Genomic DNA, 57,671 nt, shown 5'->3' on the forward strand with positions numbered 1-57,671 from the left:
TAGATATAAAACCCGTTTCATAACTTTACTCCTCCAAATAAAATTTCTCCCGCTATTTGGGGGCAGTAAGACTTCCATCTCAAGTTTAGAGAGAAGCGAAGAAGATAGTTAGGGATAACTGCCCGTAAAAGCTCGCCCGATTGAGTTTTCCATCAGTGGAGAATGAAGAATCACTACTAATGGAAATTGCACTTTATTTTTAAAATAGGGGTTATTCATCAAGTATAAATGTAGCATAAAATAGTTTAATTTTGGGGAAAAGATAGAATTGCTAAGTAAATCTTGCTAAAATGAGACGAAATAATATTTTTTTGTTAGGAGATTGTCAGATGAAGAGAAAAGTATTTTTAATCTATTTATTCGCTAGCCTATTCGTGCTGACTGCTTTGTATGGAGAAAGAACTGTACAAGCTGAAAGTATAAGTAAAGCAGGAACAGTGCAACAGGCTGTGCAAAATAAAAGCGGCTGGGTAAAAGAATATGGATTGTGGTTTTATTATGAAAATGGTGTTAAAAAAACTGGTTGGATTAAAGATGGCGGGCAATGGTATTACATGGATAAGTCAACAGGGTATATGCAAACAGGTTGGCTTGAAGATGGTTACAATACATATTATTTAGATGAAACAAGCGGTGCAATGAAAACAGGTTGGTTTTTTAGTGGATATTTCTGGTATTATTTTGAGCCAAGTGGAGCAATGAAAACAGGCTGGCTCCTTAATGGCGGAAGTTGGTACTATTTAGATCAAGAATTTGGTTTTATGCACACAGGAGAAGTGCATGATGGATATAACTTATATTATTTAGATACTAAAAGCGGTGCAATGAAAACAGGTTGGGTATATGATGGTTCTGGATGGATGTATTTCAATGCAAATGGAACAGGACATACTGGCTGGTTAAAAGATGGTGGGGTATGGTATTACTTATATCCAGATCTTTATTATATGGCAACAGGTTGGTGGCCTATTGATGGCAAATGGCATTACTTCAATAATAAAGGAGTTTGGCAGTATTCTGAATAATCCTCATCTTAACCGAATATAAAAAATGCCTCTTGCATAGGATAATTTCCCTAATACAAGAGGCATTTTTTTATCCCGCTATTCGCGGGCAGTGAGACCCCCGCTGATGGAAGTTTTACTTTATTTTTGTGCAGCTTTTTCTGCCCATTCCTCTACGTTCCAAACTTTTGTAATCCAACCTTCATAAAAGTCTGGTTCGTGGCAAACAAGAACGATTGTGCCTTTATATGTTTTCATAGCACGCTGTAATTCTTCTTTTGCTGTTACGTCAAGGTGATTTGTTGGCTCGTCAAATAATAGCCAGTTACTTTCTGTTGCCATTAATTTGCATAAACGAACTTTTGCTTGCTCACCACCACTTAGTTGGCTCAATGGACGAGAAATATGCTCATTTTTTAAACCGCATTTCGCAAGCATGGCACGTACTTGATGTTGGTCTAAGTGTGGGAACGCATTCCATACATCATCAATTGGTGTAATATTTTCTGCTTTTACTTCTTGTTCAAAATAAGCTGGCTCTAAGAAATCACCAAGACTTGTTTTTCCGCTTAGCGGTTTAATTTTTCCAAGAATCGTTTTGAGTAATGTTGATTTTCCGACACCATTACATCCGACAATGGCAATTTTCTCACCACGTTCAATTGTCATTGTTAATTTCGGTAATAGAGGATGTGTATAGCCAATTTCTACATCTTCTCCTTCGAAGACAAAGCGGCTGCTTGCACGGCACTCTTTAAAAGAAAACTCAGGTTTCATAGCAGTTTCTGGACGATCAATACGTTCCATACGCTCCAACTGCTTTTGACGGCTTTTTGCACGTCCTGTTGTTGAGTAACGCGCCTTATTTCGTGCAATAAAATCTTCTTGCTGTTTAATGAATTCTTGTTGTTTTTGATATGCTTGTAAATGTTGATTTTTGTTGATTTCTGCTAGTTCTAAGAACTTTTCATATGTTGCTGTGTAGCGTGTCATTTTTGAGAATTCCAGATGGAAAATAACATTGACACATTTGTTCATAAATTCTGTATCATGGGAAATTAAAAGGAACGCATGTGGATATTCCTTTAAATAGTTTGTTAACCATTGAATGTGTTCAACGTCTAAATAGTTGGTCGGCTCATCGAGTAATAGCACTTCTGGCTGCTCAAGTAATAGTTTAGCAAGCAATACTTTCGTGCGTTGTCCACCACTTAATGCCGAAACATCACGATCTAAACCAATTGCATCAATTCCAAGACCGCGTGCTGCTTCTTCAATTTTAATATCTAATAAATAGAAACCGCCTGCTTCAAGTGCATCTTGCGCTTCTGCCATCTGTTCAAGTAGTACTTCTAATTCTTCTGGTGAGGCTGTTGCCATTTTTTCAGTAATTGTATTTAACTCTTTTTCTTTCTCAAATAATGGTAAGAACGCATCTGTTAATACGTCGCGAATAGTTCTCCCAGGCGTTAAAATTGTGTGCTGATCTAAATATCCATAATGCGTACCTGGTGTCCATTCTACACGTCCTTGATCATGAATAAGCTGCCCTGTAATAATATTCATAAATGTTGATTTACCAACGCCGTTTGCGCCGACTAAGCCAACATGTTCTCCTGCTAATAAACGCATTGATACATCTTTAAATAATGTACGATCGCCAAAGGTATGACCCAGGCTTTCAACTGTTAATAAGCTCATAGTGTCCTCCGCCCTGTTTGAAATAGTACCTTGAATCATGATACTAAATTCTTAAATATAAAGCTATCTTTTATCTTTAAATTATCACGTATTCCGTATGAATGGGAGCTGTAACTTTATGGGAAAAATTGTGTTTATCTTAAGTAAGAATATGAATTGTTGTCACTATCGATTTACCTTACAATAATGTAATTTTTTTGTAAGATAAATCGATAGTTGATTCCTTATATATATTATACACTTTCGTTAACAAGGTCGTATAAACGATATAAAGATGAATGAATATAATGATAAATAACGATAATGCGTGCTTTATACCAAGATGATATATTGTCACTATTTTATTCATCCATTGTTTAGAGATTATAAAAGATCCCCTTGTTTTTTGTAAGTTGAAACCCTATAAAGAAAAAGCAACTGTCCTATGCAGGACCAGTTGCTTTTTCTTTTATTCCGCTATTCGCGGGCAGTAACCTCACTTATGGAAATTGAACTTTATCCCGCTATATGGTTAGCTAAAACAGAGAAGTTAGACTGCCTGTAAGAACCCGATTGGTTCAACTAACCATCAGTGAGGAGAACATTCACTGATGGAAGTTTCACTTTATTTAAAGTACCCTCTTACAATTCCTCTTAAGCGGTTTGCATGGAATTTTCGTTTATCGTTAGAGATGTTTTGTGCCGTACGGAATGTAGCAGCGGCAACGGCACGTAAAAAGTAAGGGAATCCATAATGCAAGCGAATAACTCTGCCGAAACCTCCAGCATAGGAAATTGCTCTTTTTAATGATTGCTCATTAATGATTTCTTCTTTTACTGGGTGATATACGAAAAGGTCTTTCTTAAATACACCTGTATATCCACTCTTCATACCGCGAAGTACAAAGTCCGTTTCTTCACCAGCTCCGTAAATCGTTCCTGATCCAACTCCTAAGTCTTCATCAAATGTGCCTACATCTTGTACAAATTGTTTCGTGAAGAATAGTGTAAAGGAAGGCCCTATGAAGCCATATTTATTATTTAAAATAATATCTGTTTCCGGTGCGTGTATTAAAGAGCCTGTCCCTTCTACATTTGTTGTATTAGTAGAGATAAAGTGAATGTCTTTGTTTTTTTCAAATGCTTCTTGGATGCTTTCTAATACATTTGTTTCGTAAATACAATCATCGTCTGGAAAAGCAATAATATCGCCATCAGCTACTTTTAATCCTGTGTTACGTGCACGGGATAGTCCTTTGATCGGTGTGTATATATAGTTAATTGGAAATTTTTCTTTATAGTCCTCAAATAAATCAGAGATTGGTGTGTCATTTTGATCGACTACAATAAGTTCAAAGTTTTTGTAAGTTTGCTTTTCTAACGATTTTAGTAAATCTATAATATCATCACGTCTGCCGCAAGTGGCCATGATTAAAGAGAATTTCAATCGTAACAGCTCCTTTAAGAAGTTTCGTTTACATGAGAATTGAGGAAAAGATGCGGTATCCTTTCCTCTTATTTATTAAGCTTTTTTAAATTTTAATTTTATTTTATTTAGAAGCATAAAGAGAATTTCATCTTTTGTTATCAATAGGATAAGGGCGTAAGCAAATATATTTATCGCAATTGTGATAACAGTAAATGATATTGTATTTTTGAAATACATCTTTACAAGAAATGTTAACGGAATAAATGTTAGTGAGTAGAATAAATACTTTAATTTACCCATATCAAATAATGTGTAATTTACTTTTAATTTCTTCTTTACATACATATATTCCAAAACAATTAATAAGCAGTTTGCCATCGTTGTTGTGAAAATAGCAGTTGCTGGTGTGAAGACATGAAAGATAATTAATGAGATATCTAATACAAGGTTTGTGAAACCGCATATGAATAAAAAGCGAACTAAAATATGTTCTTTCTTTTTCACATAAATAATTTGGTTCGATAGAATCGACTCGATGCCTAGGGAAACCATATATAGAGCAAAAATAGATAATGTATTCCCAGCAGATGCAAATTCCGCTCCACCGTAAATAACGACGGCAGCATGGGCAATTAGAAAAAGACCAATTGCAGATGGAAAGAGTGTAATAAAATAGACTTTTGAAATCTTATTTAATAAAGTTTCATATTCTTTTTCATCGGCATTTCCAGATAAATAAGATAATCTAGGAATGGTAACTTGAATAACACTAACCATGAGCGTATTAATAATCGTCATCATTTGAAAAGCCATTACATAATAAGCGACATATTTTGCACCTAAATGTTGAAAAAGTAAAAAGCGATCTAATTGTGTGTACAAGATATTTGCGTTTGAAAAAATAACAACTAATAGTAATGGTTTTAAGTGCGGAACGATTCTAATATTAGAGACATCAAATTTTATTTTCCGCTTAATGTATACAAAGCTGGAAAAATGATTTAAAAATGTTGAAAGAGCTAATAATGCTGCAAATTGTTTATAGTCATTCGCATTATGAACGATTATAAATAATAGCACAACGTAAGTTAATCTGACACAGATTGTTTTTATTGCAATAAAATCATAGTTTTCATGAGCCTCATTTACCCATTCTACATAGAACATATTTGCAATGAAGTTAAATCCGAAAATAACTAAAACAGGGAATATTTTTTCATTTCCATAACCGATGTAACTAAATATTAAGAAGGCTGCTAGAGCAAGCAAGCTTGTCGTGAAATTAATAAGGTAAAGGTTTGTAAAAAGCTGACTTACTTTCTTTTTATCATTTTTTATTAAGCTAATTTCTCTTAATCCATATTGATAAATACCAAATACAGCAAAAATGAAAAAGTAATTGAAAATTGTATCAGCTGAGTTTACAGTCCCCATTGAATCGGCTCCAAGCGCCCGATAAGCGTATGGTCCAACGAGTAGGGGTAGAATAACGTTAAAGACATTCAGTGTAATCTTATACAAAATGTTTTTAAATAATGATTTTTGCATAACTAGACCCTTCTATACATAATTTTATTGAGTATATGATTTGTGTTTTATCTATTACACATTTTGTAATTATACGATTTATTTCATGTTATGAGCAAATTTTTTATGAAAATATGTAGAAGATTAAGATGTATGTATCTCTTATGTAAGATAATTAGAGGGATTACAAATATAAGTGTAATGCATGTGGATTTTTAAAATTAATTCTCCCCCTTTTTTACATATGTTCGTAAGCAGGGGGAGAACGTTATGCTTTTTTTAACGTAGTTAATTTTTTATAGATTGCACTAAAAGAGTAAACTAGAAAACATCCGCTTATTATACATATACATGGAATGATAAAGAAACCGTATCTAAGGATAACTAAAAAGATATTTGAGAGCGCAATATATCCCCATATTATACTTGAGAAAAGAAGGACCTTCTTGTTTTTTCTTAATGTAATTGAACCTAATAAACCAGTTAGAACAACAAATAAATGCTGATTTTTAAAAGCATCTATCACCCATGGCTTGAAATAACTCCAATATAGATAAGTTCCATCGGGATTGTTAAATAAAGTAATTGTCTTCCCAACAGTAAACCATGAGAACCATAGAGCAAAATCATTATAAAATCCTTCTTTAATTAAGTGCTTTGCATAAGATGCTTTATCTTCCGATGATAAGGAGTAACCTGCGTTTAACATATCTTGTATCATATTGTCCTCATTATAAAGGTTAAACGGATTTGCTCCAGAAAGTAAAGGATCTCCTGCATGAGATGAAAAGAGATAGGCATGTCCAAATACAATAAAGTTCCGAATAACCCAAGGACCCATAATTAATAGTGGACCAATGCACCAAATGAACCCGATTTTAATAGCTTTCTTTAATCCATAACTGTATATGATAATACCCCATGCAATAAGAAGTAATGGAGCAGGTGTTGGGCGAAACATTAGCGTAATAGCAGCAACGATTCCAAATATGACATGTAATCGAAATGAATCTTTTTGTAATACTAATAAGAATATTAGTATAGAGAGCATAAAGAAAAAAATAGATGGTATTTCAGTTAACGTTGTTCTGAAAAAGTGATACGATGAAAAATAAGTTGTATATAAAAGGCTTGATATAATTGATATATATACATTTTTAAATAATACTTTAGAAATTGCGTAAATAATCGATATGATTCCCAAGTTAAGAAACATGTTTATTAATTTTGCAAGTAATAAATGATCAACATGTATCCACTCGGAAATTTGAAAGATAGCAGCTAAATAAAATGGTTGTCCTGGTGTAACAAAAGCATTTGGTTTTGATTCTGCATAACCATATATACCATCATGCAGTAATTGCCAAGCCATTTTTACATATTTAGATGCATCAAGAGAGCCATAAGTAGAAACTTCTTTTCCGAAAATTTCAGGTTCATGGAATACTGATCCAGGATTCTTTATTAAAAAATACATATGAATCGCTAAGGCAAAAATTAAAATATATAATAAAGGACTTTTATATATTTTATGTAAATTATCTATTTTCATTGTTATGATGTTCCTTTCTAAAAAATATCGTGCCTTATTTTGCGATAAAATAAGCCCCTAAAATAATAAGTCCAACCCCGAACCATTGACTAAACGCGATTTGCTCTTTAAAAACAAAGTACGCAGCTAACATACCTACAATGTAACTCATACTTTGTAGAGGATAAGCAATGCTAAAAGGAATTTTTGAAAGAATAAAAATCCAAACAGCGGTTGCCAGCACATAAAGAATTCCTCCACCTATAAAGTAAGGAGAGAAGATTACTTTGAAAATAGTATTCAAGTTCCACGCTGTAATGCCTTGAAGAGAAAATTTCCATAAAATTTGGCCACTAACTAGTAAACATACATTTAAAAGTAAAATGAGATAGTACATTCTATTTTGACTGCTCCTTCTCTTTTTTCAGTTTTTGTTTTAATAACGCGTAATCTTGTGTCAACGTCACAAGTTGATGATGTTGTTTAGATAACTTTCGCGTTAAATCAAAGATTAAAATAAAGCAAAATAACAGTCCAAATAAGAATAAAATAGACGGTGGATATTCTACTTTAAGTAGTTTACCAAGCCAGTTTATAAGTTTGTCGGTAGAACTTAAGATGGCCATTGACATACAAACAAAAATCCATAAAATAGCGTATTTTGTTTCTAACATCCCTCGACGGATAGAGTTGATAATAAGAAAAAATAATAAAATAATAATGATGAATGAAAAGGTAATTATCGGCATGTGTTATCAACCCTTTACAATTTTTTGCATGAGTATAGATAGGCTTACTTTAATCATGTAATAAATAGATTTTAAAGGTGTGATAGAAGATTCTCCACCTTGCCTTTCTTGCATATTTACGGAGATTTCTTTAATACGTAATCCTTTTTTCTTTAAAGAAATTAAAACTTCTGGCTCTGGATAATCTTTCGGATAATTATGTGCAAATATTTCAATGACTTTTCGGTTTTTTGCACGATAACCAGATGTTGGATCCATAAATGTTTGTTTCGTTAATAACTTTAATAATGCAGTAAAATAAAAGATTCCAATTCTTCTGGAAACACTTCCTCTATATTCGGTTTTTTCAGTAAATCGAGAACCAAGAACCATGTCACATTCATTTTCTGCAACGGGTTGAATAATTTTATATAAGTCTTCGGGATTATGTTGACCATCGGCGTCAAATTGTATTGCGATTTCATAGCCGTTTTCATATGCATATTTGTATCCAGTTTGCACAGCAGAGCCAATGCCGAGATTATATGGCAAATTTACAAGGTTTACGTTAAATGTTCGCACAATTTCTGCAGTCTTGTCTTGTGAGCCATCGTTAATAACACAAATATCTAATGTCGTGAAATGCTTTTTGAGCTCTAATAGTCTTGTAAGTGTATCCCCAATTGCCTCTTCCTCGTTATAGGCAGGAATAATAATCAACGTTTTCAGGATTGAAATTGGTATTTCCGTAGCCATTATTGCACCATCCTTTAAGTAAAATAATTATTAATATTAAATGGTTTTATTTGGACACATCTTCCTTAATATACCACCAAAGATATAGCAAGATAAAGAATAAGTTATGTAAATTTTTAGAAGGAAAAGGGGAATTCTAATATTTTGAGTAAAAAAATGGTGAATATGCTCAAGACATATTCACCAAAAGAGATATATTTTATTGAAAAAATAAATTTTATACATTCCACGGTTTTTGAATTGTTAGTACTTCTGCCATTTCTTTACTTTTTAATCGGTTCATTTTTCGTTTTTCGGCACGTTCGGCACCTGTATTATATAACCAATGCTCTTCTTCTGTTTCAGCAATTACACCTGGTACAGAGGATGGTTTTCCGTCCTCTAATGCCACGAAAGTAATGAAGCAAGTAGCAGCAATGCGACGTTCACCACCTAATAAATCCTCTGCAACGACTTTTACGAATACTTCCATAGAAGATCTTCCTGTATAACAAACGAATGCTTCATAGCAAACAGAATCAGTTTGATGAATAGGTGTTAAAAAGTCAACAGAATCGATAGAAGCTGTCACACAGTGTTTACGGCTATGACGTGCAGCTGCGATAGAAGCAATGCTATCAATTTCTGCTAATAATTTTCCACCAAATAATGTTTGATGGTTGTTTAAGTCATTCGGAAAAACACGTGTTGTTTTTATCGCCTTAGATTCTCTCATAAATTTCTTTTCCATATTATCTACTCCTGTTTATTTTGTTCTAATGATTCCCATAAGAACTCGATTTGTTCTGTTCATTATTTATAATCATTAGTGAATAGAAGTTTCACACTATATAGATTGTAGTGTAAAAGAGATTTCGCTTACATTGCAAGGAGAATATGTGATGTTACTAGCTTTGTCATAGAAATAGGCTACCAGCACTCTCTTTATTCGTGATAAAATCATTTTGTTAAAAATATGAAGTTAAGGGGATAGATACCCTTTAACAAAGGGAAAAAGAGGTGCAATACAATAGAATTATGAGTAATGTACAGATAGGTCTTCATTCTTTTTTTAACAAGATAGTAGTTGGACTCATGTTCCTCTTTTTTGGATATTCATTTTGGTTTTCTTTTGAAGAGGTAAGCAATATTTTTGATATGAACTCTTCCAGTTTAGTAATCATATTAGGTGTTTGTATCATTTTAATTTTGCTGGCTACATCTATTTTACAATATCGATTTACGAGTAAACAATTTATTCTTTTTCTCATCTCAAGTACGGTGGTACTCCGTTTTCTATCAATTGTGTCGATAGGAGCCCCGCTTGAAGGTAATGCGAAGGTGATGTATGAGGCCGCTAGGCAGATTGGGCAAGGAACTATCAGTTTTAGTGGGATAGATATCACACAATTACCTTTTATAATGTACGAATCTTTTTTTATTCATCTTCTCGGAGATGCAACTTTTGTATTAAAGGTGTGTAATATCTTATATTGTGCAGCTACAGCTTTTTTTATTTACCAGCTTGCTTCTACGCTATTTCATGAAGAATGCGGCCGAATTGCAGCTATGTTGTATGCTTTTTATATTCCTAATATTGTACTTTGTTCTGTGTTAACAAATGAACATTTAGCGACGTGTTTATTTTATTTTGCATGTTACTTACTTATATATAAAGGTTTAAGTCACCCGTATATGTGGGGAGTGGCTGCTTCTTTGTTTGCTGTTAGTAATATAATTCGTCCATTAGGCTTATTTTTGATTATAGTTCTTGTTATGTACCTTATAGTGGTGGAAGTTTTGCAAAGTACAGAACGAAAAAAAGTACTTTTTAAAATAGTAGGTGTATGCGTTATATTTTATGGTGTTCATTATGGAGTAGGTTACGCGTTGGAAAAATCAAGTAGTCTACAACATACATTTACACATAATCGGTATGTTCAATCTGTATTAGTAGGAGAAAATGAAAAAACAACAGAACAAGAGAAAAAAGAGTATACTGTAGATTCTATAAATAAAAATTTGAAAAAAATAGAGATGGATCGGTTTTCGTCTATTCGAATGAGTTTAGAGAAATTACAGAAACCAGAAATACAAAATACCCTTATTAAAGTTGGTTATATCGTATATATAGTAATTTCGATATTTTCGGCAATTGCTATGTTACATCTTCTATTCCAAAAACAGGGGAATGGAAGTTATATGTTTTTTCTATTTGTTTTTGTAGGTTATTTATTTACAAAATCTATGAATATACATACTGTATATGATGGTATACTAGTCCCTAGTTTATTGATATTACAGAGCTATGGGATATATATGATATATCAATATTGTCAAAAGCTATTTTTTAAAAAATAAAAGAATCCTCTAAGTAGGATTCTTTTTTATCATGCATAAATAGTGAGGTGAAGCTTCCGTCAGTGGGGGATGAAGAAAATCCCCACTGATGGAAGTTTCACTTTATCGCTTTAATTCGGACATTAAATTGTCAGCTGTTAAGGCCATTTTTGCAGAAGCATCTTCAATTGTCTTTATAACATGTGTAATTAATTCAAGTTCATTTTCAATTTTTTGATTTTGTTCTTTTGAGTTAAACATATCGTTTACAATTTCTTCGAAATAATTATCAGTTTCATTCATACTATTTGTTCCCTCAGAGACAAGGCTATTAATTTGTTCAACAGAGGATGAAACGTGTGTAATTTGTTCATTTGTTTTTTCAACAAGCTTCGTCACATTTGAAATAGATTCTTTTGTTTGCTCGGATAACTTGCGGATTTCTCCTGCTACAACGGCAAATCCTTTTCCAAATTCACCAGCACGTGCAGATTCAATCGCTGCATTTAAAGCAAGTAAATTTGTTTGATCCGCAATTGATTTTACAATATCAATAATTTCGTTAATTTTCTTCGAAATAACCAGTAGTTCTTGTGTATCTTGAATAATTGTTTGCATGCTGCTTTTCATGATTTCCATTCGTTGATTTTGAATATGAAGCTGCTGTTTTCCTTGAGTTGCTTTTTGTTCTGATTGTATTGCTAATGATGTACCTGTTTTGGCAATATCAATAATGTTTTCTGATTGCGTTGTTAATTGCTGAATAGAAGCACTTGTTTCTTCTGATACAGCAGCAAGTTCTTGAGCAATATGGCTAATTGTCATTTGAGCAACTTCTTTTTCTTGTTCATGCCCTTTTCGAATTGCTTCATATTCTTGTTCGTATGCCGTTAAAACAAGCTCTTGCTCGAGTGTAAAGAGTTTGTTTAGTACGTGAACAGCACAGCTGAAATCTTCAATTTTTGTGAATTTTTCTTCTAGAATTTTAATAATGGCTCGGAATAATTCTTGATATGCAGATGTATACCACTTTCTATGTAATCCAATTTTTACATGTCTTCGCGCGATTTGAGTTCGGCGTTGAATAAATTCTTCGTCAATATCGCCGCTAAATAATTGTTCAATATGTTTTTTTAACGTTGCTTGTAACTTTGGAACTGAACTATATTTTTCAATAATATTTATGAGGTGCGGTTGTTTTGTAATATTCTCATAGAATTTTTTAGTAATCCAATCGAGCTGTTCATAAACAAAAGGCTGTAGTACTTTTACAATCTGTAAATCCTCTTTTGTTACGTGTAGCATTTCCATCTGTGCTGCCAAATCAGAATCTGCAGGAACAAGAAATGTTACTGTGTGGCCTTTGCTTTTTTCTTTTATACTCTTTTCTTTTGTTTGACTACCTTCCTTTTTAAAAAGACTTAGCATGATTGTTCCCCCTGTATATATTTATCCTGGTATCCCGGAGCAGTAAGACTCTACGGAATTCCTTGTCGATAGAACTTTCCCCTATAAAGCGTTTGCAATGTTTGGTATTGCATTTATCCCCCTATTTTTTGGGCAGTAAGACCCACACCTCACGATTTCGAACAAAGCGAAGGAGATAGGTAGGGTCTTACTGCCCGTAAAAGCTCGATTGGTCGGGCTTTCATCAGTGGAGGATGAAAAACCCCCCCCACTAATGGAAGCTTCACTTTATTATAGCTATTTTTTTGTTTTTTCTCTATATTGTTATATAAAATTTAAAGGATTTATATAACGCAAAAAAAAAAAGAGAATTCATGGTAGAATTCTCTTTTTTATGAAAATAGATCAATGACCTTTATGGATTTTTGCATGTGTCTTAAAAAAGACTGGAAAATGTACATTATAGATAAAAGTTACAACACGTATAGTAAATGTTACAAGTAAACAAATATAGAAAGCTAATACGTGTGATCCTGTTTCATACGTAATAAGAAAGCTAATTGCACCTAAAATGGAGGCAATTGCATAAATTTCTTTACGAAAGACATATGGGATATCTTGAGCGCAAATATCGCGCAAAATGCCACCGCCAATGCCTGTAATTACTCCCATAGAAACAACTAAGAAAGAAGCAGTCATATGATGGGTAATGGCTGCATTTGCCCCGATGGCAGTAAATACGCCTAAACCAACAGCGTCTGAGAGCATAATAACAACTTGTAATTTATGAATTCTTTCAAAAAACATACAAGTAAATAATGCAGCTAAGATGCTAATGAAAAAGTAAATGGGTTGAACAAATGCAACTGGAGGTAAGTTTCCAATCATAACATCGCGAATTATCCCGCCGCCAAGTGCAGTTGCTACAGATAAACAAAGGACACCAAATAAATCAAGTTCTTTTTTTAAACCTACTAATGTACCAGAAATGGCAGCAGCAATAATGCCGAGAAATGTAAATACGTCAATTAAAAACATCGCTCCAATCCCTTCCTTCTAAAGATGTTCCAAGCAAAGAATATACACTAAAGTTATGAAAATAACAATTGCTGTTTCGCTACATGTAAAAAAAATGAATGGATGAGAAAAGAAAGCGTTTGAAAATGCTATTTAACAATAAGAGGTTCATAAATAAAAATAAGATTATGCCATATTTTTTTACTTAACTAAAATCATATGAAAATACTACTTAGTCCATTGAGAAATTATGCTATAATATGTATTTGGAGCGAATTAAGATACTTATTATTTAGATTAAAGTAACAATACTTATGGAGGATAGAGATGTTAAATAACAATAGTTTAAGCTATAAATTTGAGCAATTTCTATTGATTTTTATTATATTGCAGCCAATTATAGACTTACTTACATCGTTTTGTATTCTAGTTCTCAAAATTGATGCGACGGTTGGAATAATAGCACGCTTATTTGTTATGGCTCTTGGTGGTATTTATATTCTGATGCAATTACGTGTTAAGGAAAATCGAAAATATATTATATATTTGCTTGGATTAGGTATTGTCCTTGGATTAGGGTTTTTAAATAATATAATGATTAAGGATCCAATGTTACGAGGAGAAGAGATTAAGTTTATTGCAAAAACATTATATCCATTCGTGATGCTAAGTTGTTATATTCTAGTCTTTAAGTCATTAAAGATGAAAGAATCAATTCATACAAAAATGAGAAATTACATGGCATATGCAGCTTTAATTATAAATGTGACTATGGTTGTAGCTGTTGCAACTGGGACGGATTATAATAGTTACGAATATGTAAAAGAAGGATCACGAGGCTGGTTTTATGCAGGAAATGAACTTGGATCTATTTTAGCGATACTATGTCCAGTGGTCATTTTGTATTCTATTGAAAAAACAACAAGTTTGGCAAAGAGTTATTTTTGGATTCCATCTATCTTAATGATATTTTCATTGTTTGCAGTTGGTACAAAAGTAGGGTTTGGAGCTATTGTTGGTACATTTGCTATTGCTATTTTTATGTGCTTTATACAAGCATTTTTACAACGTAAAGAGCCTAAGAAAAAGCCGTATTTGTTAAATGGTTTTATTGCAATAGTTGTATTTGTAGGGGTATTAGGATATTTGCCATTCTCCCCAATATATAAAAATATGGGACTTCATGTTCAAATTTTTGAACAACAACAGGTAGCACAAAAAGAACATAAAAAAGAACATAAAAAAGATCATGCTACAAAAGAAGAGGTTAAAAAAGAAAAAGAAGAAGAACAGAAGGCTGAAACGCAAGCTCTAATCTTTAGCGGACGTGAACTGTTTGTAAAGATGTATAAAGATTTTTATAATGAAGCACCTATGTCACAGAAGTTACTTGGTATGGGATATGGCGGAAACTTTAAAGAATATCCAAAATTAATTGAAAGGGATTTCCATGATTTGTTTTACACATTTGGAATTATAGGTTTCATTTTCCTCATGATTCCGTTTGTGTATTATGGTTTGAGAATCCTAATGGTATTAGTAACGAGATTTCGTGATGTGTTTACAGTCAAGTATGCATTGTTAGCTGCTGGCCTTGCTTTAGCGTTAGGAATTTCTTTTACAGCAGGACATGTGTTAACGGCGCCAGGAGTAAGTATTTTCTTTGTTGTATTATTAGCATATTTAATCGTTGATTTAGAAATAGAATGATGGAAAAATAAAAGCTAGCATTATGTTAGCTTTTATTTTTTGCTATAGTAAAATAAGGAGAAAATATATTGATGGAGGAAGAAAGAGATGAAAGTGTTACATATGAATGCTGGAGCAGAAACAGGCGGCGGAAAAACGCATATTATTTCACTTTTGTCGCAATTTCCGAAAGATGAAGTAGAATTAGCAGTATTTGAAGAAGGAGCAATTGCAAACGAAGCGAGAGCATTAGGGATAAGAGTACACGTTATTTCACAATCATCTCGCTATGATATATCTATTCTTTCAAAAATACGTTCTTTTATTAATGAAGGACGTTTTGATATCGTTCATACACACGGAGCAAGAGCAAATTTTTATCTTTCCCTATTAAAAAGAAAGATCAGCGCTAAATGGGTTACAACCGTTCACAGTGATCCAACACTTGATTTTATGAAACGTGGTTTAAAAGGCTGGATTTTTACAAAGTTAAATTTACGTTCATTTAAGAATATTGATTTGTTTTTTGCAATTACAGAACGTTTTAAGAGAAATACGGTAACACTAGGTGTACCCGAGGAGAAAATTTGTACAATCTATAATGGAATTGAATATGATTCTACACCTGCAAAACCTTATAATCTAGAGGAACAATTCGGTATACCAGCAGGCGTATTTACAGCGATTCAAGTAGCGCGTCTTCATCCAGTTAAAGGGCACGAGATATTATTTGAAGCGTTGCAAAACATAACAATTCCAAATATAAAAGTGTTGTTACTTGGCGATGGACCAATCGAGAATGAGTTAAAAGAAATGGTAAAACAAAAAAGAATAGAAGATAAAGTGTTATTTTTAGGGCATCGTCAAGATGTGAAAGAATTATACGCAGCAGCAGATATTAATTTACTTACATCGCACAGTGAAAGTTTCTCGCTCGTTTTATTAGAAGCGGCAAATCAACGTTTAACGTCTATTGCTACAGATGTCGGTGATATGTCACAGCTCATTGTTGATGAGACATACGGCTGGATTATTCCTACTGGCGATGCTTCAGCTCTTGCTCATGCGTTAGAGGAAGCGTATGAAAAATGGAAGAATGGCGAGCTGGTGGAAATGGGTGAGCGTTTGTATATGCATGCGTCTTCTCACTTTTCTTTGCGAAAGTTATATGAAGATACGCATAAAGCGTATGAAAATCTTTTATCATAATAACTTTTATGTTAAATTAGCCTACAAACTAGGAATTAACAGAGCTAATTGACCATCGGTGAGGAGAGTATTCACTGATGGAAGTTTCACTTTATCCCGCTCAAACAGGCAGTAATATATTTAGCTAAATCAGAGAAGTTTGACTGCCTGTAAGAGCCCGATTGGTTCAACTAACCATCAGTGAGGAAAGCGTTCACTGATGGAAGTTTCACTTTATAGAAATAGAAAAGATATTTAAAATAGAGAGGATTTTAAATATGGCAGTGCAAACAATTGATATTTTAGGTGTGCCCTTCTCAACGATGACAATGGAAGAAACAATTCGATATGTGATGCAGCAGCTAGAAAAGGAACAAGAGAATACATTTCAAGTTGTAACGGCAAATCCCGAAATTGTGATGTGTGCAAAAAAGGATGCTAAATTCCATGAAACGCTTCTTCAGGCAGACATTATTACTCCAGATGGAATTGGCGTTGTAAAGGCAAGCGGCATGCTAGGTACACCGTTAAAAGAGCGTGTAGCAGGTTTTGATTTGATGAGTGATTTATTTAAAACATTATCACAAGAGAAGAAATCGGTATCTGTTTTTTTACTTGGAGCAAAGCCACACGTTGTAGAAAGAGCAGCTCAAACTTTAACAGAAAGATATGCAGCAGTATCTATTGCAGGTATACAAGATGGATATTTTAAACAAGAGCAAGAAGAAGATATTATTGCGCGTATTCAAGAAGCGAAACCAGATATTTTACTTGTTGCACTTGGATTTCCAAGACAAGAAAATTTTATTCAGCATAATAAACATCGTTTAAATACAAAAGTAGCTGTTGGTGTTGGAGGAAGTTTTGACGTTTGGGCAGGAGAAGTAAAGCGTGCCCCAAAATGGATTCAAGCTATTCATTTAGAATGGTTTTATCGTTTATGCAGCAATCCAACACGCTGGCGTCGTCAACTTGTATTAGTTGAGTTTTTAAAAGAAGTGATTCGGTCGAAAAGGTAGCAAATATTTTGCTACCTTTTTTCTATGAAAACCTGTATATGTAACTCGTCTTTTCATCCCGCTATTCGCGGGCAGTAAGCCCCTCGCCTAAAGATTCAGCGAGAGGCCAAGAAGATAGGTGGGGGATGAAGAAAATCCCCACTGATGGAAGTTTCACTTTATTTCATGGAGTAAAACACATATGTATGAGTGTTTTTTTGATGGGAAAGATAAGGTTTATGTAGGTATTAGTAAACAAAAAAGTATTTTACTTATGTAATGTACATATGTAAAATGGGGTGTAAAGACATCTTTGTAAGGAGGACCTCTAGTGGGGAAAGTTACAGAAATCTCGAATCGAAAGCTTCTTGGAATTGCTGGGCTTGGTTGGCTATTTGATGCAATGGATGTGGGGATGCTTTCGTTTATTATTGCTGCACTGCAAAAAGAATGGCAGCTTAGTGCACAGCAAATGGGATGGATTGGTAGTATTAACTCTATTGGAATGGCAGTTGGAGCACTTATCTTTGGAATATTAGCAGATAAAATAGGTCGTAAATCTGTTTTTATTATTACATTATTATTATTTTCGGTTGGTAGTGGCTTAACAGCTTTATCAACAACATTAACTGTATTTCTTGTATTTCGTTTTCTCATTGGAATGGGACTCGGAGGAGAGCTACCGGTTGCATCAACACTTGTATCTGAAAGTGTTGCAGCGCATGAACGTGGTAAAATTGTTGTTTTATTAGAAAGCTTTTGGGCCGGCGGATGGTTAATTGCTGCTCTTATTTCATATTTTGTTATTCCGACATACGGTTGGCAAACAGCGATGGTTTTAAGTGCAATTCCAGCCTTTTATGCATTATATTTACGATGGGGTTTGCCGGATTCACCACAATTTCAAAAAGTACAGCAAAGACAATCCGTATTTGCAAACATAAAGGCTGTTTGGTCTGGGGAGTATAGAAGAGCAACTGTTATGCTCTGGATTTTATGGTTTTGTGTTGTGTTTTCTTATTATGGAATGTTCCTTTGGCTTCCAAGTGTATTAGTATTAAAAGGATTTAGTTTAATTAAAAGCTTTGAATATGTATTAATTATGACACTTGCGCAGCTTCCGGGATATTTTACAGCTGCTTGGTTTATTGAACGCTTTGGCCGAAAGTTTGTGTTAATTACATACCTACTTGGAACGGCATGTAGTGCGTACTTCTTTGGAGCAGCAAACTCACTTCTTATGCTGATGATCTCAGGTATGTTGCTATCTTTCTTTAATTTAGGAGCTTGGGGAGCATTATATGCGTATACGCCAGAGCAGTATCCGACGGTCATCCGTGGTACAGGAGCTGGGATGGCAGCGGCATTTGGCCGCATCGGTGGTATTTTAGGACCATTATTAGTTGGCTATCTCGTAGCTGTGCATGCTTCTCTCTCTTTTATCTTTATGATCTTTTGTATAGCTATTGTAATTGGTGCCCTTGCTGTACTTATGCTCGGGAAAGAAACAAAACAACAAGAATTAATATAACGGAAAGGAAGCTGTGTAAAGCTTCCTTTTCGTTGTTTTCTAACAAAAACATGATATATTTGATAGAAAACTTGTTTATAAAAAGGGATTATTTCTAAAAAAGCGAATGTATACAACAAGGCGTATGGACAAAAGGATTAGGTGGTTGGGCAGATATGAAAATTTTAATCGTAAATGAACAAGAAGAAAATAGAGGACAATTAATAGATTTTTTTAAAGAACATGTGAAGAATTTGGAGTGCTTTGAAGCGAAAACAGGAATGGAATCACTACAAATAGCGAAAAAATATACGCCGGACTTTATTTTTTTAGATACACAATTACCAGATGCAACTGGCTTTGAGGTCGCAGGATTGCTGCGCCAATTAACATTACATACAAAGTTTATATTTACAGGAAACGATATGAAAGATGCAATTATATCATTTCGTTTTCACGCGTTTTACTACTTATTACAACCATTTAAGCAGGAGGACTTGCAGTTTTTATTGCATAGTATTGAGCAAGAAATAGTAACACGAGAGAAGAATCGATTGCAAAAGCTTCCGATTGAATGTCATGAAGGAATTACCTATATCCTTCCAGACGATATTGTATATATAAGCAAGAATAAAGAAAATAAAACAGTTTCAATTTACACAACTGATAATCAATATATCTCAACGTATACATTGCAAGAGTTAGAAGGTAAGTTAGCGGTATACGATTTTTTACGTGTTCATAAAAGTTATCTTATTAACGTTATATATGTGCGAGAATTAAAGCCTTACTATAACGGAACGTATAACTTATATTTGAAAAGGTATGATAACCAGCCAATACCTGTTAGTCGAAATTATGTAAAACGACTTCGAAATAAAATTGAGTTGTAACAGGTTATGGAATAATTTGGACATGTTAAAATAGAAAATCTTCATCATAAGGAATATTATTTTTAAATATTCAGAAAGTTTAGTACAATTCCCTCTAAGGTATAACTTTAGGGGGGATTATTATTGAAAGCGTGGAAATCTATTTTACTTTGGGGTGTAATCACAGCTTTAGGAGCAGCGGGATTTGCTGTTTTAGCGTTATCTCGCGGTGAAACAATTAATGCAGTTTGGTTGCTTGTTGCTGCTGTTTCCGTATATGCCGTTGCATATCGGTTTTATAGTAAATTTATTGCAAGAAAAGTTTTTGAATTGGATGATAATCGAAAAACACCGGCAGAACTTTTGAATGATGGGAAAGATTACGTTCCGACAAATAAATGGGTTTTATTTGGGCATCACTTTGCGGCAATTGCTGGAGCTGGGCCATTAGTTGGTCCCATCTTAGCTGCACAGATGGGATATCTGCCAGGAACGATTTGGATTATTGTTGGGGTTGTACTAGCTGGAGCTGTACAAGATTTCGTGATTTTGTTCGCATCTATGCGACGTAATGGAAAGTCACTTGGTGAAATGATTAAAGAAGAGATTGGTCCTGTAACAGGTTTTATTGCAATGATTGGTATTTTGGGAATTATGATTATTTTATTAGCGGTATTAGCTCTTGTTGTGGTGAAAGCACTTGTAGGAAGCCCATGGGGAATGTTTACGATTGCAGCAACAATTCCAATTGCAATTTTAATGGGTGTATATATGCGTTATATTCGTCCAGGTCGTGTTGGAGAAGGTTCAGTTATCGGTATTATTTTACTTCTTTTGTCGCTTGTGACGGGTCAGTATGTAGCAGAAAGCCCAACGCTTGCTACCATGTTTACATTTAAAGGTGAAACGATTGCAATTATGCTTATTATTTATGGATTTATTGCTTCTGCAATGCCTGTTTGGTTATTACTTGCACCGCGTGATTATTTAAGTACATTTTTAAAGATTGGAACCATTGTTGGTTTAGCGCTTGGTATTGTGATTGTTGCACCAGATTTACAAATGCCGGCAGTTTCAAAATTCATTGATGGAACGGGTCCAGTATTTGCAGGGAATTTATTCCCATTCTTATTTATTACAATTGCTTGCGGAGCTGTATCTGGCTTCCATGCACTTGTTTCTTCTGGTACAACTCCGAAAATGATAGAAAGGGAAGGACATGCAAAGCCAATTGGTTACGGTGCTATGCTCGCGGAATCATTTGTTGCAGCGATGGCAATGATTGCAGCTTGTGTACTAACACCAGGTACATATTTTGCAATTAATAGTCCGCCAGCAGTCATTGGAACGGATGTAACACAAGCGGCACAAGTAATTGGTTCTTGGGGGTTTACTGTGACGCCAAATGAATTGAAGGAACTGGCCGTAAATGTAGGAGAACAAACGATACTATCTCGTACAGGCGGGGCACCGACGTTCGCGATTGGGATGGCTCATATTTTCTCTCAAGTAATTGGCGGAAAAGCATTAATGGCATTTTGGTATCACTTTGCAATTTTGTTTGAAGCGCTCTTCATCTTAACAACTATTGATGCCGGAACACGTGTTGGTCGGTTTATGATTCAAGATATTTTAGGGCACGTTTATAAACCATTTGCAAAGACAGATTCTATGTTTTCTAATATCGTTGCAACAACGCTTTGTGTACTAGGATGGGGATATTTCTTATATCAAGGGGTAATTGATCCACTTGGCGGTATCAATACGTTATGGCCGCTCTTTGGAATAGCAAATCAAATGTTAGCTGGAATTGCATTATTACTTGGAACGACTGTTTTGTTTAAAATGGGAAAAAAGGCATATGTCTGGGTGACGCTTGTTCCGACAACATGGTTACTGATTGTTACAATGACAGCTGGTTATCAAAAGTTATTTCATGAAAATCCGAAAATTGGATTCCTCTCTCATGCAAAAGTGTTCCAAAGTGCACTAGATAAAGGAAAATTATTAGCACCGGCGAAAAACGTGGCACAAATGAAACAAATTATTTTTAATGATTATATCGATGCGGCGCTTTGTGGAATTTTCATGCTTGTTGTAATTGCGGTACTGATATCATCTATTAGACTATGGATACAAGTATTGAACAATAAAGCAACTCCATTAAAAGAAGCGGCGTATGTTCCCCGCGATGAAAGCGAGGTACAGCATTATGCTTAAAATAATGATAAGCATGTGGAGATATCGACAACAATTTATTAGTTTGCTTGTCGGTGTACCTAGCTATGAGAAGTATGTTGCTCATATGAAACAACACCATCCAAATGAAATTGTATTATCTCGAAAACAATTTTTTGCTGAAGCGCAAGAAGCAAGATTTAATGCGAAGGGCGGTAAAGTTTCTAGATGTTGTTAAAGAGAATATAGTAAAAAAGGAGCGATATCTCGCTCCTTTTTTTATGCTAAAGTTTCACGTGAAACATATAAAGAAAAGTTTGGGAATTATAGGAATATAATATACAATAGTAATAGGAAAAAGGGGACTAAAAATGAATAGGGATGAAAGTTTTATGTGAACTGTCAAGTTGTAGAAAGGCCAGGTATATTTTTATGCTAGATGATCTATTTGTTAATACAACTATTATTCTTTCTTTTATTTTCGTTGGTGCTCAACTTTTTAAAAATATTTCATTAAAAGAGCCGCTATCATTTGAAGTCAAATGTTTTGTTGGTATTGCAATGGGAACTCTAGGTGCTCTGCTTATGAAATTTGGTGTTCACATTGAGGATGTGGTGCTAGATTTAAGATATCTTTCTGTTATATTAGCTGCAATTATTGGGGGACCTATTGCAAGTTTATTAGCCTCCATCATTATTTTAATTGTACGTTTATTGTTAACGAGCTATTCAATAGGGACGCAAATAGCTGTGTACGTAGTTTTGTTCACAGGTATAGGTTGCACGATTATTTCAATGTTTCGTATTTCTGTTTTCAAAAAGTGGATTTGGTTACATGTTTATTGCTTAACAGTTTCATCGATTGCAATTTATGTTGTTTTTAAAGATGTTCTTGTCCTAAGTTTATACTTAGTTGTTAGTATTATGACAGGATATATCACTTTTTTAAGTGCACATTATGCTTTGCAGTCAAACGAATTGTTTCGCAAGATGAAACAGGATGCAACAATGGATCCTTTAACTGGATTAGGAAATGTACGTAAATTTGATACGGAATTGAATAGAAATATTGAGGATAAGAAAAAGAATAAAAATCCACTTTGTTTATTGCTGGTAGATATTGATTATTTCAAGGATGTAAATGACAAGTATGGACATCCTGCCGGTGATGAAGTTTTACAGCAATTAGGGGCAATTTTAAAGAATAGTTCTCCATTTCCACACTTAGTATTTCGAAAAGGCGGAGAGGAATTCGCTTTATTATTACCAAAATCAACATTACAATATGCGGTAGATATAGGGGAAAGAATTCGAGTAGCTGTAGAGAAGCATGTGTTTCGATTACCAAATGGTATTTGTTTAAATATCACAATTTCAGTAGGTGCTTCAATCTATGGAGACTCACCACAACAATTTATTCAACTTGCAGATGATGCATTATACTCTTCCAAACGAAATGGAAGAAATCAAGTGAGTGCTGTTTCATGAAAAATAAAGTCGCCACGTAGGACGACTTTATTTTTTGGTTCTAATCCTGCTACTTTTGAGCGGTAGGACCCTGATTGATTCACTTAACTATCAGTGAGAGATGAAGCCCCTCCACTTATGGAAGTTTCACTTTATACAAGTTCTTTTCCAGCTCCAAATTTACGATATGCACCGTGATGTGTTGGTCCTACATATTCATTTAATTTGAAGGAATGGCGAATTGCAGCTGTAATAAATTCTTTTGCTACTCGTACTGCTTCTTTTACAGATTTTCCTTTTGCTAACTCTGCTGTAATTGCAGCAGCATATGTACAACCTGCACCGTGTGTGTATGTTGTTTCAACTTTTTCAGATTCTAAAATTTCAAATGTTTCTCCGTCGTATAATAAATCGATTGCTTTTTCTGTTCCTAGCTTGCTGCCACCTTTAATCAGTACATATTTTGTACCTAAAGCGTGGATTTTTTCAGCGGCTTGCTTCATATCTTCAAGTGAATTAATTTTTACACCGCTTAGTTGGTACGCTTCAAATAAATTTGGTGTTACAATCAATGCTTTTGGAACGAGCGCATCGCGTAAGCATTCGTTCGTTTCTGGGTGAAGTGCTTCGTCTGCCCCTTTACATACCATAACAGGGTCTACGACTACGTTTTGTAGATTATGTTTCTCAATTGTTTCAGCAACAAGTTCAATGATTTCAACAGATCCAAGCATACCTGTTTTTAATGCGTCAACACCAACGCCCTCGATAGTTGTTTCTAATTGTGGCTTTAATGTAGATGCTGGAATTGAGAATACATTATGTGCCCATCCGTTATGCGGATCCATTGTTACGATTGTTGTAAGAGCTGTCATACCATATACACCAAGCTCTTGGAACGTTTTTAAGTCTGCTTGCATGCCAGCGCCGCCGCTTGTGTCAGAACCGGCGATTGTAAGTGCTTTGTTTAATGTCATTGTGAAAGCCCCCTCAAGTGATATAATGAAAACTACATTTTTATCCATTATATCAATGTTATGAGTAAGTACAAAGTGAAAAAGTTACCCGCATATTTTAGAATAGATTCAATTTGATAAAATGAGGAATGAAAATATTATATGTAGGAGACAGCTTATGTTTTAAGAAAATTGTATTATTAAATGCACGTGGCGGTGTATATTCTGAAGGGATAGTAGCTGAAGTGGAAATAGCTGTTAAATATGTAGCAAGTGCGTTCTAATTAACAAAACAACAATCACTTAATAGAGTAGTACCAGCACTGTAAAAGTGCTGGTACTGTTTTTTATCCCGCTGCTTTTGAGCGGAGTTTTCATTATCTAGGTATGAAGAAAAACCCCTATTGCTGGGAGTTTCACTTTATTTTACTATTTTATCTTTGTGCTAGTTCTTCTTGTTCATCCTTATTATGATTTGGAAGTGGAAATGCATTACCGATGATTGCAGCTCCAATCATTGGTAACAATAAATTAATTGGGAAGAACATAAGTAATAATACTGTAATAGCGAGCGGTTTTCGTATTGCATAGCTTGAAATGGCTGTCGTCACGATAGCTACTGAAGCAACTGGATCCAACGGTACGATAGTAGCCACAGCATATCCAATACTTGAACCAGCAAATATAATCGGAAAAATATGTCCACCACGCCAACCTGTATTTAAACAAACTGCCGTTATACATAATTTTAAAATCCCTGAAAGAAACAGTATCCCAAATGATAATTCTGTCCATTCATGTACTAATTCTTTTAATTGGTGTTCTCCTGAAAACAGTGTATACGGAAGTAAAGTTCCTGCAATCCCTAAAAGAATGCCACCTATAATCGCTAATGTTAGTTTATATTCTTGAAAAGGATGTACTATTTTTTCTAATATATGTTCTATTTGAAAATAAAAATAGCCCGCACCAGCACCTATACAAATAAGGGGAAGAAAGGCAATCCATTCATGGAATGTAAAAGATCCTTCTCCAAAATTAACAATAAAAGATCCTCGATTATCAAGCTGACTAAGCAATAAATATACAGAAAAACCAGCAAAAGTAGTAGCGAGATATACAATAGTCTTTTTCCCTCTAAAAGCTTCAGTGAGTTGCGTATCCTCATGTTCTCTTGGAGCTAAATAACCGAATAGCGGTGCATTAAAAATAACACTTAAAGCAGCGCCAATCCCAAATTCTGTTAGTTCGTGCATTCCTTTTAAAGTAAATTTAAAGCGATCACCAACCCATGTACAAAGTCCACCTATAATCCCAACAAGTGCTGCTTCCGGTCCTAAGCTTGCGCCAAATACTAAAACAATAATAGCCGTTAACGTAGCTTGATGCACAAAACGGTACTCAATCCTACCTGTTTTCTTATATTCAGCCATTACCTCTGGCATTAAACGCGGGTATGTACCGAAGTACTTCTGTAACAGTCCGACAAGAACACCACCAATTATTGTTACACAAATTGTGTAATAAGGTGGTGATCCGAATTCTTTAGGTAAATATCCCCAAATAAACTGAATTGCAGCATTTGTGACAACTAAAAATAACCAGACTGTAGCACCAACTAGGGCACCTAGAAACACACCGTACATGATGAGTAAATAGTGCATGCCTCTCCTAATAGCCATTCTTTATGCCTCCTTTATGTTATATTCTATTATGAAAAAGTAAGAGATTCTAATACAAAAATAGTTGGATAACTAATTCAATACGCATATTATCTTTTTAAGTGAACTACTTATTCAAGATACATTACAAAAATTAGCATTATTATTTTATGAAACTGTAAAACATTTGTAAGTGGAATTGCTTTTTTGTATGTGCTTTGATGGTTACTAAAATGAAATGTAACTCTTTAATTTTACATAGTAAGTGGAGTTTTTAAAACGTATTTTTATCTTTCGATAGAACATTAATGTTATTTTTATATAATTTGAATTCTATGAATAAACAATTAAATTTTATATATTTTTCGCGAAAATTCAGAAAAACAAATTGACACTAGGAAATATTTGCTATAAAATCAACGGTAATTGCATAAGTCTTATCAAGAATAGGTGGAGGGACCGGGCCCTATGAAACCTTGGCAACAGCCGTAAAGCGGAATTGTGCCAAATCCTGCAGGTATTTCCTGAACGATAAGAAAGGCTACATGTCGAGCGTTTATCTAAACTGCTTCTTTCTTATTTAGGAAAGAGGCAGTTTTTTTATGTTAAGAAAGAAAGGGGATTGAGAGATGAGCGATACAAGGGGAAAAGGGACAATTTGTGTGCAAGGTGGCTACGCACCGAAAAATGGTGAACCGCGTGTTTTGCCGCTTTATCAAAGCACAACGTATAAATACGATACATCTGACGATTTAGCAGCTCTTTTTAATTTAGAGGCAGAAGGTTATATTTATACCCGTATTGGTAACCCAACGCTTGCGGCATTTGAGCAGAAACTGACAGAGTTAGAAGGCGGAGTTGGTGCGGTTGCAACTGCATCTGGGCAAGCTGCAATTATGTTAGCGGTATTAAACATTTGCGGCAGCGGTGATCACCTGCTTTGCTCATCAACAGTATACGGCGGTACATTTAATTTATTTGCAGTTAGTCTGCGGAAGCTTGGCATTGAGGTTACCTTCTTTAATCCAAATTTAGCCGCTGATGAAATTGTTGCTCTCGCAAATGAGAAAACAAAGCTTGTATATGCAGAATCGCTTGGAAATCCAGCGATGAATGTTCTTAATTTTAAAGAGCTTTCCGATGCAGCAAAAGAGCTTGAGGTGCCATTTATCGTCGATAATACGTTAGCGACGCCGTATTTATGTCATGCATTTGAACATGGTGCAAACATTGTCGTTCATTCTACAACGAAATATATTGATGGCCATGCAAGTTCACTTGGCGGCATTGTCATTGATGGCGGTAATTTCGATTGGAGTAAGTTTCCTGAATTTGTTGAACCAGATCCAAGTTATCATGGTGTGAGTTACGTACAAAAATTTGGGCAAGCGGCATATATTGTGAAAGCTCGTGTGCAGTTATTAAGAGACTATGGAAATTGTATGAGTCCATTCAATGCGTATATGAGTAATATTGGTTTAGAGACACTGCATCTTCGTATGGAGCGTCATAGTCAAAATGCACTAGCTGTTGCACAGTGGCTATCTCAGCATGAACGCGTTGAGTGGGTCAATTATCCAGGACTTCAAGGTAATGAAAATTATGCATTGGCACAAAAATATTTACCGAAAGGTGCGAGCGGTGTTTTAACGTTTGGAGTAAAAGGCGGTATTGAATCCGCTAAGGAGTTTATTGCAAATGTGAAGCTCGCAGCATTAGTGACACATGTGGCAGATGCAAGAACTTGTGTGATTCATCCTGCAAGCACAACGCACCGTCAGCTTACTGAAGAACAGCAGCGTTTGGCAGGTGTAACGCCTGACTTAATTCGATTATCGGTTGGTATTGAAGATGCAGCGGATATTATTACTGATTTAGCAGAAGCCCTTTCTGGAGGAAAACAGTATGCCGATCATCATTGCTAAGGATTTACCCGCTCGTAAAGTATTACAAAATGAAAATATTTTCGTGATGACGAAAGAACGAGCAGAAACACAAGATATCCGTGCTTTGAAGATTGCTATTTTAAATTTAATGCCAACAAAGCAAGAAACAGAAACGCAGTTGCTTCGTTTAATTGGAAATACACCGCTTCAGCTTGATGTACATCTACTTCATATGGAATCTCATACCTCAAGAAATGTGGCGCAGGAACATTTAACAAGCTTCTATAAAACATTTCGTGATATTGAGGGAGAAAAATTTGACGGATTGATTATTACTGGTGCTCCGGTTGAAACACTTTCTTTCGAAGAGGTAGATTACTGGAAAGAGTTGAAACAAATTATGGAATACTCAAAGGCACATGTTACATCGACGCTTCATATTTGCTGGGGCGCGCAAGCTGGATTGTATTATCATTACGGTATTCCGAAATATCCGCTTCAGCAAAAGATGTTTGGTGTATTTGAGCATGAAGTGCAGCAGGAGCATGTGAGGTTGTTACGCGGTTTTGATGAAAGCTTTTTTGCGCCGCATTCTCGTCATACAGAAGTCCGTGCATCTGATATTCAAAGTGTACAGGAACTTGATGTGTTAGCGACATCTGAAGAAGCTGGTGTCCATCTCGTTATGAATAAAGATGGAAAGCATATTTTTGTTCTTGGACATAGTGAATACAGCTGCGAGACGTTAAAGCAGGAATATGAGCGTGATAGGCAAAGAGGGCTCGATATTGCTATTCCAAAAAACTATTTTAGACATGATAATCCATTGGAAAAGCCATTGGTAAAATGGCGTAGCCATGGGAATTTACTATTTTCAAATTGGCTAAATTATTATGTATATCAAGAAACCCCTTATATTTTGTAAAGGAAGCTAAATGTAACACGTGGTAGCGTTTTCTTTGCAAGGAGTGCCTTTTATTTTTCGGAATGTTCCAAATATATTGTTTTTTTGAATTTTACCTTATATAATGGCACCTAAATACAATTTTTAGAGGGGTGGACAGTATTATGAACGAAATTCGAGTTGGCCTATTAGGTCTTGGAACTGTAGGAAGCGGTGTGGTGCGTATTATTGAAGATCATCAAGATCGTTTAGCGCATCAAATCGGTTGTCCTGTCAAAGTAGCAAAAGTGTTAGTACAAAACATAGAAAAAGAGCGTGAGGTCCAATTAACCCCTACATTGTTAACGAAAAATCCAGATGAAATTATAAATAACCCAGATGTTGACGTTGTTATTGAAGTGATGGGCGGTATAGAAGATGCGAAAGCATATATTTTACAATCGCTGCAAAACGGAAAGCACGTTGTAACAGCAAATAAAGATTTAATGGCACTTCACGGTGCAGAACTTCTTACTGTAGCAAAAGAAAATCAAGCTGATTTGTTTTATGAAGCAAGTGTAGCAGGCGGTATTCCAATTTTGCGAAGCATTGTGGAAGGTCTTTCTTCTGATCGAATTACGAAAATGATGGGAATTGTGAACGGGACAACGAATTTTATTTTGACAAAAATGTCTCAAGAAGGGAGAGCATACGAAGACGTGTTAAATGAAGCGCAGCAACTTGGATTTGCAGAGGCAGATCCAACATCAGACGTTGAAGGGCTAGATGCGGCACGAAAGATGACGATCTTAGCAACACTAGGCTTTTCTACAAATGTAGAACTTCATGATGTGAATGTAAAAGGGATTACATCCATTACGGAAGAGGATATTACATATAGTAAGAGCTTAGGTTATACAATTAAGTTAATCGGCGTAGCGAAGCGTGATGGTGAAAAATTAGAGGTGACAGTAGAACCAACGCTGCTGCCAAATGCGCACCCGCTTGCAGCTGTTCAAAATGAATATAATGCCGTATATGTATACGGTGAAGCGGTAGGAGAAACAATGTTTTACGGACCAGGTGCAGGAAGCTTACCAACAGCAACAGCTGTTGTATCTGACTTAGTTGCGGTTATGAAAAATGTACGTCTCGGTGTAACAGGGAATAGTGCTGTGACTCCGCAATATGAGAAAGTGTTAAAAGAGGAAGACGAAATTTATGTGAAGAAGTTTCTACGCCTTTATGTGAAAGATGAGGTAGGTGTGTTTGCAAAAATTACATCTCTGTTCTCTGAACGCGGCGTTAGCTTCGAAAAGATTATTCAAATGCCATTACAAGAGAAAGGAGCAGCTGAGATTGTTATCGTTACACACCGCGCATCCCTTGCAGACTATGCGTATATTTTAGAAACGCTAGAGACGTATGAAGAAGTGGATTGCGTGAAAGCGAATTACCGTATTGAAGGAGATGCTCGCTAATGTGGAACGGACTACTTGCTGCTTATAAAGAATATTTACCGATTACTGATCAGACGCCGGCCCTTTCGTTATCAGAAGGAAATACACCACTTGTTTTATTAGAAAACCTTTCAGAAAAATGGGGTGTTTCTGTTTATGCGAAAGTAGAAGGGGCAAACCCGACTGGTTCCTTTAAAGATCGCGGGATGGTTATGGCAGTAGCGAAGGCAAAGGAAGCTGGCAGCAAAACAGTTATTTGCGCTTCAACAGGAAATACATCTGCGGCTGCAGCTGCTTATGCAGCGCGCGCAGGTTTATCTTGTATTGTTATGATTCCAAATGGAAAAATTGCATATGGTAAGTTAGCTCAGGCAGTGATGTACGGGGCTGAGATTATTAGTATTGACGGAAACTTTGACCATGCTCTGCAAATGGTGCGGAAGCTAAGCGACTTATCGCCTATTACACTTGTAAATTCAGTGAATCCGTACCGTATTGAAGGGCAAAAAACAGCGGCATTTGAAATTTGTGATGCACTTGGAAAAGCGCCTGATATTTTAGCCATTCCAGTTGGGAATGCTGGCAATATTACAGCATACTGGAAAGGGTTTACAGAGTATAACGAAAAGCATGGTACGGGTTTACCGGAAATGCGCGGTTTTGAAGCGGAAGGAGCAGCAGCGATTGTACGCGGATATAAAATTGAAGATCCTGAGACAGTTGCCACTGCAATACGCATCGGTAACCCTGCAAGTTGGGATAAAGCCGTTGCAGCTGCCCATGATTCAAATGGAAAAATTGATGAGGTAACAGATGCAGAAATTCTTCAAGCATATGAATGGCTTGCCAAGTATGAAGGGATTTTTGCAGAGCCTGCTTCTTGTGCGTCGCTTGCTGGTATTTATAAGCAAGTACAAACAGGAGAAATAACAAAAGGAAGTAAAATCGTCGCTGTCTTAACAGGAAACGGTTTAAAAGATCCTAACATTGCAATTGATACGAAAAAAATTCAGCCGCTTGTTTTACCAAATGATGAAAAGGTTGTGTTTGAACACATTCAAGGAGCTGTCCTGCGATGAAGGCGGCTCCCATGTTTACAATTCGTGTGCCTGCCAGTACAGCAAACCTTGGGCCAGGCTTTGATTCAATTGGTCTTGCGGTAAGTAAATATTTAACGGTAGATGTATTTTCGCATTACAGATGGGAGTGCAAGGCCAAAACACCACTTCTTCAAGGTGTTCCAGAAGATGAGAATAATTTACTGATTGAGACTGCTAGGGAAATAGCTGCTCGCTATAAGAAGGAGCTTCCTTATTGTCTTCTCCATCTTGATAGTGATATTCCATTAGCACGGGGTCTTGGAAGTAGTGCTTCGGCAATTATTGCTGGAATTGAACTTGCCAATCAGCTTTGTGAATTGCATCTATCTAGCAGAGAAAAGTTATTAATTGCAACGGAAATAGAGGGACATATTGATAATGTTGGAGCTGCATTATATGGTGGGCTTATAGTAGGAACATATGATGGAAAAGATATCGCATTTTTGTCACAGCCCATTCATGATGTAGAACTTGTTGCAGTTATTCCTTCGTATGAACTAAAAACAGTTCATGCAAGAGACGTGCTTCCGAGTAGGCTTCTATATATGGACGGCATTCGCGGCAGCGGCGTTGCCAATGTACTTGTTGCTGCTTTATGTAAAGAGGATTGGGTGCTTGCTGGGAAAATGATGAAGCAGGATGTGTTCCATGAGCCACATCGTAAGCAGCTCGTTCCTGAATTACAAACACTTCATGAATTAAAGCATGAGAATGTATATGGCGTTTCTTTAAGTGGTGCTGGGCCAACAGTGCTTTGTTATGTGAAAAAAGGAAGTGCTGACGAAGTAAAGGGATGGCTGCAAGGTATTTTTAGTCATTGTGTGGTAGAAACGCTTCAAGTTGTAAATGAAGGAGTTCATATTATATACGAACAACAAAAGCCCATTGAAAGTATATAGCTTTCAATGGGCTTCTTTCGTACGATAACTTTGTAATATCGTTGTGCCGATTTGGATAAATGCTTGAATAATCCATCCTGTTGTAAAAGATAGAATAATGGTACCAAAATAAATAGGCCCATGTAGAATGAAACTACCAGTTAAAAATAGACAAGCTAGAGAAATTTCTGTTTTCCGAAAGGACCACTTTGTTTTTTCAGATATTGTTAAAACAAATGCTTCTTGTGGTGCGGTGCCAAGTTGTGATGAAACATAGATACCGATTCCAGCTCCAACAAATAAATTTCCGCATATAAGTGTTATATACTTTGGAAGAGCCCGAATACCGTCCATTATAAATGCAACTGAGCCAATCATATCAACAAAAACGGAGATTAAAATCATCGTCATGATTGTACCGAATGTAATCTGCTTTCGGTTCATAGACAGTACGATAAGGGTAAAGATAAGATTAATAATAAATATCCAAGACCCGATGCTTAAACCAAAATTTTGATATAAAGCAATGAAAAACGAATCATACGGACTAAGACCAAATGAAGTAATCGTTGTCATCATATTTATACCGAGAGAGAGTAGCAGTAATCCACCTATAAAAAAGATATACTCTAGCTTAATTTTCATAATGAAACACAAATCCTTTCTTAATAAGCTTGCTAGCAAAGGATATAATGTGAAAAGCTTACCAGGTCAAGGGGTACATTTCTAAAATTTTTTTTGTATGCGATAATATGAATGGTGGGAAGGAGGATTTTATTATGTCAAATATAAAAAAAATCGCAGAAATGGCAGGTGTCTCAATTTCTACCGTTTCACGCGTTTTAAATAATCATCCGTATGTAAATGAGCAAAAACGAAAAGAGATATTAGCAATTATCGAAAAGTTAAATTATACGCAAAATTCGAATGCCATCCATTTAGTAAGAGGGAAAACGAATGTTATTGGCGTTCTCCTTCCGTTTGTAAACAATCAATATTACAGTGCAATTATAGAAGGCATTTCAAGAGAGGCCGCAAAACATAATTACAATATGATGCTTTGTCAAACAGGTTATAGTGCTGATAAAGAAATAGAAATTTTGAATATGTTAAAGATGAAAAAGTTAGATGGAGTCATTATATGTTCGAAAATTAATGCTTGCCAGGAGATTGAAAAATACACAAAGTTTGGTCCAATTGTTACGTGTGAAGATACAGTATCAAGTACAATTTCAAGCATTCATGTTGATCATTACAAAACGTTTACGCTAGGAATGGAATATTTAATAGAAAAGGGACATACACGAATTGGTTATTGCGTTGGAAGAAGTAATAGTTTCAACAGTCAAAAACGAAAACAAGCGTATCGAGAGGCTTTAGCATCTATTCATGCTATGCGGAAAGAGGAGTGGGAGTTTGTAGATTGCTTTACAATAGAGGATGGGAAACGTGTTGTTCAATCACTGCTTCATATGAAAGAGCGCCCAACGGCTCTTCTTGTATCTTGTAATCATATTGCAGCTGGTATTGTAACAGCGGCTCAAAAAAGCGGCCTTTCTATTCCAGGTGATATTGCGATTATTGGTTGTGATGATCAGCAAGTTGCAGAGATACTAGATATTACAACAATTGCTCATTCGAGTGTAGAGGTGGGTGCAGATGCATTTACAATTTTGCATGACCAAATTATGAGTAAAGAAAAAGAAGCAAAAAGAATTGAGTTATTTGCGAAATTAACGGAAAGACTTACAACATAAGGGATAAAGTGAAGCTTCCATCAGTGAGGGGTCTTACTGCCTAAAAGTTACGGGATAAAGTAAAAAGTACAATCTTGATTAAAATGATTGTGCTTTTTTCATAGGCTGATGAAAATCGCTTTTCAAAATCTCGTTTGGTATAATATGGTTAATCTATAAGGGGATAAAGGGGTTTTAGCATGAGATCGAAATTTGTGAAAGCTATTTTATTCGTTACACTTGCATCTTTTTGCTTATTTGCTTACGGCTTTATTGCTGGCGTAAACGATGTTCTAAATCCGAAAGCTTCTAAATTAACTCCTGCCGTGCAAAAAGAAGCAAAAGGGAAACAACAAAAAGGGACGTTACAAATTGTTAGTTTAGGTGATTCTTTAACGCGCGGTGTTGGAGATAAAGAGGGTATTGGATATATTGGACGTATGAAGAATGAATTGCAAACAGAATACAAGCAAAAGGTAGCGCTTACAAATTTAGCGGTGAGCGGTGCGAAAATGCCTGATTTACTGAAACAAATGGAAAGCGGCGGCGCCGGGTATGCAATTAAGCAAGCTGATGTTCTTGTTCTTACAATTGGCGGAAATGACTTATTCCCAGGATGGGAATCGCTTGAGAATCTTAATTTAACGACGTATCACCCTGATACAGTAACATTTCAAAATAACGCTAAGCAAATTTTATCCAAGCTGCGGCAGTTAAATCCAAACAGCCCAATTTTCTGGATTGGTTTGTATAATCCATTTGAAGATGTAGAAGAGCTCAAAGGCTCGTCGTCAATTGTTGTTGATTGGAATGCGTCATTAGAAAAAATTGCACTCGATTATCAAAACGTATATGTTGTCCCGACATTTGATATGTTCCAAAATCGTGGTAAGGATTTATTATATTCTGATCATTTTCACCCGAATGAAACAGGCTATACATTCATAGCGGACCGTTTATTACAAAATGTTGTAAGTAAATTAAAGCTTGGTGGGGGTGAAGAGAAATGACGACGGTGCTATCTGTACGAAATCTAAAAAAAGTAATTAAGAAAAAAACGCTTGTTGAAAATGTATCGTTTGATATACAGCAAGGAGAAGTATTTGGTTTTTTGGGACCAAACGGAGCTGGAAAAACAACAACGATTCGTATGCTTGTCGGTCTTATTCGAGCGACAGAAGGAACAATTTCAATCGGTGGCTATGATATAAAAGAAAATTTTCGCGGAGCGATGAGGCAAATAGGGAGTATCGTTGAAAACCCTGAACTGTATACATATTTGACAGGTTTTGAAAACTTAAAGCAATTTGCGCGTATGTTGGGCGGGATTTCTGATGAGCGCATTATAGAAATTGCGAAAATGGTACATCTTGATGAACGCATTCATGATAAGGTGAAAACATATTCACTTGGAATGAAGCAACGACTTGGAATTGCACAAGCTCTTCTTGGGAATCCCAAACTCCTTATATTAGATGAACCGACGAACGGGCTCGATCCAGCTGGTATTCGAGAACTTCGCGAATTTGTGCATACGCTTGTGAAAGAGGAAAACATTAGCGTATTCATCTCTAGCCACTTGTTAAGTGAAGTGCAAATGATTTGTGACCGCGTTGCGATTATCAATAAAGGGAAAGTGATTACAGTAGCAAAGGTTGAAGAATTAGTGAAGCAAGCGAGTGGCCGTGTGGAGTGGATTGTGACACCGCTTGAAAAAGCAAAGGCATTGCTTGAAGAATCTGATGAAGTGACAGAACTTGTAATAGAAGAAGGGCGATTATTATGCCGTATGAATGAAGAACGTGTAAGTTTTTATAATAAGAAATTAGTAGAGCACGATGTAGACGTTCATAGTGTAAAAGAAATTGTATTTACATTGGAAGACTTATTTATGGAACTGACAAAGGGGGAGCAACATGCGTGAATTTGCGAACCTCGTCTATAATGAGGCGGAGAAAATATATCGAAAGAAACGCATTGTAGTAGTCATGCTCATTTTGGCGATTTTAATTCCAATTTTTGTTTATGCACAGTACCGGGAAGTGCAGACAACTATAAAACGTCTTGGTACAAGTGATTGGAAAGTATCGTTGCAGCAGCAAATTGTTGATTCACAAAACCGTTTAAATAATTCGCGTCTGCCCGAAGAATGGAAAACATGGTTAAAGGTAAGGGTGCAGCAGCAACAATATTATTTAGATCATGATATTAATCCAAGTTCACCGGGAGCACCGACATTTGTACGCGCGTTTATTGAACAAGGAATTACGTTATTTATTCCACTTCTCATCATGATTGTAGCAATTGATATTGTATCGGGAGAACGGAGTGATGGAACGATGAAAATGCTCCTTACTCGGCCAATTCGGCGCTGGAAAATTCTTTTAAGTAAATACGTGACGATGGTGTTGTTTATTTCGCTCATTTTGCTGCTTGTTGGTGTTCTTTCGTATGTGTTATCAGGCGTTGTATTTGGTTATTCGGGGTGGAATTTACCGATACTGACAGGGTTCGTTACTGAAAAGGATACGTTAAACACAACCTTTGTTCATCTTATTCCGCAGTGGCAATACATTGTTATGGCTTATGGACTTGCTTGGTTTGTAGCGGTTGTCGTCGGTACAATCTCATTTATGGTTTCTGTGCTGATCCGTAATACACCAGCTGGTATGGGAGTTATGCTGGCAGCATTAATTGCTGGAGGTATCTTAAATAATTTTGCAACATCTTGGGAAGGGGCAAAATATATTTTTAGTGTCAATTTATCGTTAACGGATTATTTATCAGGACAGTTACCGGCGTTGCAAGGATTATCGATGAGCTTTTCATTACTTAATCTAACAATATGGGCAGTTGTATCGCTTATTATTGCTTTTGCAGTATTTACAAAACAAGATATGGTAAATTAATACGATAGGAAGTGAAAGAATGGAACAAATATTGAAGAATGATTGGGCACCGTTACTTGCACCTGAATTTGAGAAACCATACTATGAACAATTACAATCATTTTTAAAAGAAGAATATAGTACACATGTTGTGTATCCAAAACAGGAAGATATTTTTAATGCTTTGCATTATACAAGCTATCAAGATACGAAGGTGCTTATTTTAGGACAAGATCCATATCATGGGCCAAATCAAGCGCACGGTTTAAGTTTTTCGGTGCAACCTGGCGTACGTACGCCGCCATCGCTGCAAAATATGTACAAAGAGCTGCAGGATGATCTAGGTTATCCAATCCCGAATAACGGCTATTTAGTAAAATGGGCAGAACAAGGTGTACTTTTACTAAATACTGTATTAACTGTGCGTCAAGGAGAAGCCAATTCTCACAAAGGAAAGGGATGGGAAATTTTCACGGATCGGATTATTGAGTTGTTAAATGAACGGGAAAAGCCAGTTATCTTTGTGTTATGGGGACGACCTGCTCAGGCAAAGAAAAAGCTCATTACAAATCCAAATCATTATATCATTGAATCTGTTCATCCAAGTCCATTATCAGCACGCCGAGGGTTCTTTGGCAGCAAACCATTTTCAAAAATAAACAACTTTTTAGCAGAACAGAGAGAGCAAGAGATCGATTGGCAAATTCCAAATATCTAAATGAGAGTTCTTTCATTTAGATATTTATACATATAAAAATAGACCCTACATATGTAGGGTCTATTTTTTATTTATCCCGTATTAACGGAAAGTAAAACCCCCACGGATGGAGGTTTTACTTTATTTGTTTTCTTCCTTTTTTAATTTCGCATCTAGTACGAATGTACCAAATGGAATAACAGATGCAACAAGCGCACCAAATGCCCATGACTTTGATTTATGATGAATAGTAGTTACTTGGAAGACAGCGTAGATGAATAGTATAAACAAGACACCATGTGCCATACCTGCTACAGTAACGGCTTTTGCAAAACCTGCAAAATATTTTAGCGGCATTGCGATGAATAGAAGGATTAGAAAAGAAATTCCTTCAAGTACTCCAATGACTCTCAAACGTCCAATCGGTGTTGATAACATAAAATGACCTCCTCATAAGCTCGTCTATAATCAATTTGTATTCTTTTTGTGAATAAAATAGCCTATTTTATTCCATTATAATCAAAAATAAAATTTACACTATGATAATAGTGTAAAGTTCAAAATATCTTCACAAGCTGATGAAAATTAAAGATAAATCCCGCTGAAATATTTGACTTCAGCGGGATTTTATATATGATCGATTCAACTAATTCTCAACGAGTAAACTGTTCTTGTTCTACACGAGCACTTCGCTGTTTAATACAAATTGTTCTACAACTTTTGCAACACCATCATTCATGTTTGTATCTGTTACATGATTGGCAATGGCTTTAATGTCATCAGGTGCATTGCCCATTGCAACGCCAAGGCCAGCAAACTCAATCATTGCCAGGTCATTATAGCTATCGCCCATTGCGATAACTTCTTCACGTTTAATACCAAGTTTTTGGATGAGCTGGTTTAAGCTTGTTCCCTTTGTTACGCCAGCTTCAGTGAATTCTAAGAAGAACGGCTTTGAGCGCATCACACTTAATTGGCCTTCAAATTCTTGTTGTAATTTCTTTTCAACTTCTACAAGACGTTCTGGTGCTTCCATCATTAATACTTTCACAACTGGTTCTTTCACTGCATCTACAAAACTATCAATTTCAACAATTGGCATACCCGTAATATGAGCTTCAACTTCTGTGTATTGATTATTAGCTTCTGTTACAATGTCATCGCCAATGTACGTATGAATCCAAACCTTCTCTTGCTGGCTTGTTTTGTATAAATTATGAACGATTTCAGGTGATAACGTACTGCTAAATAATTCTTCGTTTGTTTTGCAGTTAATAATTTTTGCACCGTTAAACGATAAAATAAAACTTCCGTATTCTTCTAAATTTAGCTCTTTTGCAACCGCCCACATCGCAAATGTTGGACGGCCAGAAGCTAGTACAACTTTCACGCCGCGCTCTTGTGCTTTCATCAGTGCTTCTTTTGTACGTGGTGAAATGGTATGGTCATCGCGAAGTAATGTATCATCTAAATCTAGTACAATCATTTTATAAGACATTTGAATGGTCCTTCCTATATGAATTTAATATAAATTATAAGGCATCGAATTAATGGAATCGATTCCGTGATAATACATATACGAGCGGAAGAATCTTGTCTGCTCGTATATGTCTCTATTATCGTAACAATACTTAAAATAGACTGCAATGCTTGAAGTTTGCCAATTTGGTTTACATTTTGTGTCGATTAGTTTAACTAGCTTTTAATAGGGGCGTTCCTTTAAGATGTGTGTTTGTCCGTTGAACGAGAAAATAAAACTTCTAGTATAATTGCCATTACAGAGCCGAGTACAAGGCCGTTGCTTAAAAAGGATGCAAGAAACGGCGGGAGTGAAGAAAAGGCTCCAGATGGGATAAACATGACACCAATCCCGGTAAAGAGAGCAAGGCCGGAAACTTTGAATAAACGCTCTTTATCTTTCACAGTTTCATATTCTCGAAAAGCTAGCCCAATCATACTTGCAAATACAGGATAAATAGCGGCATAACCAACAGCTACTGGAATTGCTGCAAAGAAAGATGTAACTTTCGGAAATAGGCTAATGAGAATAATAAAGGTTGAACCTAGAAAAAACGGTAATCGTTTATAAATATTTGTTGTTGAAATAAAACCAGCTGATCCAGAAATAGCAACAGGCCCAATTGCTGAAAAAAGGCCCCCAAGAAGTTGGTTAATACCAGTAATAATTCCTGCTTGTTTAAATCGATTTTGTATTGCGGTTTCTTCATGTTTTGAAACGACTTGTTGCACAACGCGAATACTTGCTAGCATGTTTGTAAGCAATAGTAGTGTTACGAAAGCAACAGTAATGACCATATTCCATTCAAAGCGGGGCATACCGAAAACAAAAATAGAAGGAAGATGGACGATATCATTTACTGGTGTAATCGGATTAGAGAGTCCGAAGCAAGCGAATAGAACCCAACCGATTACGATACTACATAAAACAGAGTATTGTCCCAGAACAGGTAGCTTCATAATAAAGAATGATAGTAAAATAACGATGAGAGAAAGAAGAAGTACTTTTCCTTGTATTTCTTTATGTTGTCCATCAAGTCCAAACATTCCTTTCAAAAAGGAGCCGCTTAGCTGGGCAACGAGAAGAAATAAATATGTCCCGACGACAGTTGGTGTAAAATAGCGTACGAGCTTATCGATAAGTTCCAATACACTAAGAAGGATACAAATGAGACCGCTTAGTAAAAAAGAATATTGCAGTACACGAAGTGTTTCACTACTTGAACCAAATAATACAATTCCGAGACTGGCGTATAACGAAAATATACCCCACCAAAGTCCTGCAGGCCCTTCTTGAATTGGCAAGCGATGTCCAAATACAGCTTGTAATATGCCAGCGAAGCCCAGAACAAATAATGTTCGTTGTACAAAAGCGATAGCTTCTGCCCCTTCAAGTCCGTAACTAGCAGCAACACTAATCGGAACAATAAGACTACCGGCTAAAATAAATAATGCCCATTGCAAGGCAGAAAGAAATGTTTTCATCTTATCGACCTCTTTCTTGTATTCCGTTTCTAGTATATATGTATTTGATTTGTTATGGCAAAGATTGAACATAGAGAAAAGAGATGAAAGAATATTATGAGTGCACGTAAACAATTGACTATTGCAATTATATGTATGTGTTTCGTTGTAATTGTTGGAACAATCGGGTTTATGATAATAGAAGAGATTAGTATGTTTCAAGCATTTTGGATGACAATGATTACTGTACTAACAGTTGGATATGGAGATGCTGTTCCATTAACGAAAGCAGGAAAGATTTTTGCCCTTTTAATTATTCCACTTGGCGTTGGTATTGTGACATATGCGATTGGGGTAGTAGCAGCTATGATTGTTGAAGGGAATTTATTTCAAGCGGTGCGGAGGAAGAAGATGGAGAAACAAATTGCAGAAATAAAAGATCATATTATTGTGTGCGGATGTGGCAGGGTTGGTTTGCAAGTTGTGCAAGAATTACGAGAGAAAAATATTCCTTTTATTGTTGTTGATAGGGAAGAGTCTGTATTAGCAGAGCAAAAGCTGTTATATGTACATGGCGATGCGACAGAAGATGAGGTTTTACATAAAGCTGGTATTACGAGGGCTGCTGGTTTAGTGGCGATTGTTGCCAGTGATGCCGAAAATGTGTTTATTACATTAACTGCAAGAGGCCTAAACCCGAATATTAAAATTATAGCTCGGGCAGAAAAACAAGAGTCGGAAGAGAAGCTAAGACGCGCTGGTGCGAATAAAGTCATTAACCCATCTAGTATGGCAGGAATTCATATTGCAAAAGGACTTGCGAATCCTTTAACCGTTCATTATATAGATACAGTGTTATATGGAACAGAACAAAATTTTGCTATTGAAGAAATTGAAATGGCTGCAGGATCATCCTTGATTGGAAAAACACTAATGGAAGGAAATGTAAGAAATCGTTTTGATGTTACGATTTTAGCGATTTTGCGAGATGGACATATTATTCATAACCCAACAGGGGCGGAAAAATTAGCAGAACGTGATATGATAATAGTATTTGGTCCAGTAGAGAAATTGGAGCAATTTGAGAAAGACTTACAATATATGAGGTGATAAAGAATGCAAATATCTAGCGATAAGATTTTGAATAAAATGGCAAGCGAAATTGCAAAAGCGAAAGGAAGCGAATCACATAAAACGAAAGAACATCTTTTAGTTGTTCGTGCATTATGCGATTTATTGCTTGAAGAACAGACGGAAGCTCCTGCGTATGTTGAGCCGAAAATACAAACACAAGTTATATCGCCGCAAATACAAACACAAGTTATATCGCCGCAAATGCCGGTGCAACCAATTGCTTCGTTTTCAGGAGAGCCTGTATATATAAAAGAAGACGATGCAAACGGAAACTCGCTTTTTGATTTTTAAAATTTAAATAGTTGGATTGTGTGTAAAAATTTTTTATTATAAAAATAAAAAGGGGAATTCCAATGAAAATTTTCTTCTTATTAGGTTGTATTGCAGCTGCATTATCTGTTGCACTTGGTGCATTTGGAGCGCACGGACTTGAAGGGAAAATCTCTGCAAAAATGTTAGAAGTTTGGAAAACAGGTGTTACGTATCAAATGTTTCATGCAGGTGGATTATTTGTTGTCGCTTTGTTAATGGACAAGATTCAATCTTCTCTTGTAAGCGCAGCAGGCTGGTGTATGGTGGCGGGTATTATTATGTTTTCCGGAAGCTTATATGCATTAAGTACAACTGGTATGAAATTTTTTGGTCCAATCACTCCGCTTGGCGGCGTAGCATTTATTGTAGGCTGGATTTTACTAGGAACTGCGGTCGTAAAAGGGTTATAAAGTGAAACTTCTTCTTGGGAAACGTTTTTTTCCCAAGAGGTTAGTTGAACCAATCGGGCCCTTACAGATCGTGTGCACTTTACTTCCTTGTCTAACCTCTTACCAGCTGTTTGGGCGAGATAAAAATAAAACAAAAGCTGGCATTTGCCAGCTTTTTTTTATCATCTTGGAGGGTAAGTTGCTGGTTGTTGTGCTGGGAAGTAGGTGATTTCTCCAGGAAATTCTACATAATCAAGATAGATCATAAGCAGTAAATAACGTTTTCCGGACTTAGGTTCACTTACAATGATATGATCGCGTCCTGCAGCCTCAATGATGCCTGTATAGGATTGTGTACCAAGTGTGCTGCCGCGCTCATATGTCATAAAAAAAGTCGCTGTTTTTCCTTTGTTTAAACGAAGGATATTTTCAATATACGATTGTTCAAGTGGAAGCATACCTTGAGAAGCGGCAAGTTGTGCTTGAGCAGTTTGCGGCGTCGGCGGTGTTGGCATTTGTTGTCCTGGTTGCGGTTGCATATATCCGCCAGATGGTTGATAAAATCCTCCCCCATAGTATGGGTTTTGTTGCTGTGCCATACGAAATCCCTCCTCTTTTCAGTTCACTAATACACACCTGGGCAGTCTTGACCAGTTGGTTGGAAAAAGCAATGATTTTTAAAACGACCAGAATTTTCTTGGTTAAACCAAGTTGACGGACAATCACCTGGTGGTCGGAAAAACCATAAAGAAAAATTAGCAGGCCAGAAGCGTTCACCTTGAACTGTACGTCTTGCTAAGGCGAGATCACTTTCACGGGCACGCTGATAGAAGTAACCTTTTTGTGTAGCCTCAAACCCACCAGGACTTTGAAATACCATTTGACGAAGGTTTCGAATCTTTTTAAAGTCTAAGCAATTCCCTCTTACGCGATTGACGCCGACATTTCCAACCAAAAGCATTCCTTTAGGCCCTTCTCCTTCTGCTTCTGCTCGCATTAACCTTGCGAGTAGTTTTAAGTGTTCTTCTGTATAGGCAATAACACCCATCTGTGTCACCTCTCTTATTACTCGGCTAGAGAAAAGAAAGTGTAGAACAACCACTAATTCATAGGTATGAAAAAAAGAGGGCAGATATGACAACTAAGCCATGTTTTATGATGAGGGATAATCTGTAGTTTTGCCCCGTAAAAGCCCGATTAGTGAGAGCTTTCCATCAGTGGAGGATGAAGAAAATCTCCACTGATGGAAGTTTCACTTTATTGAGGGTTGATTCAACCGAGAGTGTTAGCAGGGTATAAAAAAAGGAACGAAAAATCGTTCCTTTTTAGCTTATACATGTAAAAATTTTGCGACCTTTTCGCTTGGTAAAATGTTTCCAATGAAGAATGTTCCAAATTCACCATAACGTGCACTTACTTCGTCAAAGCGCATTTCGTATACAAGTTTCTTAAATTGAAGAACATCATCAGCGAATAATGTTACGCCCCATTCATAATCATCAAAACCTACAGAACCAGTAATGATTTGACGTACTTTTCCTGCATATTGACGACCGATTTTGCCGTGGCTATACATTAATTTTTTGCGCTCTTCCATCGGTAACATGTACCAGTTATCATCACCTTGGCGGCGCTTATCCATCGGATAGAAGCAAACGTGATTTGCTTTTGGTAATGTTGGGTATAGACGCGCAAGAATTTGTGGATTTTGGTACGGATCTTCTTCAGCAGGAAGATAGTTACTTAACTCCACAACAGATACGTAAGAGTATGTAGGAAGCATATACTCTGCTAATGTTGTTTTATTGAATTCTGCTTCAATTTCATTTAATTCTTCCATTGTTGGACGTAAAATCATGAACATGATATCAGCCTTTTGCCCAACGATTGTATACATTGCATGGCTACCTTGTTTTGCAGTTTCTGTTTTGTTCCACTTTTCAACGATGTTTAAAAATTCGAACATTGCTTGCTGACGCTCGTCACTAGATAATGTTTTCCATGCCGCCCAGTCCATAGAACGGAAATCGTGTAAACAATACCAACCATCTAACGTTTTTGCTGCTTCACTCATTAGGTTCACCTCGAATAGTCAAGTTTTACACGTTAACTATATCATATATAGATGAAAAAGCATGTATCGGAATCTTGGGAGCACAAAATTGTCACATTTCATGGCGGAATTTTAAGAAAATATAATCATTTTTATTTTACCTATTTTTTAGAAGCAATAAGTTTAAAATATAGATAAAAAGCGGTATTCTTAAATATGGATTTGAATTTGTAGGAGGGTTATTGGTGAGCGATTTATTTACAACAGTAAAAGAAAAAGTTCAAGGTAAAGGCGTTTCTATCGTACTTCCTGAAGGAACTGATGAAAGAATTCTAGGCGCTGCAGAGCGTTTAGCAAAAGAAGAGTTAGTAAAACCAATCTTAGTTGGTAATAAAGAAGAAATTAGCGCGAAAGCTGCTAGCATGAACTTAACATTAGCAGGCGTTGATATTTATGATCCAGCTACATACGAAGAAATGGATGCAATGGTAGCATCTTTTATTGAACGCCGTAAAGGTAAAGCAACAGAAGAAGCAGCTCGTAAAATCTTAAAAGACGAAAACTATTTCGGTACAATGCTTGTATACATGGGAAAAGCACACGGCCTAGTAAGTGGTGCAGCTCATTCTACGGCTGATACAGTTCGTCCAGCACTACAAATTATTAAAACAAAACCAGGCGTTACAAAAACTTCTGGCGTATTTATCATGGTACGTGGCGATGAGAAGTACGTATTTGCTGACTGCGCAATCAACATTGCACCAAACAGCCAAGATTTAGCTGAAATTGGTATTGAAAGTGCAAAAACAGCTGAATTATTCGGCATCGATCCACGTGTTGCAATGTTAAGCTTCTCTACAAAGGGTTCTGCGAAATCTCCAGAAACAGAAAAAGTTGTAGAAGCAACTCGCATCGCGAAAGAAATGGCTCCTGAATTAACATTAGACGGTGAGTTCCAATTTGACGCTGCATTCGTACCATCTGTAGCTGAAAAGAAAGCACCAGGTTCTGTTATTAAAGGTGACGCGAATGTATTCGTATTCCCAAGCTTAGAGGCTGGAAATATCGGTTACAAAATTGCACAGCGCTTAGGTAACTTCGAAGCAGTGGGACCAATCTTACAGGGCTTAAACATGCCAGTAAATGATTTATCTCGTGGTTGTAACGAAGAAGAAGTGTACAAGCTTGCTTTAATTACAGCGGCTCAAGCACTATAATTATGAAAAAAGCCCCGCAAATGCGGGGCTTTTTAGTTTTCTAATTCAAGTGATTTATTGTTTCGATCAATAATACGCTGTAAGTGATGCTCGTATAGCGGTATCTCGTCTATTGTAAGTTGAGATGGTGTTAACTGCGGTGTAAAGTGCTGTAATGTTTGTAAAAGGCGCATCATTAAATCTTGAACGGTAATGTCTTTACCAAGTAATTCTGATAAGGAAGCCATCGTACTTGGAATAATTTCAGGATAGGTAAACTTTGTTTCTTCTCCTTGAATAGCTAAGTTATAAAAATCGCGAACAAGTGCAGCGCGTTCTGAACCACTATTTGTAGCACATAAGTAAATTTGTACAGCAACGCCTCCGCGAATACGACGCTGTGAAATACCGGCAAATTTTTTATCGTTAATACTTAAATCATAGCTGCCAGGACAGTAAGAGCCGACGATTTCTTTTGCTTCAATATTAACATTATAATCTTTCAGCATTTCCTTAATTAAATGCCACATTGTATCATAGCCAAGATCGATATCAATACCTTTTTCTGTTTCGCGGAATAGAAGAGAGACGTTCAGAACACCCTCATCTAGCACAACAGCAAGCCCGCCGGAATTACGGACAATGACATTGAAACCTTTCCTTTTTAAAAATTCAATTCCCTGCTTTAAATAAGGTAATCGTGTATCTTGAATGCCAAGAACAATTGTATTGTAATGAACCCAAGAGCGCATAGTTGCTGCGGATGTACCGTTTCCGACTGTTGTACATAACGTATCATCCATTGCGAAAGACTGCAGCGCATGAAATTGTGGACCTAAGCTTGATTGGTCAATAATGCGCCACTCTGGTTGAGATAAAATCGAACGAGAATCGCTCATGTAAATAACCCCTTATCTATAAAATGACAATATTTATCCCGCTATTTGCGGGCAGTAAGACCCCCACCTCAAGATTCAGAGAAAAGCATTGTCCAGCCCTAGCGGCTAGAATCTCTGGTCGTTTCGCCCCCTCGGACGAGGCAAAAAGCACCTCTCTGTCGGGTGCTCCAACGTCCTGCGATTCTGAGCGAGCCGCTTCCGCTTTTCTTAAGAATCTAGGTGGGGGGTAACTGCCCGTAAAAGCCCGATTGGGCGGGTTTTCCAGCAGTGCAGGATGAAAAAACCCCCCACTGCAGGAAGTTTCACTTTATTATAGCAAAAAAGAGAGAGTAGAGAGGAATGTTGGAAAAAGAACCTGAAAGGATTGAAAAAACTAGAGTTATCCCGATATATAGAGAGAATCTAAGATGAAAGAATTTCAAATGGTAAACGAAACCAGAATAAAAAGGATGCTATCATAGCATCCTTCTCATTCTGCAATCTTTTCTAAATTTCCGTTTCGATCCATGCGAAACGAGGTTTGTGTACGCTCTTCGTCGTCCATTAATGCAAGTTTACGCGCGCGGTTCATAATTTTCATCAGCGTCTCGTAATCTTCTTGAACTGTAGTTGATTGCTGCTCTAGTTTTTCCACTTTCTTTTCTAATTCAGCATTTCTTCGCATATGCTCGGCAATTTCTTGTTTCAATCTCTCATTCTCTCTTTCAAGCGCGGATACTTTTACATTAGAAGTTCCGAGTGACTGTAGAAAACGGATAACGTCATGCATAGCAATGGAAGAAGTTGTTGGCGTTACTTGTGCAGTTTGAACAGGTTGAACAGTTTCAACAGGTTGCTCAATTTCGATAGCTATATTTTCATCAGTTGTTACAGTAGATGAAATCGGCGGTGTATATAGAAGGCGTTTTTTTGCCTGTTCTCCGCCATTTGCACGCATTTTATCTTTACGATGCTTTTTCGCAAGTTGTAATGCTTGATCGTAACTATAGCGCACCACAGCATTCCAACGAAATCCACAAGCTGCTGAGGTACGATTTAATTTATCACCAACTTCTTCAAAGGCGTTTAATTGTGTACTTCCTTCGCGAACGTGGCGCAAAACGGTTTCAGCAAGAAGTAAATCATCTTCTTCAGTCCAAGCATCTTGTCTTACTTTCATAGATTCATCTCCCTTTCTTTTTATCAATATCTTATTTTTAGAATGGACAAAATAAATCGCTTTTATACAAAGCTTTTAAAATTATGGTAGATTTTGAGCAGAAGTGTATTTGCAGGTTATATTTGCTGTGCGAAAAAGCAAGAGTATGCGATTGATTTAGTATGAAACCTGGCAGGAAGAAAACTTGCATCACATCGAAAAGAAAGGTAAAATACCATTTAGTGTTTATTGTTATATGTACTTGAGAAAAGTTTCAAAATAGAGGAAGTGTTATATAAAATGGGAAACGAATTTCGTGTGTGTGATGATTGTCAGGCAACGAATATTAAGACGTTAGTACCGCGTTTAAAAAAAATAGATGAATGTGCAGATATTCAAATTGGATGTCAATCGTATTGCGGTCCTGGTCGTAAGAAATCATTTGCATTTGTAAATAACCGTCCAGTTGCAGCACCAAATGAAGATGAGTTAATTAAAAAAATTGAAGCAAAGTTAAACAAGTAAAAAGATACGATGGTGTATCTTTTTTTTGTGCACTAAAGTTTTGCAGAATGTAAAAAAGTTTTGTATAACGAAATCAAGGGTTGACAAATTTTAGTGTAAATTTGTAGAATGATATTGATAATCATTATCATAATCAAGAGTTGTTCTTGATTTTCTTTTTTGCTCTATAGTGAGAATGAATTTCATTATTGTTTGTGTATATTGAAAGTTAGGATGTTGTAGATGGAAGCGAGTATGAAAAAGTTTTACGAAGAAGAATTGGTAGACATAAAAGAGATAAAAAGTCGCCCCCTTATTGCCTTAATAATTTTAGTTGTTGGGACTGCTTTATTAGCTTTAAGTATGGCAATTTCTATATCGTTTGGTGCTGCCGATATTAGTTTGAAAACAGTATGGCAAGCTGTGTTTCAGTTTGATGAATCAATTACATATCATAACATTATTCAAGAATTGCGGCTTCCAAGAGCGATTGGGGGAGCGGTTGTAGGAGCATTTTTAGCAGTATCAGGTGCGATTATGCAAGGAATGACACGAAATCCCCTTGCATCTCCGTCACTTATGGGGATCACAGATGGTGCTGTATTTGGAATTGCGATTATGTTTGCATTTTTTCCTAATTCACCATACTTAATGTTCGTAATTGCTTCCTTTATTGGTGCTGCATTTGGTACGAGCATTGTGTATGGGATTGGTGCAGCATCTCCAGGTGGGTTAACTCCAATTAAGTTAGCTTTATCAGGTGCGGCAATTAGTGCTCTATTAGGCGCAATTTCATCTGGGATTGCATTGTATTTTAATTTAGCACAAGAAGTTAGCATGTGGCATGCAGGCGGTGTTGCCGGTGTAAAATGGACAAGTTTACGTATGTTACTTCCAGTTGGCCTCGTTTGTCTTATTGTTGCTATTATGCTAGCAAGATATATTACCATTTTAAGTTTCGGTGAGGACATTGCTATTGGACTTGGACAAAATACGAAACTCATTAAGTTGATTGGAACCATTCTTGTTCTTATTTTAACAGGTTGTGCGGTTTCGATAGCTGGATCTGTTGGGTTTGTTGGTCTTGTTATCCCGCATTTAACGCGCTTTCTTGTGGGGTCAGATTATCGCTGGGTGATTCCGTGCGCTGCCGTTTTAGGCGGCCTGTTTATTGAATGTGCCGACATAATTTCGCGTATTATAAATCCGCCATTTGAAACACCAATTGGTGCTGTAACAGCGATGGTCGGCGTACCATTCTTCCTCTACTTAGCACGTAAAGAAGGGAGAGGAAAAATGTGAAGCAAGGTGTTTTAACGAGAAAAAACATCTCGATTTTATCTAGCATTGGTATTTTAATTTGTGTAGTATTTTCCATTAGCTTATACATAGGTACGTTTAAAATTTCACCAGTTGAAGTGCTGAAAACACTTGTTGGACTTGGAGCCGCAGATCAAACAACAATTTTATTTGACTTTCGTATGCCGCGAATGATTGTTGCGCTTTTCGTTGGATCAGCTTTAGCTGTTTCAGGTGCAATTATGCAAGGACTATCTCGAAACCCACTTGCTGATCCAGGGATTATGGGTATTAATGCCGGGGCTGGATTATCGGTTGTTGTCTTTGTTTATTTCTTCTTTGGAAAAGTAACGATGACTTCGTTTTTATCTGTATTCATTCTACCGTTTTTTGCTTTAGTTGGTGCAATACTAGCGGCAGTTATTATTTATGCGCTTGCTTGGAAGGACGGAGTTTCTCCGGTTCGTTTAATTCTTGTCGGGATTGCCATAGCAGCTGGATTTGGAGCTGTAAGTCTAGTATTTTCGATGAAAATGACATCGAATGATTTCCGCTTTGCTACGATTTGGTTATCAGGAAGTTTATGGGGAACAGATTGGAAATTCGTATTAAGCATTCTGCCGTGGATGCTTGTTTTCTTACCGATTGCTTTTACGAAGGCACATGTCTTAAATGTAATGAATTTAGGAGATGCAGCGGCAACGGGTCTCGGTCTGAATGTTGAGAAAGAACGCCGCAAGTTACTATTTATCGCTGTTTGTTTAGCTGGTGCCTCCGTTGCAGTTGCAGGGGGAATTAGCTTTATTGGATTAATGGCTCCCCATCTTGCGCACCGTTTAGTAGGTGGAAAGCATCAAATTATGCTACCAACTGCTGCGCTAATCGGAACATTATTGCTACTGTTTTCTGATCTTCTTTCACGAAGTTTACTTACAACATCAGAAATACCAGTCGGTCTTGTCATTTCAGTAATTGGCGCGCCATATTTCATTTATTTACTTGTAAAAACAAGATAAGGGAGACGATTTATATGCCATCTTTATCAGTTCAATCAATATCTGTTGGATATAGTGAAAATTTAATTATTAATGGGTTATCTGTTGAAATACCTGAAGGGAAAGTTACAACAATTATTGGTCCAAATGGATGTGGGAAATCTACACTGCTCAAAACAACTTCGCGCATTTTAAAGGCGAAACGGGGTACTGTTTATTTGGACGGGAAAGCAATTGAGAAACAGGCGACGAAAGAAATTGCGAAAAAAATGGCAATCTTGCCGCAGACAGCAGAAGTGCCAACAGGCCTTACTGTATTTGAACTGGTTTCATATGGACGTTTCCCACATCAAAAAGGGTTCGGTACGTTATCAGAAGAAGATTATCGCTACATTCGCTGGGCGCTTGATGTGACTGGCATGAGAGAATTTGCGAATCGACCAGTTGAGGCACTCTCAGGCGGGCAACGTCAACGTGTATGGATTGCGATGGCACTCGCACAGGGAACAGACTTGCTTGTGTTAGATGAGCCGACAACATATCTTGATATGGCGCATCAACTTGAAGTGTTGAATTTATTAAGAAAGTTAAATGAAGAAGAAGGCCGGACGATTGTGATGGTTATTCATGATTTAAATCATGCTTCTCGTTTTTCTGATCATATGATTGCGTTGAAAAATGGGGAATTAATGAAACAAGGAGCACCTGATGAAGTCATGACATCTGAAACGCTTCGCGAAGTGTTTGAAATTGAAGCACAACTGGTTCCGTGTCCTGTCAATGGTAAACCAATTTGTCTTACTTACGATTTAATTGCAATCAATAAAACAAGTGCGTAAGCAGGCTTAGGTTGGTTCTAGCGGGCAGTAAATGGCTGATGATAGAGTCGGAGATTTACTGCCCGTTAGAACGGGAGAAAGTATAATTCCCATAATTTATAAAAAATGGTTGGTTTTATAAAGCTCTCTTGTAGGTATTCATTTTGTAAGGAAGAGTTTCGTAGCACTGTCTATTTAGAGTGAGAATTACAATAAGGTAAGGAGAGGAAATCATGAAGAAAATCAAAGTAACTCTACTAGTTTTCTTGTTAGCTATTACTTCTGTATTATTCGCTGCATGTTCTTCTGATAAGAAAGAAGAAAAGAAAGCAGATGCAAAAGGTGAAGAGCACGTTGTGAAACATGCAAAAGGAGAAATTAAAATTCCTGCAAATCCAAAGAGAATTGCTGATTTAAGCGGGTCAACAGAAGAATTATTACTATTCGGCATGAAGCCTGTTATTACGGCGAATACGACCGAAGAGAAAATTGACGCCCATATTGCAAATCAATTAAAAGGTGTGAAGCCAGTCGGTTCTGCTTGGGGCGATAAAATTAACATCGAAGCAGTAGCTGCTGCAAAACCAGATGTAATTTTAGTGAACAATCGTCAAGAAAAAATCTATGATCAATTATCTAAAATTGCACCAACAGTTATGTTAAGTACCCCATTAGATCAGTGGCGTCCGAAGTTTGAAGAAGTAGGTGAAATCTTCGGTAAAGAAAAAGAAGCAGCTGCATGGCTGAAGAAATATGATGAAAAAGCAAGCCAATTACATGATAAAATTGTTGCAAAAACTGGTGATGCGAAATTTATGGTAATGGCCGCATATCCGAACGCATTCCGTGTGTACGGCGATTATGGTTACGGTAGTGTTCTATTTAAAGATTTAAAATTACCAGCAGTTAATGGTACACCGACAGACAAGCCGTTAGTACAATTGCAAAAAGAAGCATTAATTGATTACAATCCAGACTACTTATTTGTATTTACAACTGGAGACGGTGCACAACGTCTAAAAGAATTCCAAGAAGAAACGATTTGGAAAAACATGAATGCTGTGAAAAACAATCACGTGTATATGATTAAAAATGAAGATCTCAATAAAGGATACTTCCCTCTTGGTAAAGAGATGCTATTAGATGAGCTATCTAATTTTATTTTAGAAAAATAATGATGATAGAGGAAATCACCTTCGTTTTTTGAAGGTGATTTTCTTTTCATACAGTAATATACAGTCTTTCATTTCTTTCTGTTTCGCCTTTCGTTTATAATAGAGATAAGAATGTATAATGGAGGGCGGTGAATTTTAATGGCATATGTAAGTGACAAATTAAATGAAACGAAAGTGTTTAAAGACCCAGTGCATAAATATGTGCATGTACGCGACCGCGTGATTTGGGATTTAATCGGGACGAAAGAGTTTCAACGTCTGCGCCGCATTAAGCAGCTAGGGACGACATTTTTTACATTTCACGGTGCGGAGCATAGTCGCTTTACTCATTCATTAGGTGTCTATGAAATTATCCGCCGTATGATTGACGATGTGTTTGATGGAAGGCCAGATTGGAACGCTGAAGATCGTTTGTTGTGTTTATGTGCAGCACTTCTGCATGATGTAGGACATGGTCCTTTTTCTCATTCATTTGAAAAAGTCTTTGAGTTAAACCATGAAAAATTTACACAAGCAATTATTGTCGGTGATACAGAAATTCATGATGTATTAAGCCGTGTTGATCATGAGTTTCCGCAAAAGGTAGCGGATGTCATTGCGAAAACTTCTACTAATAAATTAGCGATCAGTATGATTTCCAGCCAAATTGACGCAGATCGCATGGACTATTTATTACGAGATGCGTATTTCACAGGTGTGAAATATGGGAACTTTGATATGGAACGGATATTACGAGTAATGCGTCCGTTTAACAATCAAGTTGTGATTAAATATAGCGGGATGCATGCTGTCGAGCATTATATTATGAGTCGTTATCAAATGTACTGGCAAGTGTATTTTCATCCGGTAACGCGCAGTGCTGAAGTAATTTTAACGAAAATTTTGCACCGGGCTAAAGCATTGCATGAACAGTACTATACATTTAAATATCATCCGGTTCATTTCTACTCTTTATTCGAAGGAGAAGTAACGGTAGAGGATTATTTAAAGTTAGACGAGAATGTGATGTATTATTACTTCCAAGTATGGCAAGAAGAAGAGGATGCCATTTTAAGTGATCTATGCCGCCGTTTTATGAACCGTAACTTGTTCAAATGTGTAGATTTCACAGAAAAACACGGGTTAAACAATTGGGTAGAATTAAATAGTTTATTTAAGAAAATTGGGCTTGATCCAGAATATTATTTAGTAGTAGATTCGACGTCAGATCTGCCGTATGACTTTTACCGTGCGGGTGAAGAGGAAGAACGTCTGCCAATTTTACTCCTTATGCCAAATGGAGAGCTGCGTGAATTATCTCGTGAGTCGGATATTGTTGAGGCAATTACAGGTAAAAAGAGAACAGATCAAAAGTTATTTTATCCACATGATTTAATCTATGAAGAAGGAAGAAAAGGAAAATATAAGGAAAAAATCATTCAGCTATTAGAAGGAAAGAAATAAGAAGCAGCCTGAGGACTGCTTCTTATTAAAGAAAAATGAAATTATTTGTCGCTTAAGCGTTTTCCGCCAACTGCATAATGATTTTTAGACATTTCTTCGATGAAAACAACGATGTTTTCTTCAGGAGCACCAGTTGTTTCGCTTACTGCTGCAGTTACTTTCTCAGCAAGAGCTTTCTTTTGTTCTTCTGTGCGTCCTTCTAGCATTTTTACTGTTACGTATGGCATATGTATCGCTCCTTTTATATAGATTACAGTATTATTATAACGGATTCTTGAAAAGAACAATCAGAAAAAGAAATTTTTTTCTTTTTTAACATAATGAAGAGGGAGAGGAAGTATGGAACACTTTTTTGCATATCCGCTGTACCAATTACCGTTATTGGCAATGGCTGTTGTGATAGCTTTGTCAGTACATGAATTTGCACATGCTTATGTTGCGTATAAATTTGGAGATGATACAGCAAAAAGACAAGGGCGCTTAACATTATCTCCGATGGCGCACTTAGATATAATTGGGATTATTGCTGTGTTATTAATTGGATTTGGTTGGGCACGTCCAGTACCGGTCAACCCTTATAATTTTAAAAGACCGCGTCTTGCTGGTATTCTCGTTTCAATTGCTGGACCAATTAGTAACTTACTATTAGGAGCTTTTGGGCTTATTGCTTGGTATAGTTTGTTGAAATTTGGAGTCATTGACACACTCCCAATCGCAGTAGGAGAAACATTATTTCAGTTCTTTCAAATTTTTATCGGGATTAATATAGTTCTATTTATTTTTAATTTGTTACCAATCCCGCCATTAGATGGTTACCGTGTTGTAGAAGATTTAGCACCGACAAGTGTACGTGCGAAAATGACGCAATATGAAAAATACGGTGCAATCTTTTTGTTAATTCTTGTAATTACACCGTTAGATCGATATACGATTCAGCCAATTTTCCAAGTCGTCATTCCACAAGTTTTGGATATGCTGCATAGTATAATTGGACCATTATTTGGGTTGTATTAGAAGAGGAGGATTTCCTATGGCAGAGAAAAAGAAACAAATCGGCTTTAATATTATTAAAAATGACTCTACAGATGGACATGGTGGTTTTGGAGTAGGCGCATTAAGTTTAGAAAATATTTCTCCCGTTATTATTGATGTGACAGAAGGAACAGCAGTTGTTGATATCGGTGCGATGCATGCACGCAGTGCTGCTGAAAAAGGAATTAAATTTTTAACCAATAAAGAAGAAGTACCAAATGCAAAACCATATTGGCTCGTTTGGGTGACAATTGAGCGTACTGCAAAAGGCGCATATTATGCAGGTGTAACTGCATGCGAAATGACAATAGACCGCGAAATTCGCCGCGGTTATAAATCATTGCCTGAGCACGTAAATAAAATGGATAAATCATTAAAGCGTCACATTATGGTTGATCATATGGATGAACCTTCTAAAAAAGTGCTTGGTACGTTCTTAAAAGAGCATAATGAGGAGCTATGGAATTTTTCTAGTGAGAAATTACGTAGTGAATTGTTAGGAGAGTAATAGGAAATCCCTTTCGTGTTGAAAGGGATTTTTTGTTTGTTCTGAAATAGGTGAAATGCTGTTAACGGTATTTTCTCCCGCTATTTATGGGCTTTCCATCAGTGGGGGATGAAAAAAACCGGCTGATGGAAGTTTCACTTTATATGCAGGAAATAAAGGGATTTGTCAGGAAACATATTTTATATAAAAATTTTTATAAAGAGTATGAGGGGGAGGACACATCTTGGAATTAAAGGGAAGTCGTATTTTAGTAAAGATTCTTGAAGATAATGATGCGGAAAAGTTGCTAGATTTGGAATTGAAAAACCGCGATTTTTTTCAAACGTATACACCGTTAAGAGAGTGTGATTTTTATACGTTAGAGGGTCAACTGGATCGAATTAGGAAGAACAAGGAAAAGAAAGATCTTGATGAGCTATACTCATTTGGTATTTACGTAATCGAAACAGAAGAACTAATTGGGAATATTACACTGACAGAGGTGTTGCGTGGCCCTCTACAAAGTTGCTATATTGGATATTATCTAGATAAAAACCATAATGGAAAAGGATATATGACAGAGGCTGTTCGTCTTGTTGTATCGTATGCGTTTAATGAGCTGAAACTTCATCGATTAGAAGCAGGAGTTATGCCACATAATATAGGATCAATAAAAGTTTTAGAGAAATCAGGGTTTCATAAAGAGGGCATTGCAAAGAAAAATGTAAAGATAAATGGAAGATGGGAAGACCATCAAGTGTTAGCTATTGTAAATGATAATGTTGAATAGGAGATCGTACTTATTTTGCGCTGTTTAAGAAAGAAAAGGGAGCAGAAGACTCACTGCGCCCTTTTTGTAATGCAATCTTTGCGCGATTTCATTACCATGGAAAATACTTTTTCCACCAGCTTTCTTTTCCTTTTTTCTTCTCTTTTAGCACTGCTTCAAATTCATCTTTCTCATCAATATGATCCATACAATACTCGGTTGGCTCTGTACCTTTTACAAAATACATTTTGACAGAAATAGGACAACCTTTCGTTGCGATTTTCCCGTTTTCAGGGTTAATGTTTAATGCGACAACATTGGTTGGTTGTTTAAAATCTTTTTTAGGGCTTTCCTCTAACCCTTGCTCCATAATGGCTGCCCACATATTTTTCGCATAAGATTGTTCAGCGGGGTTAGAGATTACCTTTTGTTTATCGTAGCCGACCCAAACACCTGTCACGAGCTGCGGTGTAAAGCCAATCATCCAACTATCTGTCTCGGTTGAACCTGATTTTCCAGCGTATGTGTGGGATAATTTTGGAATAAGGTTTTGTCCAGTGACAGAGGCGTAGGTACTTAATTTTTTATTAAACATGCCTGTCATCATTTCTTCCATCACAAAGGTATTATTCTCATCAAGAATTTGTTTATTTTCTAAATGGGCATCATACAAGATGTTTCCATCGTGATCGACAACGCGCCGAATAAATGTCGGTTTGACTTGTTTGCCGCCGTTAGCAAGCATACTGTAAGCATTAACCATTTCCAGCGGTTTTACAGGAGACGTTCCAAGAGCGAGTGATGGGACATCTTTTAAAGCGCTTGTAATCCCAAATTGCTTCGCTATTTTTACAAGTAATTCTTCGCCTAAGAAAAGATGTGTTTTCACAGCGTACACATTATCAGAAACAGCAAGTGCTTGCGCCATCGTAATGAAGTCATCTGCATAATAGTTTTTATAATTTGTTGGATTGTATTTGGAAACACCATCGCCTAATGTAAACACGGTATACTCACTTTTTAAGCGAGTTGCTGGCGTAAAACCGTGTTCAAGAGCGGCGTAATATAAAAAAGGTTTAAATGTTGAACCTGGCTGCCGGTAAGCTTGTGTTGCTCGGTTGAATTGACTCTTCTTATAATCACGTCCGCCAACAAGGGACATTACTTCGCCCGTTTTTGGATTCATGGATACAATAGCTGTTTCTAGCTCTGTTGTACTTGGAATGGTTTCTTTCACTGTACTTTCCGCAATTGTTTGTAGCTTTGGATCTAGCGTTGTATATACACGCAGGCCGCCCCGTCCTATTGTTTGTTCATCGAGACCGGCATCATTGATAAGAGAAGTTCGTACAGCATCTTGAAAATAAGGCGCCATTTCTGCTACTTCTTCTTTTTCAAGGGGAGCCAAGGTGAGATGTTCTTTTTTTGCTGCCGCTGCTTCTTTCTTCGTGATATACCTCTGTTCTACCATTTCATCTAAAATAAGAGCTTGTCTTTCTTTGGTCCGTTTTTCATGTAAGTAGGGAGAATACAAACTTGGGCCTTTTGGAATACCTGCAAGCATACTTGCCTCGGCTAAATTTAAATCTTTAGCACTTTTA

General features: G+C 36.5%; 56 protein-coding genes, 3 pseudogenes and 1 riboswitch (2 of these 60 cut by a window edge). Of the genes and pseudogenes, 34 read left to right on the forward strand and 25 right to left on the reverse strand.

Annotation, left to right across the window (positions count from 1 at the left end; all coding sequences use genetic code 11):
• A protein-coding gene (locus ACFQZ1_RS01465) for an acyltransferase (protein ID WP_377880329.1) crosses the window boundary here: on the reverse strand, positions 1-21 show its beginning. The gene continues 1,011 nt to the left of window position 1, outside the view; only the first 21 of its 1,032 coding nucleotides appear in the window; the start codon lies at positions 19-21; its stop codon lies off the left edge, out of view.
• Positions 22-329: 308 nt separating this feature from the next.
• Here ACFQZ1_RS01465 and ACFQZ1_RS01470 point away from each other — a divergent pair, with 308 nt between their 5' ends.
• Complete coding sequence (locus ACFQZ1_RS01470; protein WP_377880330.1) at positions 330-1,025, forward strand: PspC-like choline-binding domain-containing protein; 696 nt, start codon at positions 330-332, stop codon at positions 1,023-1,025.
• A gap of 120 nt (positions 1,026-1,145) precedes the next feature.
• On the opposite strand, the gene ACFQZ1_RS01475 is transcribed toward ACFQZ1_RS01470, so the two are convergent.
• From ACFQZ1_RS01475 to ACFQZ1_RS01510, 8 genes are all read right to left on the reverse strand, one after another.
• The gene (locus ACFQZ1_RS01475) at positions 1,146-2,744 is read right to left on the reverse strand and encodes an ABC-F family ATP-binding cassette domain-containing protein (protein WP_377880331.1); all 1,599 of its coding nucleotides are present in this window, start codon (positions 2,742-2,744) and stop codon (positions 1,146-1,148) included.
• Positions 2,745-3,309: 565 nt separating this feature from the next.
• Complete coding sequence (locus tag ACFQZ1_RS01480; RefSeq protein ID WP_377880332.1) at positions 3,310-4,131, reverse strand: glycosyltransferase family 2 protein; 822 nt, start codon at positions 4,129-4,131, stop codon at positions 3,310-3,312.
• A 75-nt stretch (positions 4,132-4,206) separates the two neighbouring features.
• Positions 4,207-5,661 carry an oligosaccharide flippase family protein gene (locus ACFQZ1_RS01485; protein ID WP_377880333.1) on the reverse strand — a complete coding sequence of 485 codons (1,455 nt, stop codon included), beginning with the start codon at positions 5,659-5,661 and terminating at the stop codon, positions 4,207-4,209.
• Positions 5,662-5,908: 247 nt separating this feature from the next.
• Entirely contained in the window at positions 5,909-7,192 is a 1,284-nt protein-coding gene (locus ACFQZ1_RS01490) for an ArnT family glycosyltransferase (protein ID WP_377880334.1), read from the reverse strand.
• A 34-nt stretch (positions 7,193-7,226) separates the two neighbouring features.
• A complete protein-coding gene (locus tag ACFQZ1_RS01495; RefSeq protein WP_377880335.1) occupies positions 7,227-7,568 on the reverse strand; it encodes a DMT family transporter in 342 nt (113 codons plus the stop codon).
• A 1-nt stretch (position 7,569) separates the two neighbouring features.
• Positions 7,570-7,920 (reverse strand): DUF2304 domain-containing protein, encoded by a 351-nt coding sequence (locus ACFQZ1_RS01500; RefSeq protein WP_377880336.1) that lies wholly within the window; start codon positions 7,918-7,920, stop codon positions 7,570-7,572.
• Between the two features lie 6 nt (positions 7,921-7,926).
• Positions 7,927-8,655: a glycosyltransferase family 2 protein gene (locus tag ACFQZ1_RS01505; RefSeq protein WP_377880337.1), complete on the reverse strand. Its 729-nt coding sequence runs from the start codon at positions 8,653-8,655 to the stop codon at positions 7,927-7,929.
• A gap of 217 nt (positions 8,656-8,872) precedes the next feature.
• The gene (locus ACFQZ1_RS01510) at positions 8,873-9,385 is read right to left on the reverse strand and encodes an acyl-CoA thioesterase (protein ID WP_377880339.1); all 513 of its coding nucleotides are present in this window, start codon (positions 9,383-9,385) and stop codon (positions 8,873-8,875) included.
• Positions 9,386-9,654: 269 nt separating this feature from the next.
• On the opposite strand from ACFQZ1_RS01510, the gene ACFQZ1_RS01515 reads away from it, so the two are divergent.
• A complete protein-coding gene (locus ACFQZ1_RS01515; RefSeq protein WP_377880340.1) occupies positions 9,655-10,995 on the forward strand; it encodes a glycosyltransferase family 39 protein in 1,341 nt (446 codons plus the stop codon).
• A gap of 102 nt (positions 10,996-11,097) precedes the next feature.
• On the opposite strand, the gene ACFQZ1_RS01520 is transcribed toward ACFQZ1_RS01515, so the two are convergent.
• From ACFQZ1_RS01520 to ACFQZ1_RS01530, 3 genes and pseudogenes are all read right to left on the reverse strand, one after another.
• Entirely contained in the window at positions 11,098-11,799 is a 702-nt protein-coding gene (locus ACFQZ1_RS01520; protein ID WP_377880480.1) for a methyl-accepting chemotaxis protein, read from the reverse strand.
• Between the two features lie 54 nt (positions 11,800-11,853).
• Positions 11,854-12,402: pseudogene (locus tag ACFQZ1_RS01525) on the reverse strand (protoglobin domain-containing protein); the annotation flags it as partial.
• 384 nt (positions 12,403-12,786) lie between these two features.
• Positions 12,787-13,419 (reverse strand): trimeric intracellular cation channel family protein, encoded by a 633-nt coding sequence (locus tag ACFQZ1_RS01530; protein WP_377880341.1) that lies wholly within the window; start codon positions 13,417-13,419, stop codon positions 12,787-12,789.
• Positions 13,420-13,725: 306 nt separating this feature from the next.
• Between ACFQZ1_RS01530 and ACFQZ1_RS01535 the strand changes: the two genes are divergently transcribed.
• From ACFQZ1_RS01535 to ACFQZ1_RS01570, 8 genes are all read left to right on the forward strand, one after another.
• Complete coding sequence (locus ACFQZ1_RS01535; protein ID WP_377880342.1) at positions 13,726-15,108, forward strand: O-antigen ligase family protein; 1,383 nt, start codon at positions 13,726-13,728, stop codon at positions 15,106-15,108.
• Between the two features lie 87 nt (positions 15,109-15,195).
• The gene (locus ACFQZ1_RS01540) at positions 15,196-16,296 is read left to right on the forward strand and encodes a glycosyltransferase (RefSeq protein WP_377880343.1); all 1,101 of its coding nucleotides are present in this window, start codon (positions 15,196-15,198) and stop codon (positions 16,294-16,296) included.
• Positions 16,297-16,553: 257 nt separating this feature from the next.
• Positions 16,554-17,294 (forward strand): WecB/TagA/CpsF family glycosyltransferase, encoded by a 741-nt coding sequence (locus ACFQZ1_RS01545; protein ID WP_377880344.1) that lies wholly within the window; start codon positions 16,554-16,556, stop codon positions 17,292-17,294.
• A 310-nt stretch (positions 17,295-17,604) separates the two neighbouring features.
• Positions 17,605-18,804 carry an MFS transporter gene (locus ACFQZ1_RS01550; protein WP_377880345.1) on the forward strand — a complete coding sequence of 400 codons (1,200 nt, stop codon included), beginning with the start codon at positions 17,605-17,607 and terminating at the stop codon, positions 18,802-18,804.
• A 155-nt stretch (positions 18,805-18,959) separates the two neighbouring features.
• The gene (locus tag ACFQZ1_RS01555) at positions 18,960-19,676 is read left to right on the forward strand and encodes a LytR/AlgR family response regulator transcription factor (RefSeq protein ID WP_377880346.1); all 717 of its coding nucleotides are present in this window, start codon (positions 18,960-18,962) and stop codon (positions 19,674-19,676) included.
• A gap of 123 nt (positions 19,677-19,799) precedes the next feature.
• A complete protein-coding gene (locus ACFQZ1_RS01560) occupies positions 19,800-21,875 on the forward strand; it encodes a carbon starvation CstA family protein (RefSeq protein WP_377880347.1) in 2,076 nt (691 codons plus the stop codon).
• Positions 21,868-22,071: a YbdD/YjiX family protein gene (locus ACFQZ1_RS01565; protein ID WP_377880348.1), complete on the forward strand. Its 204-nt coding sequence runs from the start codon at positions 21,868-21,870 to the stop codon at positions 22,069-22,071. The genes ACFQZ1_RS01560 and ACFQZ1_RS01565 overlap by 8 nt, the downstream gene beginning before the upstream one ends.
• A gap of 194 nt (positions 22,072-22,265) precedes the next feature.
• Positions 22,266-23,321, forward strand: a complete 1,056-nt coding sequence (locus tag ACFQZ1_RS01570) for a diguanylate cyclase (RefSeq protein ID WP_377880349.1) — start codon at positions 22,266-22,268, stop codon at positions 23,319-23,321.
• A 131-nt stretch (positions 23,322-23,452) separates the two neighbouring features.
• Here ACFQZ1_RS01570 and pdxK read toward each other — a convergent pair whose 3' ends face one another.
• Positions 23,453-24,277 carry a pyridoxine/pyridoxal/pyridoxamine kinase gene (pdxK, locus tag ACFQZ1_RS01575; RefSeq protein ID WP_377880350.1) on the reverse strand — a complete coding sequence of 275 codons (825 nt, stop codon included), beginning with the start codon at positions 24,275-24,277 and terminating at the stop codon, positions 23,453-23,455.
• A gap of 164 nt (positions 24,278-24,441) precedes the next feature.
• Between pdxK and ACFQZ1_RS01580 the strand changes: the two are divergent.
• Positions 24,442-24,531: pseudogene (locus tag ACFQZ1_RS01580) on the forward strand (FMN-dependent NADH-azoreductase); the annotation flags it as partial.
• A gap of 159 nt (positions 24,532-24,690) precedes the next feature.
• On the opposite strand, the gene ACFQZ1_RS01585 reads toward ACFQZ1_RS01580, so the two are convergent.
• Entirely contained in the window at positions 24,691-25,938 is a 1,248-nt protein-coding gene (locus ACFQZ1_RS01585; protein ID WP_377880351.1) for a chloride channel protein, read from the reverse strand.
• 413 nt (positions 25,939-26,351) lie between these two features.
• A riboswitch (SAM riboswitch) is annotated at positions 26,352-26,455 on the forward strand.
• A 91-nt stretch (positions 26,456-26,546) separates the two neighbouring features.
• Here ACFQZ1_RS01585 and ACFQZ1_RS01590 point away from each other — a divergent pair.
• The 5 genes from ACFQZ1_RS01590 to thrB all read left to right on the forward strand — a co-directional run bounded on the left by ACFQZ1_RS01590 (position 26,547) and on the right by thrB (position 32,145).
• The gene (locus tag ACFQZ1_RS01590) at positions 26,547-27,842 is read left to right on the forward strand and encodes a bifunctional O-acetylhomoserine aminocarboxypropyltransferase/cysteine synthase (protein WP_377880352.1); all 1,296 of its coding nucleotides are present in this window, start codon (positions 26,547-26,549) and stop codon (positions 27,840-27,842) included.
• Positions 27,823-28,728, forward strand: coding sequence for a homoserine O-acetyltransferase MetA (metA, locus tag ACFQZ1_RS01595; protein WP_377880353.1), 906 nt, complete (start codon positions 27,823-27,825; stop codon positions 28,726-28,728). The genes ACFQZ1_RS01590 and metA overlap by 20 nt, the downstream gene beginning before the upstream one ends.
• Before the next feature lie 143 nt (positions 28,729-28,871).
• Positions 28,872-30,167, forward strand: a complete 1,296-nt coding sequence (locus ACFQZ1_RS01600; protein WP_377880354.1) for a homoserine dehydrogenase — start codon at positions 28,872-28,874, stop codon at positions 30,165-30,167.
• Entirely contained in the window at positions 30,167-31,225 is a 1,059-nt protein-coding gene (gene thrC, locus ACFQZ1_RS01605) for a threonine synthase (protein WP_377880355.1), read from the forward strand. The genes ACFQZ1_RS01600 and thrC overlap by 1 nt, the downstream gene beginning before the upstream one ends.
• Positions 31,222-32,145 carry a homoserine kinase gene (thrB, locus tag ACFQZ1_RS01610; RefSeq protein ID WP_377880356.1) on the forward strand — a complete coding sequence of 308 codons (924 nt, stop codon included), beginning with the start codon at positions 31,222-31,224 and terminating at the stop codon, positions 32,143-32,145. The genes thrC and thrB overlap by 4 nt, the downstream gene beginning before the upstream one ends.
• A 3-nt stretch (positions 32,146-32,148) precedes the next feature.
• Here thrB and ACFQZ1_RS01615 read toward each other — a convergent pair whose 3' ends face one another.
• A complete protein-coding gene (locus ACFQZ1_RS01615; protein ID WP_377880481.1) occupies positions 32,149-32,772 on the reverse strand; it encodes a YczE/YyaS/YitT family protein in 624 nt (207 codons plus the stop codon).
• Positions 32,773-32,903: 131 nt separating this feature from the next.
• On the opposite strand from ACFQZ1_RS01615, the gene ACFQZ1_RS01620 reads away from it, so the two are divergent.
• The 5 genes from ACFQZ1_RS01620 to ACFQZ1_RS01640 all read left to right on the forward strand — a co-directional run bounded on the left by ACFQZ1_RS01620 (position 32,904) and on the right by ACFQZ1_RS01640 (position 37,466).
• Positions 32,904-33,881: a LacI family DNA-binding transcriptional regulator gene (locus ACFQZ1_RS01620; RefSeq protein ID WP_377880357.1), complete on the forward strand. Its 978-nt coding sequence runs from the start codon at positions 32,904-32,906 to the stop codon at positions 33,879-33,881.
• A gap of 179 nt (positions 33,882-34,060) precedes the next feature.
• On the forward strand, positions 34,061-34,870 hold the full coding sequence (locus ACFQZ1_RS01625; RefSeq protein WP_377880358.1) for an SGNH/GDSL hydrolase family protein: 810 nt from the start codon (positions 34,061-34,063) through the stop codon (positions 34,868-34,870).
• A complete protein-coding gene (locus ACFQZ1_RS01630; protein ID WP_377880359.1) occupies positions 34,867-35,784 on the forward strand; it encodes an ABC transporter ATP-binding protein in 918 nt (305 codons plus the stop codon). Before ACFQZ1_RS01625 ends, ACFQZ1_RS01630 begins: the two co-directional genes overlap by 4 nt.
• On the forward strand, positions 35,777-36,769 hold the full coding sequence (locus ACFQZ1_RS01635) for an ABC transporter permease subunit (protein ID WP_377880360.1): 993 nt from the start codon (positions 35,777-35,779) through the stop codon (positions 36,767-36,769). The genes ACFQZ1_RS01630 and ACFQZ1_RS01635 overlap by 8 nt, the downstream gene beginning before the upstream one ends.
• Positions 36,770-36,788: 19 nt before the next feature.
• Positions 36,789-37,466, forward strand: a complete 678-nt coding sequence (locus tag ACFQZ1_RS01640) for a uracil-DNA glycosylase (protein ID WP_377880361.1) — start codon at positions 36,789-36,791, stop codon at positions 37,464-37,466.
• A 120-nt stretch (positions 37,467-37,586) separates the two neighbouring features.
• Here the strand turns inward: ACFQZ1_RS01640 and ACFQZ1_RS01645 are convergent, their stop codons facing one another.
• The 3 genes from ACFQZ1_RS01645 to ACFQZ1_RS01655 form a co-directional block, all read right to left on the reverse strand.
• Complete coding sequence (locus ACFQZ1_RS01645) at positions 37,587-37,883, reverse strand: DUF3817 domain-containing protein (protein ID WP_098310089.1); 297 nt, start codon at positions 37,881-37,883, stop codon at positions 37,587-37,589.
• A 238-nt stretch (positions 37,884-38,121) separates the two neighbouring features.
• Positions 38,122-38,943 (reverse strand): Cof-type HAD-IIB family hydrolase, encoded by an 822-nt coding sequence (locus tag ACFQZ1_RS01650; protein ID WP_377880362.1) that lies wholly within the window; start codon positions 38,941-38,943, stop codon positions 38,122-38,124.
• 221 nt (positions 38,944-39,164) lie between these two features.
• Positions 39,165-40,448, reverse strand: a complete 1,284-nt coding sequence (locus tag ACFQZ1_RS01655) for a purine/pyrimidine permease (protein ID WP_377880363.1) — start codon at positions 40,446-40,448, stop codon at positions 39,165-39,167.
• A gap of 96 nt (positions 40,449-40,544) precedes the next feature.
• On the opposite strand from ACFQZ1_RS01655, the gene ACFQZ1_RS01660 reads away from it, so the two are divergent.
• The 3 genes from ACFQZ1_RS01660 (at position 40,545) to ACFQZ1_RS01670 (ending at position 42,283) form a co-directional block, all read left to right on the forward strand.
• Positions 40,545-41,537, forward strand: a complete 993-nt coding sequence (locus tag ACFQZ1_RS01660; RefSeq protein WP_377880364.1) for a potassium channel family protein — start codon at positions 40,545-40,547, stop codon at positions 41,535-41,537.
• Between the two features lie 6 nt (positions 41,538-41,543).
• Positions 41,544-41,852, forward strand: a complete 309-nt coding sequence (locus ACFQZ1_RS01665) for a YwdI family protein (protein ID WP_377880365.1) — start codon at positions 41,544-41,546, stop codon at positions 41,850-41,852.
• Positions 41,853-41,914: 62 nt separating this feature from the next.
• Positions 41,915-42,283, forward strand: a complete 369-nt coding sequence (locus tag ACFQZ1_RS01670; protein ID WP_377880366.1) for a DUF423 domain-containing protein — start codon at positions 41,915-41,917, stop codon at positions 42,281-42,283.
• Positions 42,284-42,444: 161 nt separating this feature from the next.
• Here the strand turns inward: ACFQZ1_RS01670 and gerQ are convergent, their stop codons facing one another.
• The 3 genes from gerQ to hemQ form a co-directional block, all read right to left on the reverse strand.
• Positions 42,445-42,861: a spore coat protein GerQ gene (gerQ, locus tag ACFQZ1_RS01675; RefSeq protein WP_377880367.1), complete on the reverse strand. Its 417-nt coding sequence runs from the start codon at positions 42,859-42,861 to the stop codon at positions 42,445-42,447.
• A gap of 26 nt (positions 42,862-42,887) precedes the next feature.
• Positions 42,888-43,310: a cell wall hydrolase gene (locus tag ACFQZ1_RS01680; protein WP_377880368.1), complete on the reverse strand. Its 423-nt coding sequence runs from the start codon at positions 43,308-43,310 to the stop codon at positions 42,888-42,890.
• Between the two features lie 282 nt (positions 43,311-43,592).
• Positions 43,593-44,336, reverse strand: coding sequence for a hydrogen peroxide-dependent heme synthase (hemQ, locus tag ACFQZ1_RS01685; RefSeq protein ID WP_377880369.1), 744 nt, complete (start codon positions 44,334-44,336; stop codon positions 43,593-43,595).
• A gap of 224 nt (positions 44,337-44,560) precedes the next feature.
• Between hemQ and pta the strand changes: the two genes are divergently transcribed.
• A complete protein-coding gene (pta, locus tag ACFQZ1_RS01690) occupies positions 44,561-45,532 on the forward strand; it encodes a phosphate acetyltransferase (protein WP_377880370.1) in 972 nt (323 codons plus the stop codon).
• A gap of 32 nt (positions 45,533-45,564) precedes the next feature.
• Here the strand turns inward: pta and lipL are convergent, their stop codons facing one another.
• The gene (gene lipL / locus ACFQZ1_RS01695) at positions 45,565-46,410 is read right to left on the reverse strand and encodes an octanoyl-[GcvH]:protein N-octanoyltransferase (protein ID WP_377880371.1); all 846 of its coding nucleotides are present in this window, start codon (positions 46,408-46,410) and stop codon (positions 45,565-45,567) included.
• A 469-nt stretch (positions 46,411-46,879) separates the two neighbouring features.
• The gene (locus ACFQZ1_RS01700; RefSeq protein WP_377880372.1) at positions 46,880-47,569 is read right to left on the reverse strand and encodes an RsfA family transcriptional regulator; all 690 of its coding nucleotides are present in this window, start codon (positions 47,567-47,569) and stop codon (positions 46,880-46,882) included.
• 279 nt (positions 47,570-47,848) lie between these two features.
• Between ACFQZ1_RS01700 and ACFQZ1_RS01705 the strand changes: the two genes are divergently transcribed.
• From ACFQZ1_RS01705 to ACFQZ1_RS01730, 6 genes and pseudogenes are all read left to right on the forward strand, one after another.
• On the forward strand, positions 47,849-48,073 hold the full coding sequence (locus ACFQZ1_RS01705; RefSeq protein ID WP_098310077.1) for a YuzB family protein: 225 nt from the start codon (positions 47,849-47,851) through the stop codon (positions 48,071-48,073).
• Positions 48,074-48,295: 222 nt separating this feature from the next.
• Positions 48,296-49,354 carry a FecCD family ABC transporter permease gene (locus tag ACFQZ1_RS01710; protein ID WP_377880373.1) on the forward strand — a complete coding sequence of 353 codons (1,059 nt, stop codon included), beginning with the start codon at positions 48,296-48,298 and terminating at the stop codon, positions 49,352-49,354.
• The gene (locus ACFQZ1_RS01715; RefSeq protein ID WP_377880374.1) at positions 49,351-50,367 is read left to right on the forward strand and encodes a FecCD family ABC transporter permease; all 1,017 of its coding nucleotides are present in this window, start codon (positions 49,351-49,353) and stop codon (positions 50,365-50,367) included. Before ACFQZ1_RS01710 ends, ACFQZ1_RS01715 begins: the two co-directional genes overlap by 4 nt.
• A gap of 14 nt (positions 50,368-50,381) precedes the next feature.
• A pseudogene (locus ACFQZ1_RS01720) lies at positions 50,382-51,195 on the forward strand (ABC transporter ATP-binding protein).
• Between the two features lie 202 nt (positions 51,196-51,397).
• Positions 51,398-52,339, forward strand: a complete 942-nt coding sequence (locus tag ACFQZ1_RS01725; protein ID WP_377880375.1) for an ABC transporter substrate-binding protein — start codon at positions 51,398-51,400, stop codon at positions 52,337-52,339.
• Positions 52,340-52,477: 138 nt separating this feature from the next.
• The gene (locus ACFQZ1_RS01730; protein WP_377880376.1) at positions 52,478-53,782 is read left to right on the forward strand and encodes an HD domain-containing protein; all 1,305 of its coding nucleotides are present in this window, start codon (positions 52,478-52,480) and stop codon (positions 53,780-53,782) included.
• Positions 53,783-53,823: 41 nt separating this feature from the next.
• Here ACFQZ1_RS01730 and ACFQZ1_RS01735 read toward each other — a convergent pair whose 3' ends face one another.
• A complete protein-coding gene (locus tag ACFQZ1_RS01735; RefSeq protein ID WP_001147171.1) occupies positions 53,824-54,009 on the reverse strand; it encodes a 2-hydroxymuconate tautomerase in 186 nt (61 codons plus the stop codon).
• 112 nt (positions 54,010-54,121) lie between these two features.
• Here ACFQZ1_RS01735 and ACFQZ1_RS01740 point away from each other — a divergent pair, with 112 nt between their 5' ends.
• The 3 genes from ACFQZ1_RS01740 to ACFQZ1_RS01750 all read left to right on the forward strand — a co-directional run bounded on the left by ACFQZ1_RS01740 (position 54,122) and on the right by ACFQZ1_RS01750 (position 56,091).
• On the forward strand, positions 54,122-54,796 hold the full coding sequence (locus ACFQZ1_RS01740) for a site-2 protease family protein (protein WP_377880378.1): 675 nt from the start codon (positions 54,122-54,124) through the stop codon (positions 54,794-54,796).
• Between the two features lie 16 nt (positions 54,797-54,812).
• Positions 54,813-55,322, forward strand: a complete 510-nt coding sequence (locus ACFQZ1_RS01745; RefSeq protein ID WP_377880379.1) for a YwhD family protein — start codon at positions 54,813-54,815, stop codon at positions 55,320-55,322.
• Positions 55,323-55,545: 223 nt separating this feature from the next.
• A complete protein-coding gene (locus ACFQZ1_RS01750; RefSeq protein ID WP_377880380.1) occupies positions 55,546-56,091 on the forward strand; it encodes a GNAT family N-acetyltransferase in 546 nt (181 codons plus the stop codon).
• Between the two features lie 91 nt (positions 56,092-56,182).
• Here ACFQZ1_RS01750 and ACFQZ1_RS01755 read toward each other — a convergent pair whose 3' ends face one another.
• Positions 56,183-57,671, reverse strand: partial view of a transglycosylase domain-containing protein gene (locus ACFQZ1_RS01755; RefSeq protein ID WP_377880381.1) — the 3' portion only. Its footprint extends 569 nt past the window's final position; the window shows 1,489 of its 2,058 coding nt (coding positions 570-2,058); the start codon falls outside the window, past its right edge; the stop codon is at positions 56,183-56,185.

The sequence above is a fragment of the Bacillus sp. CGMCC 1.60114 genome, from assembly GCF_042676365.1.
Classification (GTDB): domain Bacteria; phylum Bacillota; class Bacilli; order Bacillales; family Bacillaceae_G; genus Bacillus_A; species Bacillus_A rhizoplanae_A.

Excerpts from the sequence above, each read along its gene's own strand:
- ACFQZ1_RS01470 (WP_377880330.1), top strand. The coding sequence starts at position 330 with ATGAAGAGAAAAGTATTTTTAATCTATTTATTCGCTAGCCTATTCGTG.
- ACFQZ1_RS01475 (WP_377880331.1), bottom strand. The coding sequence starts at position 2,744 with ATGATTCAAGGTACTATTTCAAACAGGGCGGAGGACACTATGAGCTTA.
- ACFQZ1_RS01485 (WP_377880333.1), bottom strand. The coding sequence starts at position 5,661 with ATGCAAAAATCATTATTTAAAAACATTTTGTATAAGATTACACTGAAT.
- ACFQZ1_RS01490 (WP_377880334.1), bottom strand. The coding sequence starts at position 7,192 with ATGAAAATAGATAATTTACATAAAATATATAAAAGTCCTTTATTATAT.
- ACFQZ1_RS01495 (WP_377880335.1), bottom strand. The coding sequence starts at position 7,568 with ATGTACTATCTCATTTTACTTTTAAATGTATGTTTACTAGTTAGTGGC.
- ACFQZ1_RS01500 (WP_377880336.1), bottom strand. The coding sequence starts at position 7,920 with ATGCCGATAATTACCTTTTCATTCATCATTATTATTTTATTATTTTTT.
- ACFQZ1_RS01505 (WP_377880337.1), bottom strand. The coding sequence starts at position 8,655 with ATGGCTACGGAAATACCAATTTCAATCCTGAAAACGTTGATTATTATT.
- ACFQZ1_RS01510 (WP_377880339.1), bottom strand. The coding sequence starts at position 9,385 with ATGGAAAAGAAATTTATGAGAGAATCTAAGGCGATAAAAACAACACGT.
- ACFQZ1_RS01520 (WP_377880480.1), bottom strand. The coding sequence starts at position 11,799 with ATGACAATTAGCCATATTGCTCAAGAACTTGCTGCTGTATCAGAAGAA.
- ACFQZ1_RS01530 (WP_377880341.1), bottom strand. The coding sequence starts at position 13,419 with ATGTTTTTAATTGACGTATTTACATTTCTCGGCATTATTGCTGCTGCC.
- ACFQZ1_RS01535 (WP_377880342.1), top strand. The coding sequence starts at position 13,726 with ATGTTAAATAACAATAGTTTAAGCTATAAATTTGAGCAATTTCTATTG.
- ACFQZ1_RS01540 (WP_377880343.1), top strand. The coding sequence starts at position 15,196 with ATGAAAGTGTTACATATGAATGCTGGAGCAGAAACAGGCGGCGGAAAA.
- ACFQZ1_RS01545 (WP_377880344.1), top strand. The coding sequence starts at position 16,554 with ATGGCAGTGCAAACAATTGATATTTTAGGTGTGCCCTTCTCAACGATG.
- ACFQZ1_RS01555 (WP_377880346.1), top strand. The coding sequence starts at position 18,960 with ATGAAAATTTTAATCGTAAATGAACAAGAAGAAAATAGAGGACAATTA.
- ACFQZ1_RS01565 (WP_377880348.1), top strand. The coding sequence starts at position 21,868 with ATGCTTAAAATAATGATAAGCATGTGGAGATATCGACAACAATTTATT.
- ACFQZ1_RS01570 (WP_377880349.1), top strand. The coding sequence starts at position 22,266 with ATGCTAGATGATCTATTTGTTAATACAACTATTATTCTTTCTTTTATT.
- pdxK (WP_377880350.1), bottom strand. The coding sequence starts at position 24,277 with ATGACATTAAACAAAGCACTTACAATCGCCGGTTCTGACACAAGCGGC.
- ACFQZ1_RS01585 (WP_377880351.1), bottom strand. The coding sequence starts at position 25,938 with ATGGCTATTAGGAGAGGCATGCACTATTTACTCATCATGTACGGTGTG.
- ACFQZ1_RS01590 (WP_377880352.1), top strand. The coding sequence starts at position 26,547 with ATGAGCGATACAAGGGGAAAAGGGACAATTTGTGTGCAAGGTGGCTAC.
- metA (WP_377880353.1), top strand. The coding sequence starts at position 27,823 with ATGCCGATCATCATTGCTAAGGATTTACCCGCTCGTAAAGTATTACAA.
- ACFQZ1_RS01600 (WP_377880354.1), top strand. The coding sequence starts at position 28,872 with ATGAACGAAATTCGAGTTGGCCTATTAGGTCTTGGAACTGTAGGAAGC.
- thrC (WP_377880355.1), top strand. The coding sequence starts at position 30,167 with ATGTGGAACGGACTACTTGCTGCTTATAAAGAATATTTACCGATTACT.
- thrB (WP_377880356.1), top strand. The coding sequence starts at position 31,222 with ATGAAGGCGGCTCCCATGTTTACAATTCGTGTGCCTGCCAGTACAGCA.
- ACFQZ1_RS01620 (WP_377880357.1), top strand. The coding sequence starts at position 32,904 with ATGTCAAATATAAAAAAAATCGCAGAAATGGCAGGTGTCTCAATTTCT.
- ACFQZ1_RS01625 (WP_377880358.1), top strand. The coding sequence starts at position 34,061 with ATGAGATCGAAATTTGTGAAAGCTATTTTATTCGTTACACTTGCATCT.
- ACFQZ1_RS01630 (WP_377880359.1), top strand. The coding sequence starts at position 34,867 with ATGACGACGGTGCTATCTGTACGAAATCTAAAAAAAGTAATTAAGAAA.
- ACFQZ1_RS01635 (WP_377880360.1), top strand. The coding sequence starts at position 35,777 with ATGCGTGAATTTGCGAACCTCGTCTATAATGAGGCGGAGAAAATATAT.
- ACFQZ1_RS01640 (WP_377880361.1), top strand. The coding sequence starts at position 36,789 with ATGGAACAAATATTGAAGAATGATTGGGCACCGTTACTTGCACCTGAA.
- ACFQZ1_RS01645 (WP_098310089.1), bottom strand. The coding sequence starts at position 37,883 with ATGTTATCAACACCGATTGGACGTTTGAGAGTCATTGGAGTACTTGAA.
- ACFQZ1_RS01650 (WP_377880362.1), bottom strand. The coding sequence starts at position 38,943 with ATGTCTTATAAAATGATTGTACTAGATTTAGATGATACATTACTTCGC.
- ACFQZ1_RS01655 (WP_377880363.1), bottom strand. The coding sequence starts at position 40,448 with ATGAAAACATTTCTTTCTGCCTTGCAATGGGCATTATTTATTTTAGCC.
- ACFQZ1_RS01660 (WP_377880364.1), top strand. The coding sequence starts at position 40,545 with ATGAGTGCACGTAAACAATTGACTATTGCAATTATATGTATGTGTTTC.
- ACFQZ1_RS01665 (WP_377880365.1), top strand. The coding sequence starts at position 41,544 with ATGCAAATATCTAGCGATAAGATTTTGAATAAAATGGCAAGCGAAATT.
- ACFQZ1_RS01670 (WP_377880366.1), top strand. The coding sequence starts at position 41,915 with ATGAAAATTTTCTTCTTATTAGGTTGTATTGCAGCTGCATTATCTGTT.
- gerQ (WP_377880367.1), bottom strand. The coding sequence starts at position 42,861 with ATGGCACAGCAACAAAACCCATACTATGGGGGAGGATTTTATCAACCA.
- ACFQZ1_RS01680 (WP_377880368.1), bottom strand. The coding sequence starts at position 43,310 with ATGGGTGTTATTGCCTATACAGAAGAACACTTAAAACTACTCGCAAGG.
- hemQ (WP_377880369.1), bottom strand. The coding sequence starts at position 44,336 with ATGAGTGAAGCAGCAAAAACGTTAGATGGTTGGTATTGTTTACACGAT.
- lipL (WP_377880371.1), bottom strand. The coding sequence starts at position 46,410 with ATGAGCGATTCTCGTTCGATTTTATCTCAACCAGAGTGGCGCATTATT.
- ACFQZ1_RS01700 (WP_377880372.1), bottom strand. The coding sequence starts at position 47,569 with ATGAAAGTAAGACAAGATGCTTGGACTGAAGAAGATGATTTACTTCTT.
- ACFQZ1_RS01705 (WP_098310077.1), top strand. The coding sequence starts at position 47,849 with ATGGGAAACGAATTTCGTGTGTGTGATGATTGTCAGGCAACGAATATT.
- ACFQZ1_RS01710 (WP_377880373.1), top strand. The coding sequence starts at position 48,296 with ATGGAAGCGAGTATGAAAAAGTTTTACGAAGAAGAATTGGTAGACATA.
- ACFQZ1_RS01725 (WP_377880375.1), top strand. The coding sequence starts at position 51,398 with ATGAAGAAAATCAAAGTAACTCTACTAGTTTTCTTGTTAGCTATTACT.
- ACFQZ1_RS01730 (WP_377880376.1), top strand. The coding sequence starts at position 52,478 with ATGGCATATGTAAGTGACAAATTAAATGAAACGAAAGTGTTTAAAGAC.
- ACFQZ1_RS01735 (WP_001147171.1), bottom strand. The coding sequence starts at position 54,009 with ATGCCATACGTAACAGTAAAAATGCTAGAAGGACGCACAGAAGAACAA.
- ACFQZ1_RS01740 (WP_377880378.1), top strand. The coding sequence starts at position 54,122 with ATGGAACACTTTTTTGCATATCCGCTGTACCAATTACCGTTATTGGCA.
- ACFQZ1_RS01745 (WP_377880379.1), top strand. The coding sequence starts at position 54,813 with ATGGCAGAGAAAAAGAAACAAATCGGCTTTAATATTATTAAAAATGAC.